Origin of the sequence: Halomonas sp. OfavH-34-E, from assembly GCF_024124525.1 — a bacterium.
GTDB lineage: Bacteria > Pseudomonadota > Gammaproteobacteria > Pseudomonadales > Halomonadaceae > Halomonas > Halomonas litopenaei.
Map to the genome: position 1 here is coordinate 1 of NZ_JAMXRY010000041.1, position 45,579 is coordinate 45,579.

Below are 45,579 nucleotides of genomic sequence, written 5' to 3' on the forward strand. Positions count from 1 at the left end.
GCTCTGGGGTGGTGGATGGCGGCGTTGCTGGCCGCCGCCCTGGCCGTAGCCGCCTTGTGGCTGGCCGCCGTAGCCGCCGGCCGACTGCCCCTGCTGGTCGCCGCGGGAGTCGAGCATCTGCATGTCGTTGGCGACGATCTCGGTGCTGTAGCGGTCCTGGCCGTCCTGAGCCTTCCATTTCCGCGTCTGGAGCCGGCCCTCTATATAGACCCGCGAGCCCTTGCGGACGTACTGCTGGGCGATCTCGGCCAGCTTGTTGAACAGCACCACGCTGTGCCACTCGGTGCGCTCCTGGCGCTGACCGCTCTGGCGGTCCATCCAGCTGTCGGTGGTGGCCAGACGCAGGTTGCCGACCGGGTTGCCGGATGGCGTGTAGCGGACCTCCGGGTCCTGGCCGATATTGCCGATCAGGATGACCTTGTTGACCCCTCTGGCCATGGTGTCTCCTCGTGGGCGGGCGGCCGCGCTGGCCGCCCGGGTGGTGGGTTATTGCTGCGCGTTAGCCTTCAGCTCGGCCAGGCGTGCCTTATAGGCCTCATTGACCACGCCGCGGTCGGATTCCGGCACATGGCGGGCCAGGTCGATGGCCTCGTCCATCTCCTCCGGGGTGGTCGCCTGCTTGATCTGCTCGCAGACGAAGGCACAGGTGATCTCGCCGCTCGGCTCGGCCTCCCCCTGCTGCTGGGTGTCGGTGGTGGCCTCGGCCGTGCCTTCGTAGACCTCCTTGGCCTGGCGGCGCTGCTGGGCCTTCTGGCGCTGCCCGGCGAGCTTGCTGCCCACTCGGCCGGCGGTGCCGTTGCGCTGCTGTTGACCGCCGCTGGCGGGTGCCTGCTGGGCGGGCTGCCCGGCCTCGGGGGTGATGTCGCGCTCCTCCTCGGCCATGCGGATGCCCTTCAGCTCCGGGGTGAAGGTGTCACGCAGCGCGAAGGCCCGGGCGCGCATCTGCATCATCCGCTTCGGGTACTGCTGCCACGGCCCTTGCTTGCCGACCAGGCCGGCGTCCTTGGCGTCGGCCATGCTGAAGGTGTAGTGGGCGACGTTGCCGTTCGGCCGGCGGCGCACCGTGCAGTGCGCGACGGCATTGGCGCCTTCGCCTTCAATCCACTCGGCGAAGTCGGCCTCGGACCAGGCCGGCGCGGCGCGGCAGATGGCCAACATCATGTCGCCCCAGATGGTGGGCCGGCCGTTGATGACCGCGATGTTCTGGATGGCCTGAAGCGGGCTGGTGATACCCAGCTCGACGCCGGTCTGCCAGGCGATCATCACGTTGCCGGGCTTGCCCTTGTAGTCCTTCGGCGCCAGGTCGCTCTGGGCGATCATGTCGGACATGCGCCACACGTCGTCGAAGGACCGCGGCGTCATGGCCTTCATGAACTGGTTGCGCACCTCGTCGGTGGCCAGCTCGACGCCGGTGGTGGCGCCGGTCTCGGCCGGCGCGTGGAAGTCGGCTTCCTGCATGTCCTGCTGCTGGACGGCTTCGGTGGTCCGGGTGTCGGTGGCAGTGTTCATGCGGCTTCTCCTTGTTGCTCGGCTTCATCGGCCTGCGCGGCCAGCTGGTCCTTCTCGGCCTTGTTCATCTTCCCGTAGCGGGTGTCGACGTACTCGCTCTCGCCGACCTCGACGGTGTAGGCCTTGCGCTTGGTCACCTTGCGGCGCATCACCTGGTCGTCGCCGAAGGTCGCTACCGCGGCGTCACCCATGGCCTCGAGGATGTGGGCGCGGGCCACCTTGGCGGTGGTCTCCAGGGCCTTGATCTCCTCCTTGGCCTGCTGCTCGACCTTGCGCCAGTGCTCCAGCGCGGACAGGTCGACCATGCTGCCGTCGGTGCCCGGGTAGCGGCGCTTGAGCAGGTCGATGGCCTTGGGGTGCTCGACGTCGATCTCGGGCAGCTCGCCGCGCTGAATGGCGGCCCACAAGTCGCCCTCGAGGGCGATCAGGTCGTCGATCAGCTCGTCGTCTCGAACGATCGGGTACCAGCGGGTCTCCCAGCCGGCGATGGTCACCACCAGGAAGGCCCACTCGTAGCCGGTGACCGCGAGTTGGTGCTGGACCTGGATGTAGTAATCCTCCGGCACTTCGCCGGACGTGCAGAGCCCGCCGGTGGTGTGCACGTTGTCCGGCTTGCCCCAGCCACTCGGGAACTCGACGTTCTTGAGCTCGGCCACGCCGGGCCCCTTCACGGTCTGTCCCATGGTCAGCTCGAGCCAGGCCGACTGGGCATCGGTGACGCCGACGATGCGGCGGTCGATGTTGGCCAGCATGAAGGGGTGCTCGGGGTGGGCCAGCATGCAGTTGAAGTTCTGGACGTTGAGCCCGGTGAACTCGGCGAAGCGGGCGGCGGTCACCGGCTCCATGACGTGGCCCATGGCCATCTTCTGGCGGCGGCGGTAGTTGGCATCGGCGTCATCGTCGGCCAGGCCCAGCTTGCGCTCGGCGATCTCGAACGGGGTGCGGTGCTCGCTGGCTCCGACGGCCGCCGCGGCCTCGCTGGCCCCGATGCCGATGCCGCGCAGCTCCAGCCAGACATCCTCCGGCATGCCGAGAGTGGCGACGCGATGGTTGGTGGTCAGCTCATGCTTGGCTTGTTCAATGGTCATGCTCATGGTGCTATCCTCGTCGGGTGATTCGATAACGGTTGTCGGTCACAGCAGCAGGCCCCGTCAGGTGCGAACTGGCGGGGCCTTTTTATGCCCAGGCGTGGGCTTCAAGGGAGTCGAGGTAGGCGTCGATGCGCGCCTCGTCTCGGCGTGATTGGAGCGTGGCTTCGTGCTGATCCAGGATGGCGAGGTCGTCGGCGTCGGTGATCTTGGCCAGCAGCCAGTTGGCCTTGTAGCCGCGCCGGTCGTAGACCTCGTATTCGATTTCCGGGCCGCTGGGCGGCTCGAAGAAGCTGCCCGGTTCTCCCGGGATGTAGCTGGTGACTTCCACCAGGCACGGAATGCCGGCGATGCGGGCTGCCATCATGCGAACACCCTCCCACCGCGGGCGCGATGCCAGTCTAGAGCGGCCTTGAGGCTGCCGGCCGCGGCTTGGGCGGCCCCGCCATCCTTGCCGTCGGTTTCGACCAGGGCGCTCAGTCCGTCGGCAACCTCGGGGCCGAGGTTGTCGTCCTGCACCGCCTCTCGCAGGACGTCCAGCAGGTCGAGCGGATCAAGCCGAGGGCGGTTCGGCGTCGGGGGCGATGTCGGCATCGTCTTGTCCTTCCAGGAACTGCCGGACAGCCTCGGACGCTTTCTCGCTCAGCTGCTCGGCGGTGAGTTGATACATGCGGCCGTCGATCATCAGCACGTCGGTGCCGCCGACGGCCATGAGATGGTCGGTGACGTGGCGGAATGCAGCTTCGTCCATATCACCCCCGGTAGAGCTGAAGACGCGGCTCGGCCTGGCCGTTCCAGCGGGCGTGGAACGACGCGAGACGGGCTCGGTTGGCGGGGTCAGCCGGCGGCTGGTGGGCTCGGCAGCCGATGATCGGCCGCTCGGGGCCGGTGATGACGACGCCTTGGGCGCGCAACTGGGCGCGGCGCTCCTCGAGGGCGGGGTTGCGGATCATGGCGAGGCCTCCGAGTCGAAGTGAGTGACGATCACGGCAAACAGCCCGGCCAGGCCGAACATGCCGACGAACAGTGCGATGGACCCGATGGCGCCGGCCAGTGCCGGGTCGATGTAGCCCGCCAGGAAGGCGGCGAGAGCGGCAGCAGGGTTCATTGCCATACCTCCTTGAGCTCGCGTTTCAGCTGCATGTCGCGAAGCATCTGGTCGATGCGTCGCCGGTTGGCGTAACGAGCGGCGCCACGCTGGTCGTTTTGGATGCGTTTCTCGTTTTTCGCGATCGGGCTCATGCCAGGCTCCAGGTGTCCGTAAAAAAGCCCGGCGGGGCCGGGCAAAGTGCAGGGAACTGAAGTGATGCCACTGGCATCGAGAAGCACCCTGACGCCACAACGGCGGGAGGGTCAGAGACCTGCAGCGCCAAGGCGCTTCTCGATGGCCCCTGTCGCCAGGGGCCTGGCTTGCTACTTCAGGCGAATCAGCCTGCCGAGGGTTGTCTGTCCATGGATTGCGCGGCTGCGCATGGTGACTGACGCCCCGGCCTTCTCCTGGCTGACGCTGATCAGGACTTCAAAGCTGCCTCCGGCTTGCAGCGAGCGTCTCGCCGCTTCCGCCAGAGGCTTCATCTTGAGTTGCAGTTGTCGCCCCATGTCCTCGAAGGCGGCGTCGATCGTGTCGATGGCCATGCTTCCTCCCTTGTGATGGGTGGGTGTCATGCCGGCCGCCCCGTCAGGAAGGGGGCGCTTGCCACTTGCGCAGTGGCCGCGTGGTTCGTGGGTAATGTGCCGCGGAGTCGCTTTCCTCCATGCCTGCCAGCATTCGCCCGAGAGTCACGGCTCCCACCGCACTGACTCAGGCGACCCGCTCGGGATCGACACATCCATCTGCCTGCATTTGGCCGAAGGCCGTCGGCCGGCCACTTCTGGCGGCTGCCGGCGGCGGCAGATGCCCGCTTGAACCCCAGCGGGAAAGGGATCTCGAGTTGTTAAAGAGCGCGATCGGTTGGGTCAGATGACGATGGCCGGGATGTCATCCAGGCGGCGATATGGCCGCTTGGGGGCGCCGCGGCGCAGGCCGTCGAGATGCGAATTGCACATCGTGACGACGAGCAGGATGCAGAGCGGCTTGATGAAACCCCGGCTGAGGGAGAGGGCGACGAGGTGGGCGGTGTTGCGCGCCCCTTCACGATCGCAAGCAATCTGAAGGTGGCGGCGAACCGTAGGCAGCGCGCAGAACAGCTGGTCGGCGGCTTCCTGAGCGGTGAAACCGCGTGCCAGGAGCTCGACAATCTGTGTTTGACGCTTGGTCAGGCTCATCTCGAATCCGCCTCAACAATCAACCGATGAGTTGATAGTATGAGTCGAGGCGGATTGAGTCAACTATAGAATTGACTCTATCTTAGGCGGGAAGGCGATTCTTAGTGCAATGAGTTGATTTTACAGTAGAAAAAAACTTACCGGCTCGCTCCCTCCGAAGCCTGTCATAGGCGTCGTCCAGGCGGTTGAGGGCTTCGCGGGACATCTTCCCTGACGTGCGAGCTGGCTGATTCTGACGGTGATCCATTCTTACCCCACGGTTCTACAGTGCTGGCAGACGGCTCCTGCCCGTCCAGCACGATGTCTGAGTTTTGGTTGCGATGGCCCTCCCGGAGGGAGTCTCAATTATATCGTCGGCTAAGGTTCTTTTGGGAAAGCCGGCGGTTGATTTCGGAGATGGGCACAATTCCGGCCAAAAAAGGGCGGATATGGAAGGGCTCATCCCCGATGGGCAAGCAGGTGCAGGTTGAAGATGAAGAAGTCGTAGGCGGCTCGCGCCGTGCGGAAGGCGAGACTGGAGCCGCCGCGATCAGGGTGGGATGCGCGCGCCGCGCGCCGGTAGGCGGACTTCAGAGTGGCCGGGGCGGTCGGCGGCTCGATCAGGCCAAGGGCGTCGAGAGCCCAGCTCGCATCACCAGGCGGAAACTCGATAACGGCATCGATCTCCGGCTGCGGATCCTGCCAGGCGTGATGCTCGAGCGGGCTGTCCTCGTTCATGAAGGCGTCGAAGTCGTCGTCGGCGAGCTCGTCGTAGAGATGGAAGTCCGGCGGAGGGGCGGCGTAGTAGACGCGACTGCTGGGGCGATGGTCGACGACACCATTCGCGTCCAGCTCGGCGCGCGGCAATCGGGCGACGTCCACCAGGTGTTGGCGCCAGACGGGGTGCAGGAAGGCGGGGCCAGGGCGGAAGGGCAGGACGTCGACCAGGACGCGGTGCGGGGTGTGGCGTATCACTCGGTGCAGGGTGTCGCGCCCATAGCGGTCCCGGGCATACAACAGCGAGACGGCGGCTGGGCTTCCCCGCTCAGCAGGACGCAGGCTCGCCAGTCGCTTGAGTCGCCGTCGGGCCAGGTGGCGGCTCAAGAAGCTGGCCGGTCGACGAATGAGGTCGCCGCGGGCGAGCGACTGTTGAGGGATGTCATCGTCTTCGCGCATGGCCAGCGGTTGCTGGTCCAGCAAGTAGCTCGCCGGACTCGCCCACACCGCCCAGCGCCGGCCGCTGGCCGACAGAAAGGGGCGGGGATCGGCGGCTAGCTCGGCCAGGCGCTCGTTGATGTGGTGCTCGGAGTTGAGTCGCAGGCGGTTCGTCATGCCCAGGGCGTGGGCGGTGACCAGCATATCGGCCTGATTGGCGGCATAGCCCGACGTGACCGGTGCGCGGCGTACGTCTGGGCTGGGCGCGATGTCCCACAGGCACCACAGGTAGCCACCCTGGCGTTCTGCCCAGGTGACCATCGCGTCCTGGTCGGCGGCAGTCGAGGAGGGAAGCGGGGCGGTCGAGAGGTAGAAGTCCTTCATGATCGGGGCCGCCGCCGATCAGCTGTCGGCGTTGCTTTCTTCGCCAACGGGTTCGTGCTCTCCCCAGTGCTTGCGCTTCTGGTCCCGCACCTCGAGCACGAGCTGCCCACGGGCAGCGTTCTCCTCCATGCCATCCAGCAGCAGGTCGTGGGCCCGTCGCATCACCCAGATGAACTGCTCGCCCGTGCCTTCCGGCAGCATTTCGGACACCACCAGGTCGGTGATGTCGGCCGCCTGGCGTAGCAGCTCGTCGGGCGCCGCAAACTCGCCTTCAGGCCCACTACCCGTTGCATCCCTGCCTTGCAGGTAGGCCAGCGATACGCCGTAGAGGTCGGCAAGTCGACGCAGCGTCTCCCGCTCCGGCTTCGACTTGGCCTTGGCCCACTTCGAGACAGCCGCGGTGCCGGCGCCGGAGTCGGTCGCGATGACCTTCTGCATCCCGTAGACCTTGGTGCGCTTATGGTGCTTGAGCGCCGCTTCCAGGATTCGCTCCCAGACGATGCGCTTCTCTTCTTCTTCCGAGGCAGGTCTCGGCATTGGCTTCCTCCGCCACGCCAGCAATAAACAACAATCGTTTGGTTGATTATAGGCCTACTTCGCGCGCTGCCAATTCATCGGAAACAACCAATCTTTTGCAGAATCGAATCTACGTGGCATACTCTCTACCATAATGTTGATTCTATGGTGGAAACCCTAGTGACGAAGCCGGTAACACTCAGAGAGCTGATCAAGGACTGCGGCGGCCCGACCGCCGTGGCTCGCGAACTCGGGTGCTCGACGCAGAACGTTCACAAGATGGTTCAGCGCGGGCATCTGCCGTATTCCGAGCTGCGCGAACGGTCTCGGGCCGAGGTCCTGGCCGGCATGCAGCAGAAGGGAGAACTCTCGGCCGACCAGATTCGCCGCATCGGGTTCGGCCTGTAGATGGGCGGCAACTGCCGCCGGCGGCACCGGGCATGGCCCGGACACAACAACGCCCCGATCGGCTGCCACCGCGGGGCGTTGATGTCACTTCACGTATGGAGATGATTATGAACGCTAAATCACCAAACGTCCAGTTGCTAGCCGTGGCTGGTGTCGATGTTCGCCAGGATGCGGAAGGGCGATTCTGCCTGAATGACCTGCATCGGGCTTCAGGAGGTGCGTCGCGCCACAAGCCAAGTGAGTGGCTGCGCAATGCGCAGGCTCAGGCTTTGGTGGCCGAATTAGAAGCGGGAAATCCCGCTTCTAACCCCGTTGCCACGATAAAAGGCCGCGGAGTCACCGGCACCTTCGTCGCGAAGGAGCTGGTCTACGCCTACGCCATGTGGATCAGCCCCGCCTTCCATCTCAAGGTGATTCGCGCCTACGACGCCATGCAGGCGCCGGACGCCACGGACCCGCTTCAGGCGCTCTCCGATCCGGCCACCATGCGCGAGCTGCTGTTGGGCTACACGGAGAAGGTGCTGGCCCTGGAGTCTACCGTTTCCGAGCAGGCACCCAAGGTTCAGGCCTTCCGCCGCATCGCGGAAAGCGACGGCTCCCTGTGCCTGACCGATGCCGCCAAGCACCTCCAGGTTCGCCGCAAGGACTTGCTTGCCTGGCTTCAGGTTCATCGCTGGATCTACCGCCGCGCCGGCAACAAGAACTGGATCGCCTACCAGCCGCGCCTGCACCAGGGAGTGCTCGAGCACAAGGTTTCCACTGTTCACCTGGAAGACGGCAGCGAGAAGGTGTGCGAGCAGGTCAAGGTTACCCCCAAGGGCCTGGCCAAGCTGGCAGAGACCTTCGAGGGGGTGCCGGCATGAGCAATGTGCTGAAGTTCCCCGAGCGCCCTCATGAGCAGCCGCCAGAGGAGCCGCAGGCGCTCGCAGAAACGCCGAAGGGGCCCCAAGTGGAGGACGGATATACGAGGATCGCGAACCCGATTCTGGACGCCCTTTGCACCGCCGATTTCACTGCGCGGGAGTTTCGCGTAGTGCATTTCGTCATCCGACAAACTTATGGCTGGGGCTGCAAGGCCAAGCGGATGTCGGCTTCGTTCATTGCGCAAGGGGTCGGGCTGCATGAGTCCGATTGCTCCAAGGTGCTGAACGAACTGATTCGTCGCAAGGTCATCGTCCGCCAGGGAAGCAGTCGCTCCCCGGTTTCGCTCAATAAGCACTCCGACCAATGGCTGCCATCTGCGACTGCAAGAAAGCGCGCTCCCGAACGTCGTCGCGAGCAAGGGCAAGATGCCCAAAGCGGAAAAAAACCACCTGAGTCAGGGCAAGATGCCCTAACTGAGTCAGGGCAAGATGCCCTAACAAAGAAAGACACGAAAGACATTCCCCCTCTCCCTTCGGTCGAGGGGGAAGGCGCATCGCCGGAAACCGGCCAGAAACCAAACGCCGAGAAACCCCAGCCCAAGGCGAAGCCCAAGGGTGGCACCAAGTCCAAGGCGGCAAAGCTCGACCTGAGCCAGCTGCCTGCCGACGTATCCCGGGAGGCCGTCGAGGGTTTCATCGAGCACCGCAAAACCCTGAAGAAACCCCTCACGCAGCGGGCGCTGACGCTCAACGTCGACGAGGCGCTGCGCGCTGCTGACCGCATCCCTGGCATGACCGCCGACCAGGCTCTGGACGAGACCGTGATGGCCGGGTGGCAGGGCGTGAAGGCCGACTGGCTGGCCCGCCGCCAGGGGGCGAGTGAGAACCCCGCCAAGGGCATGAATCAAGCCGAGCGGCTGCACGCCGCCAACCAGCAGGCCATCCGCGAGGCCGTGGAGCGCCGCAATGCCGATGCCGAGGGCAACGGCGACCTGTTCGACAACGACGGAGGGCACTGGTGATGACCGATCATGAATTCGAGGCATTCGCCGACGTGTGGAGCCAGGCGCAGGAAATCTACAACCGCAGCGTGACGTCCGGCACCATCGAGCTGGTCTTCCGTGCCCTGCAAAGCCTCGAGCTGGACGAAATCCAGCGGGCGTTGACCCTGCACATCCAGAGCCCGGACACCGGGCAGTTCCCGCCGAAGCCGGGCGACGTGATCAAGTTCGCCCGTGGCGACAGCCAGAGCCGGACGCTTCAGGCCTGGGCGAAGGTCGAGCGCGCCATCCGCAGCGTGGGCCACTACCGCGACGTGTGCTTCGACGACCCGCTGATCCACGCCGTGATCGAGCGCATGGGTGGCTGGCCCAAGGTGGCCATGGTCGACAGCGAGAAGGACATCGTCTGGCTTCGCCAGCGATTTGAGGCCCAGTACCGCGCCTATGCGATCCACAAGCCCGAGGAGTGGCCGGCCTTCCTGCCGGGCGTGTCGACTCAGCAGAACGCGCAGATCGGCCAGCACTCGCGTGGACGCCTGCCCGGCAAAGACATCGCCGTGATCGGTGACCAGCGGCGCGCCATGCAGGTGGCCGAGCGTGGCCGCGGCGCCCTGGCCAACGGCACGCAGGTCAGCCGCGTGACGGGCGGCCAGCTGGCAGGGTTGATCGAGAACATGCAGGCCAACCAGCAGCAGGGGGTGGCGTAATGGAACTCAGCCCCCAAGCCCGCCAAGCCCTGAAGGCCGTTGTCTTCACCGAGGAGCGCGAAGCCCGTGTCGAGGCCCTGCTGCGCTTTGGCGCCAAGGCCGGCGCTCGCCCGCTGCTGGAGCTGGTCGTCGACCTGGTGGCCCTGGCCGATGAGGTGATCGACAACGGCCGCGAGCACGCCGTCGACCTGCTGATCCAGGAAACCGACCTGCACCCCTACTCGGCGGACAAGCTCAACTATCCGAGCCTGAAGGGGGCACTGATCGGCCTCGAGGCGGCCGAGCGGGTCCCCGACCATGCCCGGGAGCGTGTCTGCCCCGGCTGCGCCTACCGGGCGGGCAGCGTCGCCAACCAGTGCTTCACGACCCAGAGCGATGCCGACTCCGTGCTGGAGAACGGCGAGGCCTTCCTTTGCCACGCCCGCGGCATCGATGACGTGAGTGGCGAGCCGACGCGCCCCTGCATTGGCCATGCCTACGCCGCTCGCCAGCACGCCAAGGACTGCATGGAGGACCGCCACGGTCCCGAGGGGGCGGCGTGACACGCACCGCCTCCGCCAACCAGGTCGAGTACGTGATCCAGCACCCGGGGCAGCTGGCCCCGGTCATGAGCCAAGCGATGGAGATGGCCGGCCGTGGGCTCAAGGGCGGCCCGGTGCGCGTGATCCTGACCCGCATCGAGGAGAAGCGTACCGACGCCCAGAACAAGAAGCTGTGGCCCATGCTGAACGACCTGTCGACACAGGTGGTATGGCACGGCGTCACGCTCAAGCCCCACGAGTGGAAGGACCTGGCCACCGCTGCCCTGAAACGCCATCGCATGGTGCCCGGCATGGACGGCGGTTTCGTCATGGTCGGGCTCAGCACCAGCCGCATGAGTAAGCGGGTGTTCTGCGACCTGATCGAGTGCATGTACGCCTTCGGTACCGAGCAGGGCGTGCAGTGGAGTGAGCCCGCGCTGGCTCTCTACGAGGAATATCGGGAGGCCCGCCAATGATCCCCAAGAGCAAGGCCTGGCGCAGCGAGCGCTATCTGGCATGGGTGCGCAGCCTGCCGTGCTGCATGACCGGCGAGGAGGGCTGCGAGGCCCATCACGTCATCGGGCTCGGCTGGGGATTGTCCGGATGGGGGCTCAAGGCCCCGGACGCCTTCGTGATGCCGCTGACCCCGTGGGCGCACCGCATGGTGCACCAGCGCGCCGACTGGCAGCCCTGGCAAGTGGAGTGGCTGCGACAGACGATCCGCGCGGGCCTGAGCCACTTCGCCACCGACTCCGACATCCGCGAGCAGCTGACACTTGCGCTCGCCTTCATCGACGCCATGGAGGGCGCCACGGCATGAGCATCATCGGCATCGATCCCGGCAAGTCCGGGGGTATCGCATCCATCACCGACGGCCAGGCCGCCGGCATCCCCATGCCACTGGTCGGCAAGGACATCGACGGCCACGAGCTGGCCACCATCTTGCGCGACGCCGCCCCCGAACTGGTGATCATCGAGAAGGTCGGCCCCATGCCCAAGCAGGGGGTGACGTCCACCTTCAACTTCGGCGCCGGGTATGGCCGCCTGCTGGGCGTGTGTGAAGCCCTGGGCATCCCGTACCGCCTGGTGACCCCGCAGGCGTGGAAGAAGCGCGTACTTGCCGGCACCGCCAAGGAGAAGTCCGACGCCATCGCGTTCGTGAAGCGCGCCTTCCCCATGGTCGACCTCACGCCCGGGCTGAAGCGCGTGCCGCATGACGGTATCGCCGACGCCGTGTGCCTGGCCGAGTACGGCCGCCAACTGATGACCGGCAACCAGGGAGCGGCATGAGGGAAGCACGGCAGCGAAAGCTCGAGTGGCGGAAGGTCAGCGACTACTGCATCCAGGCGGGGCCGTATCGCCTCGCCAAGGTGGTGATGGGCAAGCACGAATGGTTCGTGCTGCATGCCGGCGACGAAAGGCTGGGCATGTGGCGCGAGGACGCGGCAGCCGCGAAGCGGGCCGCACAGGCGCATAGCGACGGACGTTGAGCTGACGACGGGGGAAGCATGGAGCAGGTTGAGGCGGCAGCCAATGCGGTAGTGGGACGTCGACGCCGGGGTGGTCAGGGGGTGCCATCCCGTCAGGAGCAAGTGCTGCTGGCCAGCCAGGTCGGCGAGCGTCTGCGCGAGGCGCGCGAGATGCAGGGGTATTCGCAGGTCAAGGCGGCCCAGATGCTGGGTTACGCGAACTCCACCAAGCTGGCCAAGATCGAGGGTGGCCGCGACAGCTCGCAGATCCCGTTGTGGGTCGTGAAGCGCGCCGGCGTGCTGTATGACGTGTCCATCGACTACCTGCTGGGCAATACCGAATCCATGGAAGTCGGCGAGGTCCGCAATCACGCGGCCCGTGACGCCATCATCCTGATGCGCGAGGAGTGGGAACGCATCCGCTGGCGGGACATGGTGGCCACCCGCGAGGTTCAGGACCGCCTCGAGGCCGTGGAGTCGCTGGTTACCCTGCTCGTCGACCAGGTGGGCGAGGCTGAGGATGCTCTGGCGCGCGTCGAGGAGCTGAACCCCCGTCGCTGGGATAACGTGAAGGGCGGCGCTCGTCTGCAATCCGCCGTCGATCGTGCCGCCGCCACGGGCCGCACTGCCCAAGGCAAGCTGAAGCGCCTGCATCGCGACGCCCGCTCGGCTGCTGGCGGTGTCCAGCCGGAACTGGAGCTGGTGTACACCTGATATGGCGAAGCTGACGGAACAGCAGTGGCGGCAGGCCCGGGAAACCTGGGAGGCGGATTCGCGCAGCGGTTACGCCTGGCTGATTCGGGAGCTGGATCTCGACATCTCGGGACCGGCCGTGCGCAAGCGGGCGCTCAAGGAGGAGTGGGCCAAGGGGGGCGGCAAGGCGAAACCCGCCCGGAAACCGAAAACCCGGAAACCCAAGGCGAAAACCGAAAACCAGAAACCCCGCCGGAAACCGGAAACCCCTGTCGAGGACCTGGAGGAACTGCCGCCGGAGCTCGAAGACAAGGCGGTACCGCTGGAGGAAGCCGATTCGATCCCCTTCGATGAGGCGGGGGAGGAGGTGGGCGGCGCATCTCACAATTTCACCCTAACGCGCGTATGCACGCAGTCGCTCGAGGAGGACTTCGGCGACAGCCCGCTGCATGAGATATACGAGACCGATGCTCCCGGCCGCACCAAGTATCGCCGCCAGTACGCGCGACTCGCCTACAAGCATGCCCTGCTGGGGGCGACGCCTGCTCATGTGGCCAGCCTGCTGGAGGTGACGGAGCGCACCGTCTACGACTGGATGGAGGTGCACCCCGAATTTCGCGCCGCCATGGAACAGGGCCGGCTCGATGCCGATGCCAACGTGGCGCGCTCGCTGTACAAGAAGGCCACCGGCTACACCCACCAGGCGGTCAAGGTCTTCCAGTACCAGGGCGCGCCGGTGGTGGTGCCCTATACCGAGATCGTGGCCCCGGATACCGAGGCCGCGAAGTTCTGGCTCAAGAACCGCCAGCCCGAGCTCTGGAAGGACAAGGTCGAGGTCGAGGAGAAGCCCGAGGCCGCCATCGTCGACAAGGAGGCGATGGCGCGGGTCTATCGCGACGCCCTGGAGCATGCCGCCGAGGTCGAGCGCGACATGCAGGGGCGTGCCGAGCGCCTGGGGCTGATCATCGATCACGACAGCCTCGGCACCCCTGGAGGCGACGCAGGGGGCGGCGATGCCTAAGAAGAAGACCCTGCTGCACGAGGACCCGCGCTGGCTGCCGTTCTGCGAGGTCTATGCCGGCGACCTGGTGCGCTTCCAGGTCGAGGTGCTGGAGATGCGGCCCACGCCCCAGCAAATCCAGCTGTTCCGAAGCGTGGCGCCTTCCCGTTCCATGGTGTCGGTGGCGTCGGGTCACGGCACGGGCAAGACGACCAGCATCGCGGCCATCGTGCTGTGGCATCTGCTCTGCTACCCGCAGTCCATTACGCTGCTGACCGCCAACGACATGGCGCAGCTCAAGGCGACGTTGTGGAAGGAGATCGGCCTGGCCGTCGAGCGCATCCGCCGCGGGCCGTTCGGCTGGCTGGCCGAGCATATCGAGATCCTGTCCAACGGCGTGATGCGCATCCTCGGCTTCAAGGACACCTGGTTCGTGGAGTCGAAGACCGCCAACGAGAAGACCGCCAACAAGATGGCCGGTCGCCATGGCGAATGGCTGATGATCATCGGCGACGAGGCGGCAACGCTACCCGATGCCGTGCTGACCACGCTGCGTGGCGCGCTGACCGAGGAGCACAACCGCATGCTGCTCACCAGCCAGCCCACGCGCAATGCCGGTTTCTTCTTCCGCACCCATCACGACCTGAGCAAGCTCAACGGCGGCGACTGGACGCCGCTGGTGTTCTCATCCATCGAGTCGCCGCTGGTCAACGACGCCGCCCTGCTCGAGCTGTGGGAGAGCTACGACGACGACGAGCGCCGCGTGCGCCTGCTGGGCCAGTTCCCGCAGGAGTCGGGCAAGCACATGATGAACCTGCCCGTGGCCGAGTCCATGTACCGGCGCGGGCGCATCATCGGCGATGACGAGCCCTATGGCTGGATCATCCTCGCCGACATCGCCAGCGGTGAGGGGCTGCGCGACAAGTCGACCATCGTCGCCGCTCGAGTGATCGGCTACGGCGAGCGCGGGCCCGACGCGCGCCGCGTGGAGATCGTGGCCGTACCGGTGATGACCAACAACGTGCGCAGCAACCGCTTCGCCGGCGCCATCGCCGAGGAGGGCGACCCGCACGACGGCGTGACCTATGTCGTGGACTCCGGCGGCCTGGGCATCAACGTCTGCCAGGACCTCGAGGACATGGGCAAGCCCGTGCACCGCATCAACTGGGGCAACCCGTGCTTCCAGAACAAGAACAAGGAGCGCTACCTCAACCTTCGCGCGCAGGCCATGCACCAGGCCGCCCGGGCTGCCAAGGAAGGCAGGCTGTCGGTACTGACCGGCGAGCACCGCAATACCATGCTGTCGCAGTCGAGCCGGATACCGAAGACCTTCACCGACAAGGGGCGCATCCGGGTGCCACCCAAGCACAGCAAGGAGTGGGAGGGCATGGCGTCGCCCGACCTCTGGGACGCGGTCTGCTTCGCCTTCATCGAGGGGCTGATCTACACCGCCAGCCAGGAAGGGCCGGGCGAGGATCGAACGCTGGGCGAGTCGCTGGAGAGTGAGGTCGAAGCGCTCTTTGGTGACGTGGTGTAGAATGGCGGACTCATCGCCACGTTACGGAGCAAGGGAATGATCCGAGTCCGCCGAGCCGTCGCTGCCACTCTGGGCGCTGCCGCCCTGATCGCCGGTGCCGCCCACGCCGAGCCGCTGGTCACCAAGGACCAGGTGCGCGAGATCACGGTGATGATGCACAACGCCTATCGTTACGGCGGGGCCGCCGAGATGTATGAGGCCGAGACCGAGTGCTGGCAGGACCTGGCGGCCGCCACCGGTGACGCCGAGGTGGTCGCCGCGGCATGCGGCATCGCCAACGTGGCGGCGGCCACGATCGAGGCCGGCTATGCGCGCGAGCAGGGACGCTTGCCGGCCATGGAGTACCGGGCGGACGCCGCCATTACCCGTATCGAGGAGCGCATGGCCGACAACCAGTTCAGCCAGGCGTCCATCGAGCGCATGAAGACCGAAACCCTGAACCCGCATCTGGGCAGCGTGCTGGCCGCACTGTCCCTGGCGGGTATGTGAGGAGGCAATCATGGCCCCGGATAGCGTGACGATCATCGGTCAGGCGGTCGCCGCCGATGCTAGGAAGCGACAGCCAAGCGACCTCGAGCGAACCCTGGCGACCAGAATGCTTGCCGGCATCGAGATCGAGGCCGGCCAGCTGCTGACGACTGGGTGCGACCCATCCGAGGAGGTCGAGCCCTTGACTTACGAGCGCATCGCCGAGATGGCTGGCCGTGTCGGTCGCGTAGCGGCGGAAGACGAGATTCGGGAGCGATTCAGCATCTTGGCTGACATACCGCCGACGCCTCCCATGCGCCGAGACGAGCTTCTGAAGGCGATGATGATGTCCTGCTGATGGTCTGCGACTTCCTGGCGCCTGCTGTCGCCGGAAAACCCCGCGCCATCCTCTGATCTGCCTCCCGCATCATGCCCCCATGGGAAACGACCGTGAGGGGCATGACCATGCAGCAACCTCCGCTGATCAAGTACAACCTGAAGGAGCGCGGCCGCCAGCATCGCGGCGTCGAGCGCCACTTCGACATTCCGGCCATCGTGGCCAGCATCAACAGCCCGGCCACGCAGGAGCGCGTGAAGACCCGGGGCATGCTGGGCTACTTCGGCCACTGGCCGCGGGTGCGCTTCGGCATGGAGCCGCCCGAAGGCGGGATCGCCGACGGTCAGGCGCAAGCCGTCGAGCCGGCGGTGGTGACCACGCACCTGAAGGCCTATGACGACGGCACCGTCGAGCACCAGACCGAGTTCCTGGACACTGCCACCGGGCAGATGGCGTCGCGCATGTACGCCAACCGGGTGGGTGGCTTCTCGACCGCCATCGACCCGCGCAAGCCCGAGCTCTACGGCTTCGACTGGGTCAATGACCCCAACTACTCGACCAACCGTGGCTACGACCTGGTGCTGGACAGCGTGACCAGCGGCGAGATGACCTTCGACGACGTGGTTTCCGCCGAGCACGCCGAACAGATGGCGGCCATGAACCGGCTGTTCGAGATGATGGAGGCCAATCTGCGCCTGGCCATGGACTCCGCAGCCCGCTTCGAGCAGGAGAACGGCGACCTGCTGGACCTGCTGAGCAAGCAGGACGAGGCCAGCAAGCAGGCCGGGGCGGAGCTCGTCACCGACAGCGCCGCAGCAGCCGATGCAGCCCGGCAGGTCGACCGCGACCGCCGCTACTTCCTGGACAGCGCGCTACCCAGCTTCCAGAACCCGGAAGCCAAGGAGGAGAACGACCGCGACTATCTGCGCCTGAAGCGCCGGATGTTCCACCATGTTTGATCCCGTCAAGGAGGGGCTGGGCGAGTTCCTGCAGGACTTCTATGACCAGGTGGTGCCGACCACCAAGTCCCTGCAGGAGTTCGTCGAGCGCGGCTTTCCGTACTGCGCGGCCTGGGCGCCGGCGCGCATGGTCGACAAGGCTGAGGAGATGCTGGCCTCCTACCAGCGCAACGACACCCACCAGGGGCCGACGCGACCACCGAGCCTGCCGGTGATCCTGGTCGCCGTGTCCAAGGACTGGACGCCGACCGAGCGCAGCTTCACCACGCAGATCGCCGACCCGGTGGACATCACCTTCCCCGAGGACCCCAAACAGCGCTACTTCCGCGTGCGCACCGTGGCCGGCGAGGTGAGGGCCCAGCTGGCATTCTTCGCCAGTGACGAGCCCACGGCCAAGAGCCTGGCCGCACAGTTCCTGCTCTACCTGGACTCGGCCAGCCGCCGCCGCTTCCTGGCGCGCTACCCGTTCGCCGGCCTCGAGCACGAGTACCCGGCACAGGTGGAGGCGCCGGACAATCCGGCGATGAACGTCGAGACCGGCAACAAGAACCTCACCGTGCTGGCCGTCGACCTGGTGCTCAAGGTCACGGTGCCACTGTTCATGGCGCCCAAGGCCGGCGAGCCCAACGATGGCAAGGGCGTGCCCGGTACCGACGACCCGGCTGGCTATCCGCTGGTGTCCGAGGTCGATCCCGAGGAGAAGGAGGTCAGCTCGTGATCAAGCTGCAAGCCAATATCAGCGGCTTCGCCGGCCGCCCGGCGACGGTGTTGGGCGCCTTCGATGAAGCCACCGGCATCCTGGTGATAGCCGCCGTGGCCGATGTCATGCCGCGGCGAGACGACTGCGTCCTGGTCGAGACCGATCCCCGCGCCGATCGGGACTCGCTGTTCGAGTACGGCGATCTCAAGGAGGCCATCACGGCCTACTACGACCTGAAGGGCAGCGTGGCCGACGATGGCCGCAGCGCCTGTCTGCGCTTCATGGAGAAGGCCATGCGTGCGGACCCGGCGGGCGGCATCGAGATGGACGGCGTCGATGTCACGGGGCCGATCTACCGCATCTCGCCTGATGCCGGCAATGCTCAGGTCGGCGCCCTGGCGCTGTGCCGCTATGCGAAGCGTTACGGCGCGGTGGCCGACACCCTGAGCATGGCGGACGACCTTGCCCGCCTGATGGGTGGCCAGGCGGTGACCATATGAGCGTCGACCACCACAGCCAGGCCGCCCGGGTCTTCTACCGCCTGGTGCGGGACTACTCGCAGTCGGCAAGGCCTTGGGATCAGGCCATCTATCACGACGTCACGCCCGACGAGCGCTGGGACATCACGCTGGTGGCGCGCCGCGTGTACGGCGATGCCGGCGAATTCCTGGCCGTCATGGCTGCCGCCGGCATGGACACCGTCGACCAGCCGCTGCCCCAGAAGCGCCTCGTGCTGCCCACGCCTGACCGGCTTCGCGCCTTCAAACGCCGGGCTGGTTTCGAGTCACGCGCCGACTACCGCGAGAAGGGGCGCCCGACATGGAGGACTGACTGATGGCAGGCGATCCGCGAGCCATATCCCGCCTGAGCGGGAGTGCGGCCGAGGCGCGTAGCCGGGCCCGCGAAGACAGCATGGAGCGCCAGGCGGCGCCCAACATCCTCAACCCCAACGAGGTCAGCGGCGACTACGACGCCAGCCGCATGCTGATGACCACCTTGGGCGGCGAGGTGCGGCCGATCACCGCCGACGACCTGGCCCAGTTCCGCCACAACGCCCGGGTGGCTGGCCGTCGCTTCAAGGGTGGCATCACGGCGCGCCAGGTCATCGACATGTCGCTGTCCGTCGACCGGGATCGCGCCCGCCGCCAGATCAATATGGCGGTACCGTCGGCAGCCCGTGGCGTTCGCGGCAGCAATCGCCAGGTGGAATCCCTCGAGGTTCGCTTCATCACCAACGCCGGGCCGGACAGCGACGTCCACCGGCACCACGTCACCGTGGAGTTCACCGGCTATCAGACGGCCATCGCCTCCGGCGCCGAGAGCGTGAAGCGAGCCGCGGCCCGAGTCCGCAAGGAAGGGGTGCGCTTCGACTGCGACTGTGGCCGCCATCGCTACTGGTTTCGCTACATCGCCACCCTTGGGCGCTACAACGCTGGCCGCCCCGAGACCGGCTTCCCCAAGATCCGAAACCCCAAGCTCAACGGCGTGGCCTGCAAGCACGTGTTGCGCGTCATGTCCGAGATCGAGGGCGGCAGCGCCGTCCAGTCGTTTCTGGCCAGGGCCATCGAGAAGGGGCGGCAGTCCGAGGACGGCAGCGGTCACATCCGGCAGCGCAAGAAAGAGGCCGAGCGATTGGCCGAGAAGCAGGCGAAGCGCCCCAAGGGCGGCCCCGCCGGTACCGGCGACCGGGACTTCGATCGTTCCCGGCGCGCGCTACGCAAGCAAAGTCGGGCCACGACCACCAAGCCCAAGAAGGTCGCCAACGGCAGTAAGCGCATGCAGGCCCTGGGCGGCAGCGACAAGGCGCGCGACGCCCTGGTCGCCACCGCTCGTGAGCTAGGCCTGACGCCCGAACAGGCGGTCGCCATTCTTCAAGGAGGGAAAGGATAATGCTCAGCAACGTGCCGTCCGGCATCAATGCCATGGCCCGCAACGTGATCATCAACCACCCCAACGCCTACAACTGCGAGGTCTACCGGCGCCGCGTGGGCCGCACCAGCGCCGACGAGGCCGGCGGCTCGCCGACCATGGGCGGGATGATGGTGCTCAGCTCAGAAGACGAAGACGACATCCGCTGGGAGCTGGTGGGTCTGGGCTTCGCGCTGCCGGGCGAGCAGTTCCAGGCTTCGTCGATGATGGATCGGCGGGACGCCAACAACGGCTATGCCGACGAGCTGCGCTTTTTGATCGAGCCCGAGGAGATGATCGGCGACCCTGGCGGCTTCGAGGTGTTGAAGCGCGATGTCATCTACGTGCTGCTGGGCGAGGGCGAGAACGCCCCCAAGGTGGCTTACGAGATCGTCGACGTCGAGGCGGCGGTCAACGTGCCGCCCTTCGTGACGCGCTATGTCGTCAATCGCCGCGACGACCTCGACATTGCCGATCCGGCGGAAGCCGAAGACGACACCATCGCCTGACATCAAGGCGCTTGCGTCGATCCCTTGCCGGCCGTGAGCCGGCTTTTTTGCGCCCATACCCGGAAAAACGCCCGAAACCGGCGCGCGGCACGCCCTCAGACTCGACTCATCCGGCCACCCCGGTCGGCCTTGCAACTACCCGTTGTCGAGCAAAGGAGAGAGGCATGCCTCACCAGTACCAAAGCCGCGAGACCGCCGAGGTCGCCGAGTTCATCGATGGCCTGAAGCAGGAGTCGGTCAAGGGCGGCGTCTTCGATTCGGCGGCTGCCGACGATTTCCTGTCCAATGCCATCAACCAGGCCGCCGGCGTGAAAGTGCCGGAGTCGCTCCAGGTCGCCCTGGACGAGGCCGACGAGAAGACCGCCAGCATGATGACGCGGGCCATTCTCGACGGCGTGTCTGCCTATGAGCAGGCACACGGCGCGTCGTGCCCGGCGGACATTCTGCAGCAGGCCATGCACCTGGCCTACGCCACCACCAATGACGCCCGCCGGCAGATGGGCATGCAGCTGGACTCCGCGACCAGCGGCGCCCACGACGTGCACTCCCTTCAGCCCAACCGGGCCGTGGTCGCCATCTTGGCCACGCTGACCGAAGCCATCCCGTTCGCTCACTACCTGCCGGCGGATATCAAGTCCAACGAGGCCAAGCTGGCCATCATGACCCACCAGGCCGGGAAGGATTACGGCAGCTATGGGGCGGGCGACCTCATGGACGGCGGCAACAGCGGCGACGCCTACATCACGTCCGGCCGCGAGCACATGTGCACCATCGAGATGGATGCTGGTAGCCCGACCGGCAACATCACCGGCAAGATCACCGCCGTGCAAGCCACGCCGGAGACCTGCGACCCGGCGGCGGCTACCGTCAAGCTGATGCGCGGCCGCTCTCTGGTCTACCTCGACGGCATGATCGTCGGCAAGGAGGTCAGCGCCTCCGGTACCGGCACCTCCGCGATCAGCGGCCAGGTCGTCGTCGGCGGCACGACCCACCAGATCGGCGGCACCATCAACCCCGACAACGGCGACATCGCGCTGACCGCCAACCCGGCGCTGCCCGAGTCCGCCAACGTGCTGGTCGAGGCCTTCATCGACTACGAGCGGGCCCCGGAGCTGACCCCGGAGATCATCACCGCGGTCGAGACCTTCCCGCTGTTCGCCAAGCCGTGGCGCGTGACCACCACCCAGACCATCGACAGCCGCACCCAGATGGCCAACGAGCTGGGCCTGGACCCGTACAGCGAGGGCGTGCTCGGCATCCAGTCGCAGTTCGCCAACGAGCGCCACTACGAGGTGCTGCGCAAGGCTCGTCGCCTGGCGTCCCGTAACCAGGAAGAATTCGACTTCGCCTGGGCCACACAGGGCGACTACAAGTCACGCTCCGACGTGTGGCGCGACTTCAACGCCGTCGTGGGCACCGTCAGCCAGCGCATGGCGCTGACCACCATGAACCACGGCGTCACCCACCTGTACGTGGGCGAGCAGGTCGGCGCGCAGATGCAGGGCCTGCCGTCCGACATCTGGGAGCCGTCCGGCGTGGTCGAGCGCCCCGGCATCTTCCGTCTGGGCCGCCTGTTCGGTCGCTACGACGTCTACTACAGCCCGAAGGTGGTTCTCGAGACCGAGAACAGCGCCGAGGTGCTGTGCGTAGGCCGCGCCACCGACGTGACCCGCAACCCGTTCGTGCTCGGCGACGCCGTGCCGCCGACCGTGGTTCCGCTGGCCACCAATGCTGACCTGAAGTCCGGCGCCGGCTTCTACGCGCGCAACTTCACCAGCGTGAACCCGCACCAGCCCAGCTCCACCGGCTGCGCGCTGATCAACGTCACCAACCTGTTCTAAGGGAGTAGCACATGACTCGACTGGTGATTGGGCGCCCCGCGATCGGCAAGGCGGGCGCCAATGAGGCCGCCAAGCAGGCATTCAGCGGCGCCGAGTTTCCGCTGACCCTGACGGTCACCAACAAGATGACCGTCGTCCTCAGCCTGCCCGAGGCCGGCATCAAGCTGCGCCCGCTGGCCAGTGGCGTCGCCACTTTCCGCAACTTCGACCGCCTTCAGCGCGCGGTGTCGAGCATGGAGCAGATCGCCCGGCTCAACAACGCCAAGGCGCTCGTGGAGCTCCAGGCTGGCGAGGATGACGAGGCCGGCGAAGGGGCATTCGAGGTGGGCGACGAGCAGACAGCAGCGCCGGGCACGGAAGGGGCCGGCACCAATGAGCCGAAGGTAGCCGTGGTGCAGGACGACGACGAGGCGTTCGTGGTCGAGCTCCAGGGCGTTCGCTTCGAGCCCAGCCGTAACCAGGTGCGCGAAGACGGCACGCTGACTGCTGGCGGCCTCAAGGCCTTCGAGCAGGCCAAGGCGGCCGCCGAGGGCGAGAAATAAGGGGGTAGCAACCGATGAGCGTGTCATTCGTTCGACAGCTCGGGGCCGAATCGGGGGTTCAGCTGAACCCCCTGGTCGACAACTCCGAGATCCCGACCACGGGAAATGAAGACCAGATCTTCGCCATCGCCATGCGCGCCACCCGTGGGCGCATCGACCGTGCCTTCAAGGTCAATCGCGGCACCGTTCGCCAGCGACTGGGGCACGGCGAGGCGATGCGCGACAACGAGCTCAACGAGGCCTATGTCCACGTCCGCGAGGCGCTGGACAACGGTGCCTATGAGGCCGTGGTGAGCCGCCTGCACTCCGAGACCGCCAAGCTGAGCTGGATCGTGGTCAAGGAGGAGGTCACCGGCGACCCCGCTGAGCCTACCGGCGCCTTCACCTTCGAGGTGTCCGAAACCGAGCCCTCGACCGACTTCCTGTTCGCGGTCAAGCACCTGGAGTGCTTCAACGACGGCGTCATGGTCGAGTTCCGCGCCGACGAGAAGCGTGAGGGCGGGGTCAACGTCGCCAACGACGTGATCAGCCTGCGCCTGCTGGAGCCCAACGGCGAGAAGTTGATCGAGGTCACGGGGTCGCTCGACCGCAACGCCGTGGATGACAACGGCAACTCCTATTACCTGCCGACCGTCATCGAGGCTCGCACCGACCGCATGGAGGTCATCACCGGCGCGGCGACCACTGTCGCCACCGATTCCGATGCCTATGGCTATGACGCCATGTATCGCGAGAAGTGGGCGACCTCCGCGGTGATGAGCTACTTCGACGAGGGTGGCACCGCCTACACCGTCGACGACTACGTGCGCGCCCGTGAACAGCTGTACGGCACCCAGCAGGGCTATGCCTACATCGCCTCCGGGGGCAGCGAGGCCCCGGGGCTGATCGCCGAGCTGGCCAGCCTGTCCTTTGACACCAATCGCCAGCTGCGCGTCGACGTGCCCGGCAACCTGGACGTCGAGGGCGCCATCGCCTTCGTCGAGCAACTCAATCTGGGCAGCATGGCCGAGGCCCACCTGCTGCACGTCTTCTGGGCGCCGCTGAAGGCCATGGACCCGACCGGCATCAACGGCAAGCGGCACTTCGGTACCGCCACCCTCAACGTCGCGATGGCGTGCGGCCGCAACGCGCGCGTCAACGCCAAGGGGTTTGCGCCCAAGAACTACCCCATCGCGGGGCGCGAATGGCCGGTGAGCCGCCAGGGGATCGTCCAGACCTACACGCCGAACAACCAGGAGCTCAACGCCCTGGCGCGGGCGAAGATCAACCCGGTGATCTACGAGAACTACTCCGGGGGTGGCCGCTACGTGTTCCGCGACTCGCTGACCAGCGCTCTGGTGGACTCCAGCCTGAAGAAGCTGATCGCCGTCGCCGACATGTCGACGTCCATCGACGACGCCGTCACTCGTTTCGGCAAGGACATCCTTCAGCTGCCGATGACGGTGGCTATCAAGAAGATGCGCGACTTCCTGACCACGCACTTCGAGGCGGCTCAGGCGTCCGGCTGGCTGGTGCCGTCCGACGATCCGTCCATGAACGGTGCGGCCTGGCGCTTCGAGGTGCAGCCCAACGAGCAGCGGCCGTATGAGCTCATGGATGTGCGCTACTGGCTGCGCTACGACGGCACCACCCGCCAGATCCACGTAACCCAGACGCTGAGCCGCTAAGGAGAGATCATGAGTGACCTGCAGAACATGCTTCGCGGCCTGATGTACCCCGCGAAGCCGGGCCCGAAGCCCGAGGCCGATCCGGCCGAGGGCTCCCGGCGCTTCCTGGTGCTGGACGATGCCGGCGAGCCGATGCTCGACAGCGCTGGCGAGCACGAGCAGATGACGCTGCGCATGGACGCCGTGTCCGTGATCCAGCAGTGGATCGAGGAAGACGACCTGGACGACGGCGAGAGCAGCGCCGACCGGCTGCTGGCCATGCTGGTGGGCATCGCCGATGACAATCAGGACGGCGAACTCGACGACGACGAGAGCGACATCGTCGACGTGGCTCGGGAGGCGGCGTGGGACTACCTGTCCGCCCTGGGCATCGAAGACGAAGACATCGGCCTGCTGCTCGACGACTGGGACGAGGAGGCCGCCGAGCGTATTCGTGACGCCGTGGCCGGCGCCCTGCCCGATGGCGAGGAGGAGGCCGACGCCGCGATCAACGACTTCGCCTTCGACGACGCCGACCAGGAGCCGATGCTCGACGCCGCTTATCGCAAGCGAACCGTGGTCCGGAACGGCAAGAAGAAGCGCGTCAACAAGCGTGTCTCCGGCAACGTGCGGCTGTCGGGAAAGCAGAAACTGGCCATCCGCAAGGCCCGCAAGAAGGCGCACAGCCCGCGGGCCAAGGCGCGCCGCCTGAAGTCCATGAAGGTGCGTCGCCGCATGGGCAAGTGACCCGCATGGGGAGTGGGGTGTTTGGCGGCCAGTGGCCGCCTTTTTTCTAATGGGAGCCGGGCATGGTGTTGCCATTCAACGGGCTGGGGCCGCTGTGGGACGGCATCAACCCCAACCTGATCGCCTCGATCTACGAGGTGGACCACAAGGGCGAGGCGCTGGACGACAGCGCGCTGGTGCGCTGCCTGTTCGTCGATGACGCCAATCTGGAGGCGACCTTCAACTGGCAGTCGCCGTTCGATGGTGCCGGCGCCGAGGCCAGGGCGCCGACACTGGCCGCCATGTTGCAGAGCGGCGCCATTCAGCCCATCGCCGAGAGGCTGGGCGATGGCGCCGGCAATGCCACCAAGGAGGTCAGCGAGACCGCGCGGGGGCGCACGGGCATCACCAAGCTGAACTCCACTCAGGTGTTCAGCGGCATGCCGCCCGTCCGACTGCAAGCCACCATCATGCTGCGCGCCTGGCGGGATCCCGCCGCCGAAGTCGAGGAGCCGCTCGACCAGCTGATGCGCTGGGCCCTGCCGCAGTACCTGGCCCCCGAGGGGACGCTGTTGACCGCGGCGTTGGACTGGTACCAGCAGGGCGAACACGACGTGAACGGTTTCGTTGAGGCGGCGATGCCATCGGCGGCGCCCACCCTGCTGGCCATCCGCTACAAGACGCGGACCTATGCCCCGATGGTGGTCGAGAGCGTAGGCGTCCCCCTGAACTCTCCCTCCGACCGTTTCGGGCGCTTCGTGCAGCTTCAGCTGCCGGTGACATTCGCCACCCTGACTGCCATCGACCGCAATGACTGGGATGCCATGAAAGGAGTGCAGTGATGATCCATTTTCCCGTGTTGCGCACGCGGCGCCTGACCGTGCGCATGAAGGAGCTGGCGATGATCGACGCCATCGCTCTGGCGGCTATTCCGCCGCACCTCAACGAGGAGGCCGCCACGGCCTTCCTTCGCGCCGCCGTTGATGAGGCCCAAGGGGTGGCGAACCCCGAGGACTGGACGGTGCAGGAGCGCACCATGGCCATCTGCCACTACATGGCGTCGACGCTGGACGATGGCCCCGACTTCAGCCTGGCCGGCGGACAAGCCAACTTCTCCGACTATCTGATGGGCGAGCAGGATTATCCCGGCGATCGCGTCGAGGTCGGCCGCATCGAAGGCGACAGTTGGGAGGCGCGACACCTGACCGGCGCCCTGGCCGGTGCCATCGAGCGACTGCAAGGCGAGCTGCCAGGCATCGACGGCGCCGCGCATTGGCGTGTCGGGCGCATGGCGGCCCAGCTGATCCCCAATGGCCAGGCGGTGCCCGCCGAGGGCGATGTGGATGCCGCCCTGCTGGAGCGCATGCGGGTCATCGCCCAGTACCCGGAGAGCGTCTTCGTGCAGCTGTTGGGGGCGTTCGAGACCGCCTGCCGCCAGTTGGATCACCTGTTCCTGATGGATGCGGACGAGCACGGCCTCATGGCCCTGCCTCGGGAGGATAGCGCGGCTGCAAAGCCGCCGGCGCGATTTCCAGCTGGCACCTGCATCACCGAGCTCGCGCGATACCTGGGCGGAAAACCAGCGCCTGCTGGCCCATAGCCTGACCCTATATTCGTCGACATCGCTACCCGACGCGCTGCGCATGACTCACAGCGAGGCCGAGGCCTTCTTCGAGGGCAAGGCGTATGCCGAGTGGCGCAAGGGCAAGGAGCAGGAACTGAAGCTACAGGCAGCGGTGAACGACCGACTCAACGGCGTCATTCGAGCCTGTGGGGCAATCGTGAAAACGGTGGCATCGCTGGGGCGTCGGTAGGGCGCCGTGAGGTGCCAGGCCATGCGCGACAGGAGGGCGATGTGGCAGAACCAACTACCAGCGCAGCGGCGGCAACGGCGGCGACCGGCATCGGACTGGCGGCCATGCTGCCCTGGATCGATGCCAATGCCCTGATGGGTGCCGCGCTGGGGGCCGGACTCGTGGCCTACAGCAAAACCGACATGCGCACCTGGCAGAGAATCGGCGCCCTGCTGTTCTCCGCCCTGTGCGGCTACTTCATGACACCCGAGATTGTCGCCCAGACCCCGGTCACCCACGACGGTGCCGGCGGCTTCATTGGCGCCATCGTCGTCGTCCCGCTGTCGCTGAAACTCATCCAGCACGTCGAGAGGTTCGACCTGGCGACGTGGCTCGACCGCCGGAAAGGCAAGTGAGGCACGGCAATGGCTGAGACAGGGGTTATTCAGAACATCGTGCCGGTCGTGGCGGCATTCAGTTACTTCCTCGCCGCCTTGCGACTGGCCTCATTCCGCCGCGAGGGGCGGCGTTACAAGCGGCATGTGTCGCTGCTGGCCAGCGCCCTGGTCGGCACCTTGCTGTGCGCCGGGCTCGAAATCGTGTTCTTCGAGCCCGACGTCAGCGTCTTCCAGGGCGCCTTGGCCCTGCTGTTCTTCGTCCTGACGCTTCGCGCGCGGGGCAATGTCGCCACCCTGATGAGGATGACCCATGACGGCACCACTCCGACGCGGTAGTCGCGGCGAGGCTGTGCGCCAACTGCAACGCGCTCTCGGCTTCACGGCCGACGAAACCGACGGCATCTATGGGCGTGACACGGCGCGCGCCGTGCGCCGCTTCCAGGCTTCTCGTGGGCTGGTCACCGACGGGATTGCCGGACAGAAGACCATGGAGGCGCTGTTTGACCAGGATGTGACGCGGCGGCTCGGGCAGGCGGACATTGAGCGCGTCGCCGCACGGCTGGGCGTCGAGACGGCTGCCGTCATGGCGGTCAACGAGGTCGAGTCCCGGGGCAGCGGCTTCCTGGACGACGGACGCCCGGTGATTCTGTTCGAGCGCCACGTCATGCGCCGCAATCTGCGCGACATCGGGCGCGATGCCGACCTGCTGGCAGAGCACCTGCCCGGCATCGTCAACAGCACGCCCGGCGGCTACGACGGTGGCAGCGCCGAACACGATCGTCTGCACCTGGCGCGTCAGATCGACGAGGCCTGCGCCATCTGTGCGGCGTCCTGGGGGCTGTTCCAGATCATGGGGCATCACTACGCCGCGCTCGGCTTCGATACCCCGCAAGCCATGGAGGCGGCCGCCAACGAGAGTGAGGGCGCCCAGCTGGAGATGTTCGCCGCCTTCGTCGAGGCCGACCCTCGCCTGCATCGTGCGCTTCGCGACCATGACTGGGAGGCGTTCGCCAGAATCTACAACGGCCCGGCGTATGCGAAGCACGACTATCACGGCCGCATGGCGGCGGCCTTCAAGGACCATGATGAAGCGTTGAAGGAGGCGGCATGACGATAGCAGCGGTAGCGATAGGCGTTGCCATGGCCATCCTGGGCCACCTGATCCACCTGCTGAAGAAGGTGGTCGAGGCCAGGGCGTCGGGGCAGCGAATCGGGCTCATCGAGTTCGTCAAAGCGCGGCCGTACCGCACCGCCCTGGGGATGGCCGGTAGCGCCGCCGCCATGGGCTATTTGCTCGACTCGGGGGATGTGACGGCAATGACCGCGCTGGGCGTCGGCTACATGGCGGACAGCGGCCTGGCCATGCTGGGCAAGCGAGGGGGCAGGGCATGATGAGTCGACTGTGGCAATTGCTGGCCGGCGCCCTGGGGCTGGCGGTCGCCGTGCTGGGATTCCTGTTCCAGAACGCCCAGCGGCAGCGCGACAACGCCCGTCAGCGTGCCGATCGCCAGCAGCGGCGAGCGGAGACCGCCGAGCAACGACTGAGTCAGCGCGCGGCCGCCGATGCGGCCAGCGCCAAGGCCAAAGACGAGGGAGACCGCCATGTTGAGCAGGTTCGCGACGAGGCTCGCGATGGTCGCCGTGACCATTTTGCCGATGGCTGGATGCGAGACGACGCCTGACACCATCTTCGTGCAGGAGCCGCTTCCGGTACCGGATCGCCCGGCGCTGCCCAAGGTGCCGGCCGATGACATGCGTTGCCTGCCGGACGACGCCTACGAGGCGCTGGCCACGCGCGACGCCGAACTGCAAGGGCATGTGGGGCGCCTCGAGGCCATCTTGCGCACCACTCATCGCCAGGAAAAACGCGCCCCCTAGCCCCGCGGGGCGGCGATAGGCTGACACTTCCAGGCCATGCACGCCATGGCCACCTCAAACCTGTCCAACCACGGGGCCATGCCATGACCGTCTCCAATGCCTCTTACCTGAAGGGCTTCTACGACCAGACCAAGGCCATGGGTCAGAAGGTCGTGAACTCCGACTTCACCTTCGAGATCGAGGGCTTCGAGCAGAACTATCTGCTGGCTCGCCAGTGCCCGTGGCCGGATGTGGCCGTGCAGGGCGAGATCGAGGTGCCGTCGCCGCTGGGCACCGCTCTGTTCGAGCCGCAGCAGATCCGCACCAACCACCAGGGCCAGGTCACCTTCATGGAGACGGTGGCCGGCACCATCGACCAGATGCTGGTCGACATCATCACCAACGGCGGCACCTTCAACGCCAAGATCTACGAGGGCACGCCCGAGCGCTACCTGCGCTACAAGCGCATCACCGACGCCTTCATCCAGATCGACGACCCGGATCGCGACTGGGAGAACCGCAGCCAGGTACTGACCTTCAGCGGCACCATGTTCTTCCACTACTTCGGCGAGATCGTGGAAGGCAATAGCTCGGATTATCGCTGATGGCTGCCCTGACATCGCTGGTGACGCGCTTTGTCGAGAAGGAGCGGGGCGCGGCCAACATTCTGCCTTTGGAATCCGTCACGGCTCAGGCCGTGGCGGCCGTCTCGTACTATGCCGGGTTCGCGGCGCTGACCAATCTCGAGGAGGGGGCGGCCATCGACGAGAGCGTCGACATCACGGTGTCGGAGTGGGCGGAGATTCGCCCGCTGTTCGTGCTCTATGTCGAGCGCGAGACCGCGTTGCAGATGGAGGCGACCGGCATCCTGAGTGCGGGCGGCGGCTATGGGCGCTCGAGCTCCGAGGTCGGTGGCGAGATCGCCCAGCTTGAGGCCGACATGCCGCGCCGCGTCTTCTTCCATCCCGTGGTGACGGTGTGACGTCATGGAGCTCTACTTCGGCGAGAACGGCGACCAGCGCATCCGCGGCGACTTCATTCGCCGGGCGGTGCTGCGCTCCGACCTGGTGCCGATACCGCTGACCCTCGAGGCCGAGATCCGCGTCGGCACCGAGACCGCTGCCGAGTTCGATGTCGGGCGTTCGATCACCACCTATGACGGCGACGAGCTGGAGATCATCAAGTCCGAGCACGTCCAGCAGGCGCGCATGCAGGGCGACGACCTGTCCGGCTACGTGAGACTGATCGCCACCCTGAAGCCGGTAACGCCGGTGGCGTTCATCAAGCCCCGGGCGGTCATCAAGCACGGCGCATCGCTGACTGAGGTCTACCGCGCGTGCGGGGCGACACTACGCGGGATCGAGGGCGACTTCCCGGTACCGCGCTTCGTCTGCCTGGCCGGCGAGGCCCACACCTATCATATCGCCCGCGCACTTCAGGAGGCGGGCGGCGTCGTCCGGTGGCGCAACGGCCGGCTGGCGTTCATTCCACTGGGCAGCCTGTTCAACCAGGAGCCCGTCGACACCATCGTCGACGCTGCCTCCGATGATGTGGAGTCCGGCTTCCTCGAGCGCCACGACATCCCCTGGTTCTACAGCCTCGATGCCAATGGCGAGTTCGTCTACGGCAACCGCGGCAAGCCTCGGGCGGCTCGCTTCCAGCCGGGCGCCAACGCGATGACGCTTCGCAACATGACGGGATGCCTGGTGCTGGCGAAGACCACTCGCCTGAAGTACACGCAGAAGGTCGCGGCCGGCGACCTGATCGAGGTCGTGGGCGGTGAGCCCCTGGTGGCGATGACGGTCGCCAACCTGTTCATTCCCGGCGCGGATGGCGAGGAGCCCGAGCAGTTCACCCGGGTGTGGCTGGGGAGGTGGGAGCGATGAGTAATACCGGCAGCGGCCTGCTGTCCGGCAAGTGGCCGGCCGTGGTGACGTCTTACGACGCCGAGAGCCGGACGTGCGAGGTCAGCATCCCGGGCGTCACCGACGGTGCCGAAGGCGGACTGATCGCCGAGATCGAGTACCCCATCGGCGACAAGTCTCGCCACGAGACGATGACCGAGATCGAGATACTGCCAGGCGACAAGGCGTGGGTGGAGTTCATCCAGGGCGATCCGCGCTACCCGCTGATCACCGGCTGGCGGAATCCGACGACCGGCAACTCCGTCGGCTGGCGGCGCTGGCATCACGCCAACATGCAGTTGTTGACCGACGCCGAGATGCGGCTTCAGTCCGGCGGCCTGGTGCACGTCAGTGCCAAGGACAGCATCACCCTGCAGGTGGGCAACTCGACCATCACTCTGACGCCAGGCGACATCACCCAGCTGGCGAGCATGATCAACCTGAATTGACGAGGAGGCCGCATGGCTGCCGATCTACTGTTCTCATTCGATGAGCTGAACCGCAAGGACAAGGCGGTCAAGCAGCTCGAGAAACACTTCACCCGGGCCGGGGCTGCGCCGGTGAGCGTCGAGGTCGAGCCGCGCATCAAGCGCACCAGCGGGGTCAGCTACCGCGAGGTCAGCCTGACGTTCGCCGACAGCCAGGTGGTCAAGCTGCGCATCAAGAAGCCGGGCGACATCTTCCAGGTGCTGCTCAACAAGAAGGTGATGCCGCTGCGCCACCAGGATGATCACCCGAAGGCCATCGGCGAGATCGTGAAGGCCATGGATAGCGGGCGGTCAGCCTTCCAGAAGCGTCTCGCCAAGGCCAAGGTGCAGCTTCCCAAGCGCATGAAGACCTCGGCGCCGCGCATGGAGAAGCGCCTCGAGGAGAAGCGTGACGCCCTCAAGGAGGCCGTGGAAGACGCCCGCCAGCAGCTCGCCGAGCTCAAGCCTGACGCCGCCTGATTGCCATGGCCAATACCGAAACATGGACGCCGGCGCCCGACGTGCTGTTCAGCCTGCCGGAGACCAGCGGCCCGGTGTCGACCACCATCAGTGTGGCCGTGGAGGGCGTCGACCCCGCGACCGGGCTGCCGGAACCGGTGGCGGTGATCGGCTACCGGGGGAGCATCACGCCGGAACAGGGCGTGTTGGCGGTAGCGGGCGGCCCCGGCGGGCTGACGGTAAGCGCTACCAGCCTGGCCGGCCTGTTCCCCATCGACTTCATCGACGTCCTGCAGGATGGCCAGGTGGTCCGCGTGCCCGACTGGGGCTCGCTGCCCGCCAGTGCCGAGGAGGTGATCGAGTTCCGGCCGAGCCGCGACACCACGCGCGCCTACCGACTCGACGTGATCGCCGACCTCGAGGATGGCGGCGAGGCCTACACGTCGTACCTGATCGAGATTCACCAGGACTGGACCGCCGGCCGCGACCGGCTGAAGGAGGAGATCGATGCCCGCCGTGACACGACAGGGTGATGGTTGCACCGGCCATGGCGCCTTCCCGCCGCGCAACAGCACGAGCGGGAGCGGCAACGTCATGGTCAATGGCATTCCGGCGCACCGCCAGGGCGACGGCTGGGCCACGCACTGCAACGACGTGCCGGTCTGCCATGGTGGCGCGCTGGCATCCGGGTCCGGCACCGTCAACGTCAACGGCAAGCCCTTGGGGCGAATCGGCGATCCCGTGGACTGTGGCTCTGCCGTGGCCGCAGGCTCGCCAGACGTATTTGCCGGCGGCTAAGCCCGCCACAGAGCCCCGCGCGGCCAGGAAAAGCCGACCGGGCTCGCCCCTTTCTCTCCCATAGCATGGCCCCATGACGCGCCCGTGTGGCGCCATCCCGCAACCAAGGGGCCATGCCATGACTGGAACTTCACCGCCCGTTCTCTGGAACGACAGTAGCGCCATGCCGGTGGGCATGTCGCTGGGTCAACTGCTGTACCGCATTCGCCGGCCTCGCCCTGACGAAGACGACGGCCTGATCTTCGATAGCGTGACCCTCGACGACGTGCTCGAGGAGGCCGAGGCCATCTTCGAACTCGACGCCCTGGTGGCCACCAGCTCCTCCCTGGGGCGCAAGGTGAGCAGCCTGGAGCGCGTGATGAATACCGGCGGCGGCGAGCTCAGCGTCGTGTCCTCGCAGGTCTCCAGCCCGTTCAAGCGCCAGGGCGTGGTCAATGTCGCGGCCGTATTCGAGCTCAGCGACGGCCAGACCGTCACCATCATGTTCCACAACCCCGACGCCGGTACCGCCAAGTCGCTGAAGCCGGACGACGAGCTCATCAGCTGGAAGTGGCTGCTCAACAAGAAGGACATCACCATCGTCGTCGCACCCGAGAGCGGGAGCGACTTGCCGATTCGCCAGGTGGCGCGGCGAATCATGAAGCTTGCCGAGAAGAACTCGCAGGCCTTCGCGCGCATGAACAAGAAGCGCGCCGAGCGCCTGGAATACATCGAGAACCTGAAGGGCGAGATTGGCGAGCTGGAGACCGAGCTCGACGGCCTGACCCGGCAGATCGAGATTGCGCAGATCGAAGCCGAGGATAAAGCGCTGAACACCCCCAAGCCGCTGACCCGGCAGGAAGGCCTCGACATGCTGGACGAGCTTCGCCCGTGGCTGTCTCGTCAGCAGTACCGCGCCATGGCCGACGTCATCCGCAAGGGCGAGGAATCGGAGGCCTACATCGACCGCGCTCAGGTGCTGGCCAGCATCATCGATGGCATGGCCAAGTCCTATGAGCAGGACGGCAAGGGGATGGAGGAGACCACCGCCTATCTGCACTACTTCCGTGGCGGCGGCGACTGGTACATCACCGAGAAGGACGCCAAGGGCGACGGCACCGAGCAGGCCTTCGGCTGGGCCGATCCCGGGATGGGTCATGGCGAACTCGGCTATATCGGCGTCGACGAGCTGACAGGCGCTGGCGTCGAGCTGGACCTGTACTTCGAGCCCAAGCCGCTGAGCCAGGCAGTGGAGACGAAGCAGGGCGATGAGGAGGGCTCGGGTGCCGGGGAAGATCGCAGTGCCGAAGGCCTGGCGCTGGCAGAGGCCGCGGCAGCTGAATTCGGTGGTGAGCTCGGCCAGTGGGAGCCGCAGCCCGGCATGCTGGGCAACTGGCAGTTCGCCGACCTTCGAATCGGGGATGCCGAGCTGCGTATCGGCGTCTCTGGCGGCGGCGTGGTGCAGGTGAACGGCAAGCCGCACGATCCGCAAGGTCGCGTCATCGACGACGCGGAGTCCCTGAAGGCCGCCATCGCGTCACAGCTGCCGGCGCCCTCTGCCGAGGAGGCCGCCGAGGGCGAGCGCCCCGTCGAGCCCGCCGAGCCTTCCGGCAAGGATACGCCGACCGGCGTCAACGAAGACGGCGAACTCGAGCCCGAGGGCGCCGAGAACGTGGTCAAGACCGCCAAGGGCTCCGAGGTGCAGACCGGCTTCACCGTGGTGGAGGCCGAGGAGCTGATCGCCTCCCACGACATCAACGGCGACCCCAATCCCGCCTTTCCCGCCGAGCTTCAGCCTCGTGACCGCGGGCGCGATGCGTCCATCGCTTGGGTCAAGAAGACCGCTCAGCAGCTGGATCCCGACAGCCTGGGGCGCACACGTCGCGCCGACACCGGAGCGCCCATCGTCGGCCCGGATCGCGTCGTCGAGTCCGGCAACGGTCGCACCATGGCCATTCAAGAGGCGTACCGCAGCGGCAGCGCCGACGAGTACCGCGAGTGGCTGGTCGAGGAGGCTCATCACTACAACCTGGATGCCGGTCGCGTACGCGCCATGAAGGCGCCCGTGCTCGTGCGCGTGCGCACGTCGAAGCTGGATCGCCGGGAGTTTGCCGTCGAGGCCAACCAGGACGACAAGCTGAGCATGACCGGTACCGAGAAGGCCCGGGCCGACGCCGATCGTCTGGACGAAGGGCTGATCGCCAAGCTGGCCGACGACGGCAACCTGCTGTCTGCCGCCAACCGGGAGTTCGTCAACGGCTTCCTGCAGTCCCTCGGCGACACCGAAGCCGCCCAGTACATGACCAGTGACGGCAAGCCCACCGGGGCGCTGATCGCGCGCATCCAGGCCGCCATCTTCGCCAAGGCCTACAGCGATGACCGCCTCCTGGAGATGACCGCAGATGCCAGCAAGCCCGAGGTGGCCAACGTCATCAACGCCTTGAACGTGGCGGCGCCGGAGTTCATCCGGGCTCAGGCCGCCGACCAGGCCGGTACCGACGCGCTGACCCATCAGCTGGTGGACAGCGTCAGCACTTCGCTGAACGACGAAGCGGTGCAGGCCATCGTTGAGGCCACCAATCTGGTGCGCCAGGCCAAGGCTGACGGTGCCAGCGTCGAGGAGCTGGTCAGCCAGCGCGGCTTGTTCGGCGACATCCCGCCGGCCACGGCCGCCATGGCGCTGTTCATCAACCAGAACAACCGCAGCTCGAAGCGCCTCGGCCTGGCCTTCAAGGCCATGGCGGAATTCGTGCGCAAGGAGGCCGAGCGCGGCCAGACCGTGGACATGTTCGGCGACAGCCAGCGGGCCAGCCTCGAGCAGATCATCGAGGCCGCCAACCGCGAGCTGGAGAAGGAATACGGCGAGGGCAGCTACGCCATCGAGTCGCTGGACATGTTCGAGGCGCCGCCTGCCACGCCGGACGGCGATACCGATCCGACCGAATCCGCCGGGCAGGGCGGGGTTCGCCTGTATCACGGCACCGCCAAGGGCAATGCGTTCAGCCGGTTCGACGCGAGTCGCGCGGGCCGCGGCGTCGGCAAGAATCACGCCGACCAGGGCGACCAGATATACCTGACGGCGAGCCGCCAGGCGGCGGAGTGGTTCGCCGAGAAAGCCGAGGTGGCGAAGCAGCTCGAGAACGGCGGCAACCCCGGGGCCAATGAAGACAACTCGGGCACGGTGCTTGCCTTCACGCTCGACGCCAGCGCTCAGGTGCTGCACAAGCTCAGCATGCCGCGGGGCAGTCAGTCGCAGGAAGTGATCCAGCAGGCCCGCGATCAAGGCTTCGATGCCATCGCCTTCCCCGATCAAGGCTTCGGGACCGTCGAGGGCGACCCCAGAGTGGGCGAGATGTACACCGACGGCGCGCCGCCGACCACCTACATCATCCTCGACGAGTCGAAGCTGACCCCCGAGGGCGAAGTCGGTGGGGCGCCCGATGAAGACGACCTCGAGCAGGCCCGCCAGTCCACCGATACCGACCCCAGCGAGGCGGAGAAGGAAAGCGGTGACTACGCCAAGGGCGAGGTCGAGATCCACGGCCTGACGGTGGCCATCGAGAACCCCAAGGGCAGCGAGCGCTCTGGCACCACGCAAGACGGCGAGGCGTGGTCGGTGTCCATGGCGAACGACTACGGCTACATCAAGGGCACCAAGGGCGCCGACGGCGACGAGGTTGACGTGTTCATCGGCCCCGACCTCGAAAGCGAGCGCGTCTTCGTCATCAACCAGGTCGACAAGGATGGCGAGCTGGACGAGCACAAGGTGATGCTCGGCTTCGCCACCCGGGAGGATGCCGAGCAGGGCTATCTGTCCAGTTATCGCACCGGCTGGGATGGCCTGGGCAGCACGCAGGAGATGAGCGTCGATGAGCTCAAGGCCTGGCTGCCGAGCGCCGCCGAAGGCAAGCCCGCTGCCGCCGAGGAGTCTGCCGAGGAGGCGCCCTCCGCCGACCCGATGGAGCAGGCTCGCGCCGTCACGCAGCGCGAGGAGTTCGCTTCGCTGACCCGCGACTTCACCCGCTCTCTGGCCACCATCAAGGGCATCGATGCCGGCACCATGCCGGGCATGGAGCGCTCGCTTTTCGTCAACTCGATCACCGGCAAGATCAAGACCCGCGCCAAGCGCGACCCGCTGCTGGGCGGCGTGCTGCTGGCCTGGCTGGACAAGCAGCTCCAGAAGCCGTGGGACAAGGCGCCGATCACCGGCCGCAACGCCGTCTGGAAGGCGGTGGACGACTGGGAGCAGTACAAGCCGCTGTTCGATGACGAGCCGCCGGTCGGGCCCGAGTCCGTCGGCAATGATCCCGACGCCGCCCGCGCCGCCGCCACCGGCGACAGCCCGGCATCGGAAACCGAGGAGGAGGCCATGCGCCGCAACGACCGCCAGTTCCTGCAGTCCGTCATCGACGGCACGGAGCCCGGCATGCTGTCCCCCGAGCTGGCCGACAAGATCCTGGCCGTGATGGAGCGCCAGTCCGGCGATGACGAGATGGAGGCGCTGATCGAGAAGGCCGGGGCGGCCTATGAGCGCGCCATGCTGAGCGCCACCGAGGACCTGTAAGGAGATCAAGGATGAAACATATCTACGACGATGCCTCTGCCGGTGGCGGTGCGAAGGCGATGATGTCTCGGCTCAAGCTGGTGGGCGAGCTGGGCCGCGTCCGCAAGGCGCTGATCGACCTTCCGCAAGGCATTGCCGCGATGTCGGAGCGGCTCAAGCTGGTGAAGCGGGCCAACGAGATTCGCTCCGAGCTCATGGCGGCCAATGTGGCCGCCGACCCCGCCAGGGCCCTGCGCCTGGAGCGCGAAGACCCCGAGCCGGTGGAGGGCGCGCGGCGCCCCACGGCCGGTTTCTACAGTCATGACGAGAAGCGCACCAAGGGACAGCGCCAGAAGACCAATGACGCGGCCATTGAGCTGCTGTCCCGAGTGCAGTCCGGTGAGCTTGCCCGGGATGAGCTGTCCGATGAAGACCGCGCCGTGCTGGCCGGCTACTCCGGCAACGGCGGGGCCCTGGTCGGCGCCGACGGCAAGAAGGGATCGGCCTACGAGTATTACACGCCGAAGCCCATCGCCGAGGGCATCTGGAGCGCGCTCGGCGAGATGGGGTTCTCCGGCGGCAAGATTCTCGATCCGGCGGCCGGCACCGGCGTGTTCGGCGCCACGGCGCCGCGCAATGCCGCCGTGGATGCTGTCGAGCTCGACGAGACGTCGGGCACCATCAATGCCCTGGTCAATGCCGGCCCCGGCTACACGGCCACGGTATCGCCCTTCGAGGCCGTGGCGTCCGCCACGCCCGACGAGAGCTATGACGCGGTGGTGACCAATGTGCCGTTCGGCACGACCGCCGATCGAGGCGGCAACCAGAATCTCGACCCCAAGTACCAGAAGGAGACGCTGGAGGCCTATTTCATCCTGCGCTCTCTGGACAAGCTGAAGCCCGGCGGCCTGGCCGCCTTCGTGGTGCCGCCGCGCTGCGTGTCGGGCCGGGGTGGTGCCGAGGTCAAGCTGCGTCAGCGGGCGAGCCTGAAGGCGGAGCTCCTGGGCGCCTACCGACTGCCCAACAGCGTGTTCGGGGCCGCCGACGCCGATACCATCACCGACGTCATCTTCTTTCGCAAGTACGGCCGCGACGCCGCCGAGAGGATCGACGAGCTTCAGGAGCAGTCGCCCGACACGCTGGCCGACGCCAACGTCATGTGGGGCGAGTTCATCGAAGGGCGATACTTCAAGGGCGAGGGGCGGCGCTTCATTCTCGGCGAGTTCGCGCCCAAGGACCCCGAGAAGTTCCGCGACGTCGATCGCGTCACGAATCCGGCCAGCATCCCCGAGGTGGCCCAGCTGATTCGCCGCCTACCCAACAGCCGTGTCGACTGGGACGCGCTGGCGGCAGCGGAGACGCAGCCGATCATCTACCGGGAAGGCGACACCATCACGCAGGCGGGGCAGACGCTCCAGATGCGTGACGGCGACTGGCACGCCCTGGAACCGACCGGACGTGACGACCGTGGCGATGAGCTGCTGGGCAGTTTCAAGGACGCCTACACCGCCTTCGATGCCGGCATGAGTCATGACGATGCGCTGACGCTGCGCCAGTTCATGCGCGACACCTCGCAGACGATGAGCATGCCGGCCTGGCTGGCGTCGGCACTGGCCGCCCTGGACAAGCTGTCCGATGACGAGTCGCGCGCCCGTGCGTGGGCGCCCGGCCTGGTGGGGCTGGCCGTGTCTCAGGTCCTCGACGAGAACGGCCGAGGTAGCGGCACCGACTTCCTGTCAGGCTACGCCAAGCTGTCTGAGGCGATGAAGCGCCAGGCGGCCGCCGCGAAGCGGATCACGGGTGTTGATGGCGACCTGCGGCGCGGGCTCGGCGAGCTGGTCGCCCACTACCATCGCAAGGACGGGTTCAGCGCCCTGTGGCGCGGCGACATTCAGGAGGCGCCCCGGGCGCAGGTCAGTGCCGAGCACGGCTTCGAGGGGCTGCTGTACGAGAATCAGTCGAGCTGGGTGAGCCTCGAACAGGCGCGCACCGTGCTGGGCGACGACTTCGACCCGTTCGCCAGCGATGACTGGTGCGTCTCCGCCGACGGCACCGAGGTGAGCCGGGCCGATGACTACTTCGTCGGCAGCTATGGCGAGTTCGTGAGGCGCATCGATGCCGAGATGGCGGCCGCGCCCAACGACAAGGTGCGTGACAAGCTCATGCGCCAGAAGACCGTCGCCGCCGAGCGCATCGATCGCGTGGATGTCGGGCGCATCACCTTCAACCTGTTCAGCCCCTACGTCTCGCTCGAGGAGAAAGCCGAGTTCCTGCGCCGTTTCGTTCACCCCGGCGCGGTGGTCAGCTTCGACGACAAGAGCGGCGAGCCGCGCATCGAGTTCGACATCCCGGGCAGCCAGCTGACCGACCGCGAGAAGCTGATTCGCCGCATTGGCGCCTACCTGAAGAACGGCACCATCACCCTGGGCGGCACCAAGCTCGACATGGGCGACGCCGAGGGCATCCGCGAGCTGCGGGCCATGATCAACAAGGCCAACGAGCAGTTCAACGGCTGGGCGCGAGGCAATGCCGGCGTGGTCTCTCGCCTGGAGAGCCAGGCCAACGATCCGGAGAGGCTGCGCTTTGCCCAGCCCGAGGACGAGAGTCCGCTGACGATCCCGGGCATGAATCCCGATCTCGAGCTACACGGCTATCAGAATGCCTACGTGCGCTCCCGCGCGCGCGATTTCTCCGGCATCAACGGCTTCGACGTGGGGCTGGGAAAGACATTCACTGCCCTGGCGGCGGCGCAATACGTGCAGTCCATCGGCGCCAAGAAGAAGACCGTCTTCGTGGTGCCCAACTCCGTGCTGTCCAACTGGCAGAAGGAGACCGCCAAGGCCTACGCCAGCACCGATGACTGTCTCTATGTGGGGCTGCGCAACGGCCGCGTGGACTCCTCGGCCTACGATGAAGACCTGGCCCGGATCATGGAGAACCGGCACAGCAAGGTCTTCATGACCATGGAGGCCTTCGAGCGGATCCGCCTTCGCGAGGACACCATCACCGGCTATGAGTCCTACATGCGAAGCGCCGACCAGTCCTTCGCCGAGAGCGAGGACCGCAAGGCCGACGAGCGCGCCAAGGGCAAGGCGGCGACCATCGTCGACGTGCTGGGCAAGAAGGATGGCGCCGCCCCCTTCCTGGAGGACATGGGCATCGACTCGCTGGTGATCGACGAGGCCCACGTCTACAAGAACTCGGCAACCACCGTCGACTTCAAGGGCGGCAAGTACCTGTCGCTGTCGCCGGCCTCCAGGCGCGGCCTCGACGCTCAGGCCAAGGCCTGGGCCATCCGAGGCGGCAGCGGCGCGCGCGGCGACGGCGTCATGGCGCTGACTGCCACGCCCATCACCAACAGCCCGCTGGAGATCTACTCCATGATGGCCCTGGCCGTGGGTCATGATCGCGTCAACGACATGTTCGTTGGCACGTCCGGCGCCGACGGCTTCATGAACACGGTCTGCCAGATCGAGAACGAGGACGACGAGTCCATCGACGGCGAGAGCCGGGCCATCAACGTGTTCAAGGGGCTCAACAACGTCGACATGCTGCGCGGCGCCTTGCGGCAGGTGGCCACCATCAAGAATGCCGACGACGTCGGCAGCCAGATTCAGGTCCCGGATGCGCCTGAGCAGGCCGCCTCGATTCATCTGCCCGAGGACACCGTCACCCGGCTTGAGGAGTACAAGCAGGCGTACCGCTATGCCGCCGACGCGCTGTCGGAGCGTGGCGAGAACCGCGGAGACGCCGCGGCCTTCGACCGCATCGCCGGCAAGTTCGGGGAGCCCATGGAGCTCATCGGCCACCCCTTCAACCTGATCAACAAGATGACCATGCTCATCGCCGACCCCGACCTGGACGCCCGGGTGTCGCGCTATCTGGTCAACGATGGCGAGGAGGAGCAGGCCCGCGCCCTGGTGGAGCAGTGGAATGCCAAGCCGCCCACCGAGCAGCGCACGCGCCCCGGCCCCAACGCCACGGCGGAGGAGGCGACTGGCGTGAAGACCATTCGCGACGCGAATCGCGAGGTGGTCGGTCGCCAGTACAAGATGCCGGTCAAGGCCTGGATCGAGAATGGTGCCATCGTGCTCGACACCGTGAGTTCGGACACTCAGGAGCGCTTCGAGGCCATGGCGGACAAGGCCGGCGTGGATCTCGACGTATCGGTGCCGCCCAAGCTGGCGGCCATGCTCGAGAATGTCCAGACCGAGGCGGCAACCCCGCGCGGCGTCGACGCCGAAGGCAATCGCGTGCCGCACGCCAAGCAGATCATCTTCTGCGACCTGCTGGGCCTCCACAACAAGATCCGTCGGCTGCTGACTCGCCGGGCCGGCGTGCCGGCATCGGCCATCGCCGTGGTCACCGGGCAGCGCAACAACAGTCCGGAGGAGATCATGGAGGTGCAGGACGGCTTCAACGCCCCGGGCGAGGCCAACAAGTACCGCGTGATCATCGCCAACGAGAAGGCGGAGGTCGGCATCAACCTGCAGAAGGGTACGCAGGCCATCCACCACCTGACCATCGGCTGGACGCCGGACAGCCTGACCCAGCGCAACGGCCGCGGTGTGCGCCAGGGCAACAAGACCGAGCAGGTCACGGTCTACCACTACGACGCCGACGGGACCTTCGACACCGCCAAGCGCTCGCTGGTCAACAGCAAGGCCGACTGGATCGGCGCCATGATGAAGCCCGACGGCGGCGACAGCCTGGCCATCAGCGGCGGCATGAGCCGCGAGCAGATGGAGGCGCTGATCGATGTCGTGGGCGATGCCGACGCCGTGACCCGTGTGCAGGAAGCCATGGCGGCGAAGGAGGCCGAGCAGCGGGCCACCAGCAATCGGGAGCGTCAGCGCATCAACCTCGACACGATCGACAAGCAGAACCGCTTCCTGGCCGAGAATGAGCATGCCAGCGATTGGGTGGCGCGCAAGGCGGGCCAGCTGCTGACCGCCATGGCGCAGACCGAGAAGGTTCGCAAGCGCCTGGCGAAGCCCAAGATGTCGGAGTCGGCCCGGGCCAAGAACGAGTCGCTGCTGGCCGAGCTCGAGGTGAGGGAGGGCGGCCTTCAGCGCCAGATCGAGGAGGCGGCGACCTTCCACCGGGCCAGCTACAGCCATCAGGCCCGCCAGGTCGAGCGCCAGGAAGGCGAACCGCCCCTGAGCGCGCGCGACGTGGTGACCACCTTCCTCGATCGCGCCAAACGGGGCGAGAACCGCGCTTCCGACCTGGTGGACAGCCTCCGTCGCGGCCGGCTGGGCTTCGGCGCCGTCGACATCGAGATCCACGAGGAGGCCGAGCTGGTCAATGAGTGGGAGGCCGAGGTCGACATGGCGCGCCAGATGCGCCGCCAGGCGGTGGAGGGCTACCAGCGCCAGGCCGAGGAGGCTGGCAGTCTGCCCGATGGTGTGGCCAGCGCCTTCGCCGAGGGAGAAGGTGTCATGGTCGGCGACCAGCCGGTGATCGCGGAGTGCTTCATCGAGGCCGATGGCGAGCTGTTCGTGGTCAGTCGCGAGAGCCTGGCACAGTTCCGCCCCGGCGCCGTGGGCCACAGCCCCGACGTTAGCGGACAGGTACGGCGATCTTCCCTGGCAGCCCTGGTGCCGGTCGGCGAGGTGATCTACCCCGGCAGCGCTAAGCACGATGACTGCCTGGTCAGGGCGGCTGCCCTGGAGGATGCTGCCGAGCGCGCCGGCGAGACGATGAACGTCTACTCCGATGCCTGCGCGGCCGTCGCCACGCGCCGCGAGACCGACATCATGGCCAGCTACCCGGGGCGCGAATACGCGCTGCCGGCCCCGCACTTCCCGATCCCGGTGCAGCCCGACAGGGTGGAGGCCGGGGCCTCGCTCTTGTCGCGCATCGTCGAGGGCCAGCGCCGCGTCATCACGCGGTGGGAAGGCATGAGCTTCGTAGTCAGCAATGACCTGGAAGTGGAGCGTGGCCAGCCGAGCTTCGTCGAGGCGCTACGTGACTATGCCATCGCGCACGGCGAAAAGGCTTCCATGGCCGACTTCGGCTTCGGCCAGCTGTACCGGCTCAAGCAGGTGATCCGCGAAAGCATCAACGAGGAAGGGTTCGCCGCGGCCCTGGTGGGCCAGGATGGCGACGAGATCGGCCGCAATGTGGAGCGCTTCATCGAGCGGGAAGTCCCATGGTTCGACTTCGAGGGCGAAGGGAACTCATACTTGCCGATCCATCTTCAGCGTCGAGCCATGATGGCCGTGGCTGAGAAGGCGGAGCCGGATGAAGCGACTGGCGGCGCGCCGGAGGGCGAAGCCGACCCCGATGAGCTGGTCCTGGTCGAGGGCGATACACGCCCCTGGAAGGATCGCATCAAGGAGTACGGCACTCGGCACGGCAGCTATCGACGCTGGGTCCGCAAGGAGACTGCGTGGCGCATTCGCCGCCGGGCATGGGACGCGCTGGTCGCCGACTTTCCGCGGGCAGCCCAAGAGCTCAATCTGAGAGGATGACATGGCATTCACCGAGCACCTTTTCGACAAGGACGACATCAAGGCGCTGGCCCGGGAGCGGGCCGCCGCCCTCAAGGAGAATCGCGGGTTCTCCGACTTCCCTGCCTTCGCCCTTGGGGTGGTCGAGCGCCGCCTGGCCAAGGACCCGCTTCGGTACCGGGACTATGGTCCGTACTGGTGGGCGCTCAAGGCGCTGCTGATCGAGAGCGGGAGGGAGATGGGGGAGCGTGACGACCCCATGGTGCGCGCCACCTACCAGGGCGAGACGCCGGCCGACACCATCGTCATGGCCGACGAGTTCCGCACCCGCTACCTGGCCACGCAGGCCGTCGGCACCAACCAGTTCATCCTGGATGGCGAGACCGGCGACACCTATACCCTCGAGGACGAGGACATGGAGTCGCTGGCCTCGGCATAGGGGCTCGAAGCGGAAAACCTCGCCCTGACTCTGCTCTGGCATGGCCCACCATCGGGCCATGTCTAAATCATCCCCCACTGGGCATCGGCGAGGCCTGCTCTCACGACTCGGCATTGGTGCCAAGAAGTGGGAGAACGATCACCTCCCCGAGAGCCACGAAATATCGCCGGCCGACACCATGCTCTATGGTGCCGGCACGACCACGGTCGCCAGCCTCATGGCCTCGGGGACGCGCCAGGCGCGCACTCGACAGGCCATCTACAACAAGTGGTCTCAGATGGAAGCCGACCCCATCGTGTCGTCGGCGGTCAAGCTGCTGGTGACGTCGGCGCTGGGCGGCCACGAGACCACCGGCGATGTCGTCTTCATCGAAAAGCGCCCCGCAGCCGAGAAGGACGAGCGCCTCGGCAAGATCGTCGAGGAGATTCGCGAGGACCTGTCGGCGGTGCTCAACCGCGCCGCCTACCCCATGGCCTACCTGGGCAGCGTGTTCGGCGACTCCTACGCCCGCATCTACACTGACAGCCGTGGCGTCGTCGACCTCTACACCGATGAGCTGGTCAGGCCGCCCCTGGTTCAGCCGTTCGACCGCGGCAGTCGCACCGTCGGCTATGCCATCTACACCGGCGAGCGCAACTTCCAGCGCCTGGACACGACCCAGCTTGCACGCCTCAAGATGCCGCGCAGCCAATGGGTGCCCCAGCACGGCGTGTTCGAGAAGTCGCTCAAGCTCACGCTTACCACCGATGACGTCAACGAGCTGCCGCTGATGCCGGCGATGGCCGGCGGCTCGCTCATCTACCCGGCCGAGGATGCCTACGACAACCTGACGTCGAGCCTGCTGGGGCTGGTCGGGCAGCGCTGGATGGATTCGATCGACGAGCAGATGCTCACCGTGAACCTCAACGACATGTCCAAGGACATGCAGGAGAAGTTCATGTCGTCGGTCACGGACATGCTGAAGCGTTCCAAGGAGGTGGCCGAGGAGGCGGTGAAGGGCGGCCGCCCCATCATGGAGCGCATTCGTCACGTCATCCCGGTCTTTGGCGACAAGCAGCTGACCCGTGTCGAGGGCGGCGGAGGCCAGACGGGGCGAGCCGACAATGTGAGCATCGAGGACGTCATGCTGCATGCCCGCTTGCTGGCGGGGGCCATCGGCGTCGACCTGTCGATGATCGGCTTCGCCGACCAGATGAGCGGCGGCCTGGGCGAGGGCGGATTCTTCCGCACCTCCGCACAGGCGGCCGAGAGCGCGCGCGTGATTCGCGTGGCGCTGTCCGAGGCCTTCAACCACATCATCGACATGCACACCCTGAAGCGCTACGGCATGGTCTTCCCGGCCAGCGAGCGGCCGTGGCGAATCAACTTCTACGGCTCTATCTCGGCGCTGGAGGCGGAGCGTCAGCGCACTCTCAACGACGGCATGAGCGTCGGCCTCGGGCTGGCTCAGGCCATCGGCGCCATGCGCGACATGGGGGCCGACAAGAAGATCCTGCGATCCTTCCTGACCGACACCATGCAGCTGGACGAGGAGCAGGCGGAGCTCTATGCGCAGCTGGCCGAGATGGGGAAAGATGACGGCGGCGGCGGGCAGGGGTGGCCATGAGCCTGTTCGATACCATCTCGGGCGCCGGGGCCAGCGGCAACATCCTGGGGCAGGCCGATGGCGCCATCCGCAGCGGGGCCAGCAGCATCGGCGAGCAGGTCGGCAACATGGCGGGTGGCGGCAAGCTGGCCAGCGCCGTCAGCCAGGCCG

At 66.6% G+C, this 45,579-nt stretch carries 57 protein-coding genes; 44 read left to right on the forward strand and 13 right to left on the reverse strand.

What is annotated here, in order from left to right; translation table 11 throughout:
• The 13 genes from ssb to NH448_RS16640 all read right to left on the reverse strand — a co-directional run.
• On the reverse strand, nt 1-438 hold a 438-nt coding region (gene ssb / locus NH448_RS16580), incomplete at its 3' end, for a single-stranded DNA-binding protein (RefSeq protein ID WP_253029037.1).
• Between the two features lie 48 nt (nt 439-486).
• Nucleotides 487-1,509, reverse strand: a complete 1,023-nt coding sequence (locus tag NH448_RS16585) for a hypothetical protein (RefSeq protein WP_253029038.1) — start codon at nt 1,507-1,509, stop codon at nt 487-489.
• Entirely contained in the window at nt 1,506-2,603 is a 1,098-nt protein-coding gene (locus NH448_RS16590; protein ID WP_253029039.1) for a lambda-exonuclease family protein, read from the reverse strand. Before NH448_RS16590 ends, NH448_RS16585 begins: the two co-directional genes overlap by 4 nt.
• Nucleotides 2,604-2,685: 82 nt before the next feature.
• The gene (locus NH448_RS16595; RefSeq protein ID WP_253029040.1) at nt 2,686-2,964 is read right to left on the reverse strand and encodes a hypothetical protein; all 279 of its coding nucleotides are present in this window, start codon (nt 2,962-2,964) and stop codon (nt 2,686-2,688) included.
• A complete protein-coding gene (locus NH448_RS16600) occupies nt 2,961-3,191 on the reverse strand; it encodes a hypothetical protein (RefSeq protein WP_253029041.1) in 231 nt (76 codons plus the stop codon). Before NH448_RS16600 ends, NH448_RS16595 begins: the two co-directional genes overlap by 4 nt.
• Nucleotides 3,151-3,348: a hypothetical protein gene (locus NH448_RS16605; RefSeq protein WP_253029042.1), complete on the reverse strand. Its 198-nt coding sequence runs from the start codon at nt 3,346-3,348 to the stop codon at nt 3,151-3,153. The genes NH448_RS16600 and NH448_RS16605 overlap by 41 nt, the downstream gene beginning before the upstream one ends.
• Nucleotide 3,349: 1 nt before the next feature.
• Nucleotides 3,350-3,550: a hypothetical protein gene (locus tag NH448_RS16610; RefSeq protein ID WP_253029043.1), complete on the reverse strand. Its 201-nt coding sequence runs from the start codon at nt 3,548-3,550 to the stop codon at nt 3,350-3,352.
• Nucleotides 3,547-3,705, reverse strand: a complete 159-nt coding sequence (locus NH448_RS16615; protein ID WP_253029044.1) for a hypothetical protein — start codon at nt 3,703-3,705, stop codon at nt 3,547-3,549. Before NH448_RS16615 ends, NH448_RS16610 begins: the two co-directional genes overlap by 4 nt.
• A complete protein-coding gene (locus NH448_RS16620) occupies nt 3,702-3,839 on the reverse strand; it encodes a hypothetical protein (protein WP_253029045.1) in 138 nt (45 codons plus the stop codon). The genes NH448_RS16615 and NH448_RS16620 overlap by 4 nt, the downstream gene beginning before the upstream one ends.
• Nucleotides 3,840-4,010: 171 nt before the next feature.
• Nucleotides 4,011-4,232, reverse strand: a complete 222-nt coding sequence (locus NH448_RS16625) for a hypothetical protein (RefSeq protein ID WP_253029046.1) — start codon at nt 4,230-4,232, stop codon at nt 4,011-4,013.
• A gap of 321 nt (nt 4,233-4,553) precedes the next feature.
• A complete protein-coding gene (locus tag NH448_RS16630) occupies nt 4,554-4,862 on the reverse strand; it encodes a helix-turn-helix transcriptional regulator (RefSeq protein WP_253029047.1) in 309 nt (102 codons plus the stop codon).
• Nucleotides 4,863-5,300: 438 nt separating this feature from the next.
• Nucleotides 5,301-6,380: a J domain-containing protein gene (locus NH448_RS16635; protein WP_253029048.1), complete on the reverse strand. Its 1,080-nt coding sequence runs from the start codon at nt 6,378-6,380 to the stop codon at nt 5,301-5,303.
• Between the two features lie 18 nt (nt 6,381-6,398).
• A complete protein-coding gene (locus tag NH448_RS16640; protein WP_253029049.1) occupies nt 6,399-6,917 on the reverse strand; it encodes a helix-turn-helix transcriptional regulator in 519 nt (172 codons plus the stop codon).
• Nucleotides 6,918-7,076: 159 nt separating this feature from the next.
• On the opposite strand from NH448_RS16640, the gene NH448_RS16645 reads away from it, so the two are divergent.
• From NH448_RS16645 to NH448_RS16865, 44 genes are all read left to right on the forward strand, one after another.
• Nucleotides 7,077-7,304, forward strand: coding sequence for a helix-turn-helix domain-containing protein (locus NH448_RS16645; RefSeq protein ID WP_253029050.1), 228 nt, complete (start codon nt 7,077-7,079; stop codon nt 7,302-7,304).
• 107 nt (nt 7,305-7,411) lie between these two features.
• Nucleotides 7,412-8,167 carry a phage antirepressor KilAC domain-containing protein gene (locus tag NH448_RS16650; RefSeq protein WP_253029051.1) on the forward strand — a complete coding sequence of 252 codons (756 nt, stop codon included), beginning with the start codon at nt 7,412-7,414 and terminating at the stop codon, nt 8,165-8,167.
• Nucleotides 8,164-9,189, forward strand: a complete 1,026-nt coding sequence (locus tag NH448_RS16655) for a replication protein (protein ID WP_253029052.1) — start codon at nt 8,164-8,166, stop codon at nt 9,187-9,189. Before NH448_RS16650 ends, NH448_RS16655 begins: the two co-directional genes overlap by 4 nt.
• Entirely contained in the window at nt 9,189-9,875 is a 687-nt protein-coding gene (locus tag NH448_RS16660; protein ID WP_253029053.1) for a DUF6475 domain-containing protein, read from the forward strand. The genes NH448_RS16655 and NH448_RS16660 overlap by 1 nt, the downstream gene beginning before the upstream one ends.
• Nucleotides 9,875-10,417 (forward strand): hypothetical protein, encoded by a 543-nt coding sequence (locus NH448_RS16665; RefSeq protein WP_253029054.1) that lies wholly within the window; start codon nt 9,875-9,877, stop codon nt 10,415-10,417. Before NH448_RS16660 ends, NH448_RS16665 begins: the two co-directional genes overlap by 1 nt.
• Complete coding sequence (locus NH448_RS16670; protein ID WP_253029055.1) at nt 10,414-10,872, forward strand: recombination protein NinB; 459 nt, start codon at nt 10,414-10,416, stop codon at nt 10,870-10,872. Before NH448_RS16665 ends, NH448_RS16670 begins: the two co-directional genes overlap by 4 nt.
• Nucleotides 10,869-11,216 (forward strand): DUF968 domain-containing protein, encoded by a 348-nt coding sequence (locus NH448_RS16675; protein WP_253029056.1) that lies wholly within the window; start codon nt 10,869-10,871, stop codon nt 11,214-11,216. Before NH448_RS16670 ends, NH448_RS16675 begins: the two co-directional genes overlap by 4 nt.
• Nucleotides 11,213-11,686 carry a hypothetical protein gene (locus NH448_RS16680; RefSeq protein ID WP_253029057.1) on the forward strand — a complete coding sequence of 158 codons (474 nt, stop codon included), beginning with the start codon at nt 11,213-11,215 and terminating at the stop codon, nt 11,684-11,686. Before NH448_RS16675 ends, NH448_RS16680 begins: the two co-directional genes overlap by 4 nt.
• A complete protein-coding gene (locus NH448_RS16685) occupies nt 11,683-11,886 on the forward strand; it encodes a hypothetical protein (RefSeq protein ID WP_253029058.1) in 204 nt (67 codons plus the stop codon). Before NH448_RS16680 ends, NH448_RS16685 begins: the two co-directional genes overlap by 4 nt.
• Nucleotides 11,887-11,904: 18 nt before the next feature.
• The gene (locus tag NH448_RS16690; RefSeq protein WP_253029059.1) at nt 11,905-12,579 is read left to right on the forward strand and encodes a helix-turn-helix transcriptional regulator; all 675 of its coding nucleotides are present in this window, start codon (nt 11,905-11,907) and stop codon (nt 12,577-12,579) included.
• Nucleotide 12,580: 1 nt separating this feature from the next.
• Nucleotides 12,581-13,579, forward strand: a complete 999-nt coding sequence (locus NH448_RS16695) for a hypothetical protein (protein WP_253029060.1) — start codon at nt 12,581-12,583, stop codon at nt 13,577-13,579.
• Nucleotides 13,572-15,095, forward strand: a complete 1,524-nt coding sequence (locus NH448_RS16700; RefSeq protein WP_253029061.1) for a hypothetical protein — start codon at nt 13,572-13,574, stop codon at nt 15,093-15,095. The genes NH448_RS16695 and NH448_RS16700 overlap by 8 nt, the downstream gene beginning before the upstream one ends.
• A 36-nt stretch (nt 15,096-15,131) precedes the next feature.
• On the forward strand, nt 15,132-15,584 hold the full coding sequence (locus NH448_RS16705; protein ID WP_253029062.1) for a hypothetical protein: 453 nt from the start codon (nt 15,132-15,134) through the stop codon (nt 15,582-15,584).
• Between the two features lie 10 nt (nt 15,585-15,594).
• Nucleotides 15,595-15,921 (forward strand): hypothetical protein, encoded by a 327-nt coding sequence (locus NH448_RS16710; protein WP_253029063.1) that lies wholly within the window; start codon nt 15,595-15,597, stop codon nt 15,919-15,921.
• Between the two features lie 107 nt (nt 15,922-16,028).
• Nucleotides 16,029-16,859 (forward strand): hypothetical protein, encoded by an 831-nt coding sequence (locus NH448_RS16715; RefSeq protein WP_253029064.1) that lies wholly within the window; start codon nt 16,029-16,031, stop codon nt 16,857-16,859.
• Nucleotides 16,852-17,577, forward strand: coding sequence for a hypothetical protein (locus NH448_RS16720; RefSeq protein ID WP_253029065.1), 726 nt, complete (start codon nt 16,852-16,854; stop codon nt 17,575-17,577). Before NH448_RS16715 ends, NH448_RS16720 begins: the two co-directional genes overlap by 8 nt.
• Nucleotides 17,574-18,059: a hypothetical protein gene (locus tag NH448_RS16725; RefSeq protein WP_253029066.1), complete on the forward strand. Its 486-nt coding sequence runs from the start codon at nt 17,574-17,576 to the stop codon at nt 18,057-18,059. The genes NH448_RS16720 and NH448_RS16725 overlap by 4 nt, the downstream gene beginning before the upstream one ends.
• A complete protein-coding gene (locus NH448_RS16730) occupies nt 18,056-18,394 on the forward strand; it encodes a hypothetical protein (RefSeq protein WP_253029067.1) in 339 nt (112 codons plus the stop codon). The genes NH448_RS16725 and NH448_RS16730 overlap by 4 nt, the downstream gene beginning before the upstream one ends.
• On the forward strand, nt 18,394-19,449 hold the full coding sequence (locus NH448_RS16735; RefSeq protein ID WP_253029068.1) for a hypothetical protein: 1,056 nt from the start codon (nt 18,394-18,396) through the stop codon (nt 19,447-19,449). The genes NH448_RS16730 and NH448_RS16735 overlap by 1 nt, the downstream gene beginning before the upstream one ends.
• Entirely contained in the window at nt 19,449-19,976 is a 528-nt protein-coding gene (locus NH448_RS16740; RefSeq protein WP_253029069.1) for a hypothetical protein, read from the forward strand. Before NH448_RS16735 ends, NH448_RS16740 begins: the two co-directional genes overlap by 1 nt.
• Before the next feature lie 164 nt (nt 19,977-20,140).
• A complete protein-coding gene (locus NH448_RS16745) occupies nt 20,141-21,817 on the forward strand; it encodes a hypothetical protein (protein ID WP_253029070.1) in 1,677 nt (558 codons plus the stop codon).
• A gap of 11 nt (nt 21,818-21,828) precedes the next feature.
• Complete coding sequence (locus NH448_RS16750; protein ID WP_253029071.1) at nt 21,829-22,359, forward strand: hypothetical protein; 531 nt, start codon at nt 21,829-21,831, stop codon at nt 22,357-22,359.
• 14 nt (nt 22,360-22,373) lie between these two features.
• Complete coding sequence (locus tag NH448_RS16755) at nt 22,374-24,026, forward strand: hypothetical protein (RefSeq protein WP_253029072.1); 1,653 nt, start codon at nt 22,374-22,376, stop codon at nt 24,024-24,026.
• Between the two features lie 9 nt (nt 24,027-24,035).
• Nucleotides 24,036-24,752: a hypothetical protein gene (locus NH448_RS16760; RefSeq protein WP_253029073.1), complete on the forward strand. Its 717-nt coding sequence runs from the start codon at nt 24,036-24,038 to the stop codon at nt 24,750-24,752.
• Between the two features lie 62 nt (nt 24,753-24,814).
• The gene (locus NH448_RS16765) at nt 24,815-25,573 is read left to right on the forward strand and encodes a hypothetical protein (protein ID WP_253029074.1); all 759 of its coding nucleotides are present in this window, start codon (nt 24,815-24,817) and stop codon (nt 25,571-25,573) included.
• Nucleotides 25,573-26,331: a hypothetical protein gene (locus NH448_RS16770; RefSeq protein ID WP_253029075.1), complete on the forward strand. Its 759-nt coding sequence runs from the start codon at nt 25,573-25,575 to the stop codon at nt 26,329-26,331. The genes NH448_RS16765 and NH448_RS16770 overlap by 1 nt, the downstream gene beginning before the upstream one ends.
• A 43-nt stretch (nt 26,332-26,374) precedes the next feature.
• Nucleotides 26,375-26,545: a hypothetical protein gene (locus NH448_RS16775; protein WP_201786188.1), complete on the forward strand. Its 171-nt coding sequence runs from the start codon at nt 26,375-26,377 to the stop codon at nt 26,543-26,545.
• 41 nt (nt 26,546-26,586) lie between these two features.
• A complete protein-coding gene (locus NH448_RS16780) occupies nt 26,587-26,940 on the forward strand; it encodes a putative holin (protein ID WP_253029076.1) in 354 nt (117 codons plus the stop codon).
• Between the two features lie 9 nt (nt 26,941-26,949).
• Nucleotides 26,950-27,258 carry a phage holin family protein gene (locus NH448_RS16785; RefSeq protein WP_253029077.1) on the forward strand — a complete coding sequence of 103 codons (309 nt, stop codon included), beginning with the start codon at nt 26,950-26,952 and terminating at the stop codon, nt 27,256-27,258.
• Nucleotides 27,233-28,033, forward strand: a complete 801-nt coding sequence (locus NH448_RS16795; RefSeq protein ID WP_290442840.1) for an N-acetylmuramidase family protein — start codon at nt 27,233-27,235, stop codon at nt 28,031-28,033. The genes NH448_RS16785 and NH448_RS16795 overlap by 26 nt, the downstream gene beginning before the upstream one ends.
• Nucleotides 28,030-28,314, forward strand: coding sequence for a hypothetical protein (locus NH448_RS16800; RefSeq protein ID WP_253029078.1), 285 nt, complete (start codon nt 28,030-28,032; stop codon nt 28,312-28,314). Before NH448_RS16795 ends, NH448_RS16800 begins: the two co-directional genes overlap by 4 nt.
• A complete protein-coding gene (locus tag NH448_RS16805) occupies nt 28,311-28,604 on the forward strand; it encodes a hypothetical protein (RefSeq protein ID WP_253029079.1) in 294 nt (97 codons plus the stop codon). The genes NH448_RS16800 and NH448_RS16805 overlap by 4 nt, the downstream gene beginning before the upstream one ends.
• Nucleotides 28,605-28,614: 10 nt before the next feature.
• Nucleotides 28,615-28,800: a hypothetical protein gene (locus tag NH448_RS16810; protein WP_253029080.1), complete on the forward strand. Its 186-nt coding sequence runs from the start codon at nt 28,615-28,617 to the stop codon at nt 28,798-28,800.
• An 83-nt stretch (nt 28,801-28,883) separates the two neighbouring features.
• Complete coding sequence (locus NH448_RS16815; RefSeq protein WP_253029081.1) at nt 28,884-29,384, forward strand: hypothetical protein; 501 nt, start codon at nt 28,884-28,886, stop codon at nt 29,382-29,384.
• Nucleotides 29,384-29,761, forward strand: a complete 378-nt coding sequence (locus NH448_RS16820) for a hypothetical protein (RefSeq protein WP_253029082.1) — start codon at nt 29,384-29,386, stop codon at nt 29,759-29,761. Before NH448_RS16815 ends, NH448_RS16820 begins: the two co-directional genes overlap by 1 nt.
• Before the next feature lie 4 nt (nt 29,762-29,765).
• Entirely contained in the window at nt 29,766-30,665 is a 900-nt protein-coding gene (locus NH448_RS16825; RefSeq protein WP_253029083.1) for a hypothetical protein, read from the forward strand.
• Nucleotides 30,662-31,132, forward strand: a complete 471-nt coding sequence (locus NH448_RS16830) for a DUF2345 domain-containing protein (RefSeq protein WP_253029084.1) — start codon at nt 30,662-30,664, stop codon at nt 31,130-31,132. The genes NH448_RS16825 and NH448_RS16830 overlap by 4 nt, the downstream gene beginning before the upstream one ends.
• 12 nt (nt 31,133-31,144) lie before the next feature.
• Nucleotides 31,145-31,630, forward strand: coding sequence for a hypothetical protein (locus tag NH448_RS16835; RefSeq protein ID WP_253029085.1), 486 nt, complete (start codon nt 31,145-31,147; stop codon nt 31,628-31,630).
• A 5-nt stretch (nt 31,631-31,635) separates the two neighbouring features.
• Nucleotides 31,636-32,142: a hypothetical protein gene (locus tag NH448_RS16840; protein ID WP_253029086.1), complete on the forward strand. Its 507-nt coding sequence runs from the start codon at nt 31,636-31,638 to the stop codon at nt 32,140-32,142.
• The gene (locus NH448_RS16845; protein WP_253029087.1) at nt 32,117-32,407 is read left to right on the forward strand and encodes a PAAR domain-containing protein; all 291 of its coding nucleotides are present in this window, start codon (nt 32,117-32,119) and stop codon (nt 32,405-32,407) included. Before NH448_RS16840 ends, NH448_RS16845 begins: the two co-directional genes overlap by 26 nt.
• Nucleotides 32,408-32,525: 118 nt before the next feature.
• Nucleotides 32,526-36,950, forward strand: coding sequence for a hypothetical protein (locus NH448_RS16850; protein ID WP_253029088.1), 4,425 nt, complete (start codon nt 32,526-32,528; stop codon nt 36,948-36,950).
• A gap of 11 nt (nt 36,951-36,961) precedes the next feature.
• The gene (locus NH448_RS16855) at nt 36,962-43,405 is read left to right on the forward strand and encodes an N-6 DNA methylase (RefSeq protein WP_253029089.1); all 6,444 of its coding nucleotides are present in this window, start codon (nt 36,962-36,964) and stop codon (nt 43,403-43,405) included.
• Nucleotide 43,406: 1 nt separating this feature from the next.
• On the forward strand, nt 43,407-43,823 hold the full coding sequence (locus tag NH448_RS16860) for a hypothetical protein (protein WP_253029090.1): 417 nt from the start codon (nt 43,407-43,409) through the stop codon (nt 43,821-43,823).
• A 58-nt stretch (nt 43,824-43,881) separates the two neighbouring features.
• Nucleotides 43,882-45,429 carry a hypothetical protein gene (locus NH448_RS16865; protein ID WP_253029091.1) on the forward strand — a complete coding sequence of 516 codons (1,548 nt, stop codon included), beginning with the start codon at nt 43,882-43,884 and terminating at the stop codon, nt 45,427-45,429.
• Nucleotides 45,430-45,579 lie beyond the last annotated feature (150 nt).

Bases quoted from the DNA above. Each gene is read 5' to 3' on its own strand.
- NH448_RS16585 (WP_253029038.1), bottom strand. From the start codon at position 1,509: ATGAACACTGCCACCGACACCCGGACCACCGAAGCCGTCCAGCAGCAG.
- NH448_RS16590 (WP_253029039.1), bottom strand. From the start codon at position 2,603: ATGAGCATGACCATTGAACAAGCCAAGCATGAGCTGACCACCAACCAT.
- NH448_RS16595 (WP_253029040.1), bottom strand. From the start codon at position 2,964: ATGATGGCAGCCCGCATCGCCGGCATTCCGTGCCTGGTGGAAGTCACC.
- NH448_RS16600 (WP_253029041.1), bottom strand. From the start codon at position 3,191: ATGCCGACATCGCCCCCGACGCCGAACCGCCCTCGGCTTGATCCGCTC.
- NH448_RS16605 (WP_253029042.1), bottom strand. From the start codon at position 3,348: ATGGACGAAGCTGCATTCCGCCACGTCACCGACCATCTCATGGCCGTC.
- NH448_RS16610 (WP_253029043.1), bottom strand. From the start codon at position 3,550: ATGATCCGCAACCCCGCCCTCGAGGAGCGCCGCGCCCAGTTGCGCGCC.
- NH448_RS16615 (WP_253029044.1), bottom strand. From the start codon at position 3,705: ATGAACCCTGCTGCCGCTCTCGCCGCCTTCCTGGCGGGCTACATCGAC.
- NH448_RS16620 (WP_253029045.1), bottom strand. From the start codon at position 3,839: ATGAGCCCGATCGCGAAAAACGAGAAACGCATCCAAAACGACCAGCGT.
- NH448_RS16625 (WP_253029046.1), bottom strand. From the start codon at position 4,232: ATGGCCATCGACACGATCGACGCCGCCTTCGAGGACATGGGGCGACAA.
- NH448_RS16630 (WP_253029047.1), bottom strand. From the start codon at position 4,862: ATGAGCCTGACCAAGCGTCAAACACAGATTGTCGAGCTCCTGGCACGC.
- NH448_RS16635 (WP_253029048.1), bottom strand. From the start codon at position 6,380: ATGAAGGACTTCTACCTCTCGACCGCCCCGCTTCCCTCCTCGACTGCC.
- NH448_RS16640 (WP_253029049.1), bottom strand. From the start codon at position 6,917: ATGCCGAGACCTGCCTCGGAAGAAGAAGAGAAGCGCATCGTCTGGGAG.
- NH448_RS16650 (WP_253029051.1), top strand. From the start codon at position 7,412: ATGAACGCTAAATCACCAAACGTCCAGTTGCTAGCCGTGGCTGGTGTC.
- NH448_RS16655 (WP_253029052.1), top strand. From the start codon at position 8,164: ATGAGCAATGTGCTGAAGTTCCCCGAGCGCCCTCATGAGCAGCCGCCA.
- NH448_RS16660 (WP_253029053.1), top strand. From the start codon at position 9,189: ATGACCGATCATGAATTCGAGGCATTCGCCGACGTGTGGAGCCAGGCG.
- NH448_RS16665 (WP_253029054.1), top strand. From the start codon at position 9,875: ATGGAACTCAGCCCCCAAGCCCGCCAAGCCCTGAAGGCCGTTGTCTTC.
- NH448_RS16675 (WP_253029056.1), top strand. From the start codon at position 10,869: ATGATCCCCAAGAGCAAGGCCTGGCGCAGCGAGCGCTATCTGGCATGG.
- NH448_RS16680 (WP_253029057.1), top strand. From the start codon at position 11,213: ATGAGCATCATCGGCATCGATCCCGGCAAGTCCGGGGGTATCGCATCC.
- NH448_RS16685 (WP_253029058.1), top strand. From the start codon at position 11,683: ATGAGGGAAGCACGGCAGCGAAAGCTCGAGTGGCGGAAGGTCAGCGAC.
- NH448_RS16690 (WP_253029059.1), top strand. From the start codon at position 11,905: ATGGAGCAGGTTGAGGCGGCAGCCAATGCGGTAGTGGGACGTCGACGC.
- NH448_RS16695 (WP_253029060.1), top strand. From the start codon at position 12,581: ATGGCGAAGCTGACGGAACAGCAGTGGCGGCAGGCCCGGGAAACCTGG.
- NH448_RS16700 (WP_253029061.1), top strand. From the start codon at position 13,572: ATGCCTAAGAAGAAGACCCTGCTGCACGAGGACCCGCGCTGGCTGCCG.
- NH448_RS16705 (WP_253029062.1), top strand. From the start codon at position 15,132: ATGATCCGAGTCCGCCGAGCCGTCGCTGCCACTCTGGGCGCTGCCGCC.
- NH448_RS16710 (WP_253029063.1), top strand. From the start codon at position 15,595: ATGGCCCCGGATAGCGTGACGATCATCGGTCAGGCGGTCGCCGCCGAT.
- NH448_RS16715 (WP_253029064.1), top strand. From the start codon at position 16,029: ATGCAGCAACCTCCGCTGATCAAGTACAACCTGAAGGAGCGCGGCCGC.
- NH448_RS16720 (WP_253029065.1), top strand. From the start codon at position 16,852: ATGTTTGATCCCGTCAAGGAGGGGCTGGGCGAGTTCCTGCAGGACTTC.
- NH448_RS16730 (WP_253029067.1), top strand. From the start codon at position 18,056: ATGAGCGTCGACCACCACAGCCAGGCCGCCCGGGTCTTCTACCGCCTG.
- NH448_RS16735 (WP_253029068.1), top strand. From the start codon at position 18,394: ATGGCAGGCGATCCGCGAGCCATATCCCGCCTGAGCGGGAGTGCGGCC.
- NH448_RS16740 (WP_253029069.1), top strand. From the start codon at position 19,449: ATGCTCAGCAACGTGCCGTCCGGCATCAATGCCATGGCCCGCAACGTG.
- NH448_RS16745 (WP_253029070.1), top strand. From the start codon at position 20,141: ATGCCTCACCAGTACCAAAGCCGCGAGACCGCCGAGGTCGCCGAGTTC.
- NH448_RS16750 (WP_253029071.1), top strand. From the start codon at position 21,829: ATGACTCGACTGGTGATTGGGCGCCCCGCGATCGGCAAGGCGGGCGCC.
- NH448_RS16755 (WP_253029072.1), top strand. From the start codon at position 22,374: ATGAGCGTGTCATTCGTTCGACAGCTCGGGGCCGAATCGGGGGTTCAG.
- NH448_RS16760 (WP_253029073.1), top strand. From the start codon at position 24,036: ATGAGTGACCTGCAGAACATGCTTCGCGGCCTGATGTACCCCGCGAAG.
- NH448_RS16765 (WP_253029074.1), top strand. From the start codon at position 24,815: ATGGTGTTGCCATTCAACGGGCTGGGGCCGCTGTGGGACGGCATCAAC.
- NH448_RS16770 (WP_253029075.1), top strand. From the start codon at position 25,573: ATGATCCATTTTCCCGTGTTGCGCACGCGGCGCCTGACCGTGCGCATG.
- NH448_RS16775 (WP_201786188.1), top strand. From the start codon at position 26,375: ATGACTCACAGCGAGGCCGAGGCCTTCTTCGAGGGCAAGGCGTATGCC.
- NH448_RS16785 (WP_253029077.1), top strand. From the start codon at position 26,950: ATGGCTGAGACAGGGGTTATTCAGAACATCGTGCCGGTCGTGGCGGCA.
- NH448_RS16795 (WP_290442840.1), top strand. From the start codon at position 27,233: ATGACGGCACCACTCCGACGCGGTAGTCGCGGCGAGGCTGTGCGCCAA.
- NH448_RS16800 (WP_253029078.1), top strand. From the start codon at position 28,030: ATGACGATAGCAGCGGTAGCGATAGGCGTTGCCATGGCCATCCTGGGC.
- NH448_RS16805 (WP_253029079.1), top strand. From the start codon at position 28,311: ATGATGAGTCGACTGTGGCAATTGCTGGCCGGCGCCCTGGGGCTGGCG.
- NH448_RS16815 (WP_253029081.1), top strand. From the start codon at position 28,884: ATGACCGTCTCCAATGCCTCTTACCTGAAGGGCTTCTACGACCAGACC.
- NH448_RS16820 (WP_253029082.1), top strand. From the start codon at position 29,384: ATGGCTGCCCTGACATCGCTGGTGACGCGCTTTGTCGAGAAGGAGCGG.
- NH448_RS16825 (WP_253029083.1), top strand. From the start codon at position 29,766: ATGGAGCTCTACTTCGGCGAGAACGGCGACCAGCGCATCCGCGGCGAC.
- NH448_RS16830 (WP_253029084.1), top strand. From the start codon at position 30,662: ATGAGTAATACCGGCAGCGGCCTGCTGTCCGGCAAGTGGCCGGCCGTG.
- NH448_RS16835 (WP_253029085.1), top strand. From the start codon at position 31,145: ATGGCTGCCGATCTACTGTTCTCATTCGATGAGCTGAACCGCAAGGAC.
- NH448_RS16840 (WP_253029086.1), top strand. From the start codon at position 31,636: ATGGCCAATACCGAAACATGGACGCCGGCGCCCGACGTGCTGTTCAGC.
- NH448_RS16845 (WP_253029087.1), top strand. From the start codon at position 32,117: ATGCCCGCCGTGACACGACAGGGTGATGGTTGCACCGGCCATGGCGCC.
- NH448_RS16850 (WP_253029088.1), top strand. From the start codon at position 32,526: ATGACTGGAACTTCACCGCCCGTTCTCTGGAACGACAGTAGCGCCATG.
- NH448_RS16855 (WP_253029089.1), top strand. From the start codon at position 36,962: ATGAAACATATCTACGACGATGCCTCTGCCGGTGGCGGTGCGAAGGCG.
- NH448_RS16860 (WP_253029090.1), top strand. From the start codon at position 43,407: ATGGCATTCACCGAGCACCTTTTCGACAAGGACGACATCAAGGCGCTG.
- NH448_RS16865 (WP_253029091.1), top strand. From the start codon at position 43,882: ATGTCTAAATCATCCCCCACTGGGCATCGGCGAGGCCTGCTCTCACGA.